61 protein-coding genes, 1 tRNA gene and 1 pseudogene (2 of these 63 running past the window's edge) are annotated in these 56179 nt (G+C 71.1%); 50 read left to right on the top strand and 13 right to left on the bottom strand.

Going from position 1 to position 56179, the window contains the following annotated elements:
• Nucleotides 1-218: pseudogene (locus E6G06_02390) on the bottom strand (hypothetical protein); it reaches 318 nt to the left of the window's first position.
• 93 nt (nucleotides 219-311) lie between these two features.
• On the opposite strand from E6G06_02390, the gene E6G06_02395 reads away from it, so the two are divergent.
• From E6G06_02395 to E6G06_02410, 4 genes are all read left to right on the top strand, one after another.
• Nucleotides 312-1049 (top strand): SDR family oxidoreductase, encoded by a 738-nt coding sequence (locus tag E6G06_02395; GenBank protein ID TML93352.1) that lies wholly within the window; start codon nucleotides 312-314, stop codon nucleotides 1047-1049.
• Nucleotides 1046-2095, top strand: a complete 1050-nt coding sequence (locus tag E6G06_02400; protein ID TML93353.1) for an S-adenosylmethionine:tRNA ribosyltransferase-isomerase — start codon at nucleotides 1046-1048, stop codon at nucleotides 2093-2095. Before E6G06_02395 ends, E6G06_02400 begins: the two co-directional genes overlap by 4 nt.
• A gap of 40 nt (nucleotides 2096-2135) precedes the next feature.
• A complete protein-coding gene (locus tag E6G06_02405) occupies nucleotides 2136-2525 on the top strand; it encodes a response regulator (protein TML93354.1) in 390 nt (129 codons plus the stop codon).
• Nucleotides 2526-2599: 74 nt separating this feature from the next.
• Nucleotides 2600-3574: a PDZ domain-containing protein gene (locus E6G06_02410; GenBank protein ID TML93355.1), complete on the top strand. Its 975-nt coding sequence runs from the start codon at nucleotides 2600-2602 to the stop codon at nucleotides 3572-3574.
• Nucleotides 3575-3614: 40 nt separating this feature from the next.
• Here the strand turns inward: E6G06_02410 and E6G06_02415 are convergent, their stop codons facing one another.
• Nucleotides 3615-5390: a M3 family oligoendopeptidase gene (locus E6G06_02415; GenBank protein ID TML93356.1), complete on the bottom strand. Its 1776-nt coding sequence runs from the start codon at nucleotides 5388-5390 to the stop codon at nucleotides 3615-3617.
• Nucleotides 5391-5451: 61 nt separating this feature from the next.
• Between E6G06_02415 and E6G06_02420 the strand changes: the two genes are divergently transcribed.
• The 8 genes from E6G06_02420 (at nucleotide 5452) to E6G06_02455 (ending at nucleotide 12108) form a co-directional block, all read left to right on the top strand.
• On the top strand, nucleotides 5452-6201 hold the full coding sequence (locus E6G06_02420) for an ABC transporter ATP-binding protein (GenBank protein TML93357.1): 750 nt from the start codon (nucleotides 5452-5454) through the stop codon (nucleotides 6199-6201).
• Complete coding sequence (locus tag E6G06_02425) at nucleotides 6198-7499, top strand: ABC transporter permease (protein TML93358.1); 1302 nt, start codon at nucleotides 6198-6200, stop codon at nucleotides 7497-7499. The genes E6G06_02420 and E6G06_02425 overlap by 4 nt, the downstream gene beginning before the upstream one ends.
• On the top strand, nucleotides 7496-8053 hold the full coding sequence (locus E6G06_02430; protein TML93359.1) for a hypothetical protein: 558 nt from the start codon (nucleotides 7496-7498) through the stop codon (nucleotides 8051-8053). Before E6G06_02425 ends, E6G06_02430 begins: the two co-directional genes overlap by 4 nt.
• Before the next feature lie 24 nt (nucleotides 8054-8077).
• On the top strand, nucleotides 8078-9046 hold the full coding sequence (locus E6G06_02435; GenBank protein TML93360.1) for an ATP-binding cassette domain-containing protein: 969 nt from the start codon (nucleotides 8078-8080) through the stop codon (nucleotides 9044-9046).
• A 47-nt stretch (nucleotides 9047-9093) separates the two neighbouring features.
• Entirely contained in the window at nucleotides 9094-9819 is a 726-nt protein-coding gene (locus tag E6G06_02440) for an ABC transporter permease (GenBank protein TML93451.1), read from the top strand.
• 171 nt (nucleotides 9820-9990) lie between these two features.
• A tRNA-Lys gene (locus E6G06_02445) sits at nucleotides 9991-10065 on the top strand.
• 200 nt (nucleotides 10066-10265) lie between these two features.
• A complete protein-coding gene (locus E6G06_02450; protein TML93361.1) occupies nucleotides 10266-10649 on the top strand; it encodes a hypothetical protein in 384 nt (127 codons plus the stop codon).
• Nucleotides 10650-10665: 16 nt separating this feature from the next.
• Entirely contained in the window at nucleotides 10666-12108 is a 1443-nt protein-coding gene (locus tag E6G06_02455) for an AarF/ABC1/UbiB kinase family protein (GenBank protein ID TML93362.1), read from the top strand.
• 16 nt (nucleotides 12109-12124) lie between these two features.
• Here E6G06_02455 and E6G06_02460 read toward each other — a convergent pair whose 3' ends face one another.
• Nucleotides 12125-12601, bottom strand: coding sequence for a M48 family metallopeptidase (locus E6G06_02460; GenBank protein TML93363.1), 477 nt, complete (start codon nucleotides 12599-12601; stop codon nucleotides 12125-12127).
• Nucleotides 12602-12641: 40 nt separating this feature from the next.
• Here E6G06_02460 and E6G06_02465 point away from each other — a divergent pair, with 40 nt between their 5' ends.
• Both E6G06_02465 and E6G06_02470 read left to right on the top strand, forming a co-directional pair.
• A complete protein-coding gene (locus E6G06_02465; GenBank protein TML93364.1) occupies nucleotides 12642-13475 on the top strand; it encodes a dehydratase in 834 nt (277 codons plus the stop codon).
• Nucleotides 13472-13708 carry a MoaD/ThiS family protein gene (locus tag E6G06_02470; GenBank protein TML93365.1) on the top strand — a complete coding sequence of 79 codons (237 nt, stop codon included), beginning with the start codon at nucleotides 13472-13474 and terminating at the stop codon, nucleotides 13706-13708. The genes E6G06_02465 and E6G06_02470 overlap by 4 nt, the downstream gene beginning before the upstream one ends.
• A 36-nt stretch (nucleotides 13709-13744) precedes the next feature.
• Here E6G06_02470 and E6G06_02475 read toward each other — a convergent pair whose 3' ends face one another.
• Nucleotides 13745-14896, bottom strand: coding sequence for an integrase (locus E6G06_02475; GenBank protein ID TML93366.1), 1152 nt, complete (start codon nucleotides 14894-14896; stop codon nucleotides 13745-13747).
• Here E6G06_02475 and E6G06_02480 point away from each other — a divergent pair.
• Together E6G06_02480 and E6G06_02485 are read left to right on the top strand one after the other, a co-directional pair.
• Nucleotides 14663-15790: an amidohydrolase gene (locus E6G06_02480; GenBank protein TML93367.1), complete on the top strand. Its 1128-nt coding sequence runs from the start codon at nucleotides 14663-14665 to the stop codon at nucleotides 15788-15790. The genes E6G06_02475 and E6G06_02480 overlap by 234 nt on opposite strands.
• A complete protein-coding gene (locus E6G06_02485) occupies nucleotides 15790-17490 on the top strand; it encodes a D-aminoacylase (protein ID TML93368.1) in 1701 nt (566 codons plus the stop codon). Before E6G06_02480 ends, E6G06_02485 begins: the two co-directional genes overlap by 1 nt.
• Here the strand turns inward: E6G06_02485 and sodN are convergent.
• Nucleotides 17487-17906 carry a superoxide dismutase, Ni gene (gene sodN / locus E6G06_02490; protein ID TML93369.1) on the bottom strand — a complete coding sequence of 140 codons (420 nt, stop codon included), beginning with the start codon at nucleotides 17904-17906 and terminating at the stop codon, nucleotides 17487-17489. The genes E6G06_02485 and sodN overlap by 4 nt on opposite strands.
• An 85-nt stretch (nucleotides 17907-17991) precedes the next feature.
• Between sodN and sodX the strand changes: the two genes are divergently transcribed.
• From sodX to E6G06_02545, 11 genes are all read left to right on the top strand, one after another.
• On the top strand, nucleotides 17992-18312 hold the full coding sequence (gene sodX, locus E6G06_02495; GenBank protein ID TML93370.1) for a nickel-type superoxide dismutase maturation protease: 321 nt from the start codon (nucleotides 17992-17994) through the stop codon (nucleotides 18310-18312).
• Nucleotides 18309-19466: an acyl-CoA dehydrogenase gene (locus E6G06_02500; GenBank protein ID TML93371.1), complete on the top strand. Its 1158-nt coding sequence runs from the start codon at nucleotides 18309-18311 to the stop codon at nucleotides 19464-19466. The genes sodX and E6G06_02500 overlap by 4 nt, the downstream gene beginning before the upstream one ends.
• Nucleotides 19467-19511: 45 nt before the next feature.
• Nucleotides 19512-20054 carry a hypothetical protein gene (locus E6G06_02505; GenBank protein TML93372.1) on the top strand — a complete coding sequence of 181 codons (543 nt, stop codon included), beginning with the start codon at nucleotides 19512-19514 and terminating at the stop codon, nucleotides 20052-20054.
• Nucleotides 20051-20425, top strand: coding sequence for a response regulator (locus E6G06_02510; GenBank protein TML93373.1), 375 nt, complete (start codon nucleotides 20051-20053; stop codon nucleotides 20423-20425). The genes E6G06_02505 and E6G06_02510 overlap by 4 nt, the downstream gene beginning before the upstream one ends.
• Before the next feature lie 104 nt (nucleotides 20426-20529).
• Nucleotides 20530-20913 (top strand): helix-turn-helix transcriptional regulator, encoded by a 384-nt coding sequence (locus E6G06_02515; GenBank protein ID TML93452.1) that lies wholly within the window; start codon nucleotides 20530-20532, stop codon nucleotides 20911-20913.
• Nucleotides 20914-20999: 86 nt separating this feature from the next.
• Nucleotides 21000-22148 (top strand): glycosyltransferase, encoded by a 1149-nt coding sequence (locus E6G06_02520; protein ID TML93453.1) that lies wholly within the window; start codon nucleotides 21000-21002, stop codon nucleotides 22146-22148.
• On the top strand, nucleotides 22073-22597 hold the full coding sequence (locus E6G06_02525; protein ID TML93374.1) for a YbjN domain-containing protein: 525 nt from the start codon (nucleotides 22073-22075) through the stop codon (nucleotides 22595-22597). Before E6G06_02520 ends, E6G06_02525 begins: the two co-directional genes overlap by 76 nt.
• Nucleotides 22598-22888: 291 nt before the next feature.
• A complete protein-coding gene (locus E6G06_02530) occupies nucleotides 22889-24022 on the top strand; it encodes a hypothetical protein (protein ID TML93375.1) in 1134 nt (377 codons plus the stop codon).
• Between the two features lie 9 nt (nucleotides 24023-24031).
• Nucleotides 24032-24826 carry a pyrroline-5-carboxylate reductase gene (gene proC / locus E6G06_02535; GenBank protein ID TML93376.1) on the top strand — a complete coding sequence of 265 codons (795 nt, stop codon included), beginning with the start codon at nucleotides 24032-24034 and terminating at the stop codon, nucleotides 24824-24826.
• A 92-nt stretch (nucleotides 24827-24918) separates the two neighbouring features.
• The gene (locus tag E6G06_02540; protein TML93377.1) at nucleotides 24919-25083 is read left to right on the top strand and encodes a helix-turn-helix domain-containing protein; all 165 of its coding nucleotides are present in this window, start codon (nucleotides 24919-24921) and stop codon (nucleotides 25081-25083) included.
• Between the two features lie 37 nt (nucleotides 25084-25120).
• Entirely contained in the window at nucleotides 25121-25930 is an 810-nt protein-coding gene (locus tag E6G06_02545; GenBank protein TML93378.1) for an SAM-dependent chlorinase/fluorinase, read from the top strand.
• 156 nt (nucleotides 25931-26086) lie between these two features.
• Here the strand turns inward: E6G06_02545 and E6G06_02550 are convergent, their stop codons facing one another.
• Genes E6G06_02550 through E6G06_02560 form a run of 3 tightly spaced genes read right to left on the bottom strand, consistent with a single transcriptional unit; the run spans nucleotide 26087 to nucleotide 28497 of the window.
• A complete protein-coding gene (locus tag E6G06_02550) occupies nucleotides 26087-26464 on the bottom strand; it encodes a response regulator (GenBank protein TML93379.1) in 378 nt (125 codons plus the stop codon).
• Nucleotides 26465-26485: 21 nt separating this feature from the next.
• Complete coding sequence (locus E6G06_02555; GenBank protein ID TML93454.1) at nucleotides 26486-27274, bottom strand: hypothetical protein; 789 nt, start codon at nucleotides 27272-27274, stop codon at nucleotides 26486-26488.
• Nucleotides 27275-27291: 17 nt separating this feature from the next.
• On the bottom strand, nucleotides 27292-28497 hold the full coding sequence (locus E6G06_02560) for an ABC transporter ATP-binding protein (protein TML93380.1): 1206 nt from the start codon (nucleotides 28495-28497) through the stop codon (nucleotides 27292-27294).
• Here E6G06_02560 and E6G06_02565 point away from each other — a divergent pair.
• The gene (locus E6G06_02565) at nucleotides 28283-31357 is read left to right on the top strand and encodes a hypothetical protein (protein TML93381.1); all 3075 of its coding nucleotides are present in this window, start codon (nucleotides 28283-28285) and stop codon (nucleotides 31355-31357) included. The genes E6G06_02560 and E6G06_02565 overlap by 215 nt on opposite strands.
• Before the next feature lie 16 nt (nucleotides 31358-31373).
• On the opposite strand, the gene E6G06_02570 is transcribed toward E6G06_02565, so the two are convergent.
• Complete coding sequence (locus tag E6G06_02570; protein ID TML93382.1) at nucleotides 31374-32024, bottom strand: CAP domain-containing protein; 651 nt, start codon at nucleotides 32022-32024, stop codon at nucleotides 31374-31376.
• A 15-nt stretch (nucleotides 32025-32039) separates the two neighbouring features.
• On the opposite strand from E6G06_02570, the gene E6G06_02575 reads away from it, so the two are divergent.
• Complete coding sequence (locus E6G06_02575; protein ID TML93383.1) at nucleotides 32040-33716, top strand: long-chain fatty acid--CoA ligase; 1677 nt, start codon at nucleotides 32040-32042, stop codon at nucleotides 33714-33716.
• Here E6G06_02575 and E6G06_02580 read toward each other — a convergent pair.
• Entirely contained in the window at nucleotides 33637-34407 is a 771-nt protein-coding gene (locus tag E6G06_02580) for a hypothetical protein (protein ID TML93384.1), read from the bottom strand. The two genes, E6G06_02575 and E6G06_02580, sit on opposite strands and share 80 nt — an antisense overlap.
• A 192-nt stretch (nucleotides 34408-34599) precedes the next feature.
• Here E6G06_02580 and E6G06_02585 point away from each other — a divergent pair, with 192 nt between their 5' ends.
• The 7 genes from E6G06_02585 to hemL all read left to right on the top strand — a co-directional run bounded on the left by E6G06_02585 (nucleotide 34600) and on the right by hemL (nucleotide 41847).
• Nucleotides 34600-35283, top strand: a complete 684-nt coding sequence (locus E6G06_02585; GenBank protein TML93455.1) for a redox-sensing transcriptional repressor Rex — start codon at nucleotides 34600-34602, stop codon at nucleotides 35281-35283.
• Nucleotides 35284-35347: 64 nt separating this feature from the next.
• Nucleotides 35348-35989, top strand: a complete 642-nt coding sequence (locus E6G06_02590; GenBank protein ID TML93385.1) for a bifunctional precorrin-2 dehydrogenase/sirohydrochlorin ferrochelatase — start codon at nucleotides 35348-35350, stop codon at nucleotides 35987-35989.
• Nucleotides 35767-37224 (top strand): glutamyl-tRNA reductase, encoded by a 1458-nt coding sequence (locus E6G06_02595; protein TML93386.1) that lies wholly within the window; start codon nucleotides 35767-35769, stop codon nucleotides 37222-37224. The genes E6G06_02590 and E6G06_02595 overlap by 223 nt, the downstream gene beginning before the upstream one ends.
• A 2-nt stretch (nucleotides 37225-37226) precedes the next feature.
• A complete protein-coding gene (gene hemC, locus E6G06_02600) occupies nucleotides 37227-38126 on the top strand; it encodes a hydroxymethylbilane synthase (GenBank protein ID TML93387.1) in 900 nt (299 codons plus the stop codon).
• Complete coding sequence (cobA, locus tag E6G06_02605) at nucleotides 38123-39586, top strand: uroporphyrinogen-III C-methyltransferase (protein ID TML93388.1); 1464 nt, start codon at nucleotides 38123-38125, stop codon at nucleotides 39584-39586. The genes hemC and cobA overlap by 4 nt, the downstream gene beginning before the upstream one ends.
• 1 nt (nucleotide 39587) lies before the next feature.
• Entirely contained in the window at nucleotides 39588-40592 is a 1005-nt protein-coding gene (gene hemB / locus E6G06_02610) for a porphobilinogen synthase (protein ID TML93389.1), read from the top strand.
• Nucleotides 40585-41847, top strand: coding sequence for a glutamate-1-semialdehyde-2,1-aminomutase (gene hemL / locus E6G06_02615; protein ID TML93456.1), 1263 nt, complete (start codon nucleotides 40585-40587; stop codon nucleotides 41845-41847). The genes hemB and hemL overlap by 8 nt, the downstream gene beginning before the upstream one ends.
• Before the next feature lie 19 nt (nucleotides 41848-41866).
• On the opposite strand, the gene E6G06_02620 is transcribed toward hemL, so the two are convergent.
• From E6G06_02620 to E6G06_02630, 3 genes are read right to left on the bottom strand one after another with little or no spacing between them, the layout of a single operon-like run.
• Nucleotides 41867-42619 carry a hypothetical protein gene (locus tag E6G06_02620; GenBank protein ID TML93390.1) on the bottom strand — a complete coding sequence of 251 codons (753 nt, stop codon included), beginning with the start codon at nucleotides 42617-42619 and terminating at the stop codon, nucleotides 41867-41869.
• A 34-nt stretch (nucleotides 42620-42653) separates the two neighbouring features.
• Entirely contained in the window at nucleotides 42654-43898 is a 1245-nt protein-coding gene (locus E6G06_02625; protein ID TML93391.1) for a geranylgeranyl reductase family protein, read from the bottom strand.
• Nucleotides 43898-44560, bottom strand: coding sequence for a cytochrome c (locus E6G06_02630; protein TML93392.1), 663 nt, complete (start codon nucleotides 44558-44560; stop codon nucleotides 43898-43900). Before E6G06_02630 ends, E6G06_02625 begins: the two co-directional genes overlap by 1 nt.
• A gap of 320 nt (nucleotides 44561-44880) precedes the next feature.
• On the opposite strand from E6G06_02630, the gene E6G06_02635 reads away from it, so the two are divergent.
• The 14 genes from E6G06_02635 to nuoG form a co-directional block, all read left to right on the top strand.
• Entirely contained in the window at nucleotides 44881-45345 is a 465-nt protein-coding gene (locus E6G06_02635; protein TML93393.1) for a hypothetical protein, read from the top strand.
• A 1-nt stretch (nucleotide 45346) separates the two neighbouring features.
• Nucleotides 45347-45760, top strand: coding sequence for a 4Fe-4S dicluster domain-containing protein (locus E6G06_02640; GenBank protein ID TML93394.1), 414 nt, complete (start codon nucleotides 45347-45349; stop codon nucleotides 45758-45760).
• Nucleotides 45761-45856: 96 nt separating this feature from the next.
• Entirely contained in the window at nucleotides 45857-46573 is a 717-nt protein-coding gene (locus E6G06_02645; GenBank protein TML93457.1) for a DUF4405 domain-containing protein, read from the top strand.
• Between the two features lie 15 nt (nucleotides 46574-46588).
• Complete coding sequence (locus E6G06_02650) at nucleotides 46589-47479, top strand: menaquinol-cytochrome c reductase cytochrome b subunit (GenBank protein TML93395.1); 891 nt, start codon at nucleotides 46589-46591, stop codon at nucleotides 47477-47479.
• Between the two features lie 206 nt (nucleotides 47480-47685).
• The gene (locus E6G06_02655) at nucleotides 47686-48369 is read left to right on the top strand and encodes a Rieske 2Fe-2S domain-containing protein (GenBank protein TML93458.1); all 684 of its coding nucleotides are present in this window, start codon (nucleotides 47686-47688) and stop codon (nucleotides 48367-48369) included.
• A complete protein-coding gene (locus E6G06_02660; GenBank protein ID TML93396.1) occupies nucleotides 48177-49424 on the top strand; it encodes a c-type cytochrome in 1248 nt (415 codons plus the stop codon). The genes E6G06_02655 and E6G06_02660 overlap by 193 nt, the downstream gene beginning before the upstream one ends.
• A complete protein-coding gene (locus E6G06_02665; protein TML93397.1) occupies nucleotides 49424-50182 on the top strand; it encodes a hypothetical protein in 759 nt (252 codons plus the stop codon). The genes E6G06_02660 and E6G06_02665 overlap by 1 nt, the downstream gene beginning before the upstream one ends.
• Entirely contained in the window at nucleotides 50182-50643 is a 462-nt protein-coding gene (locus E6G06_02670; GenBank protein TML93398.1) for an NADH-ubiquinone/plastoquinone oxidoreductase chain 3, read from the top strand. The genes E6G06_02665 and E6G06_02670 overlap by 1 nt, the downstream gene beginning before the upstream one ends.
• 2 nt (nucleotides 50644-50645) lie before the next feature.
• Nucleotides 50646-51188: an NADH-quinone oxidoreductase subunit B gene (locus tag E6G06_02675; GenBank protein TML93399.1), complete on the top strand. Its 543-nt coding sequence runs from the start codon at nucleotides 50646-50648 to the stop codon at nucleotides 51186-51188.
• Nucleotides 51189-51236: 48 nt separating this feature from the next.
• Nucleotides 51237-51716: an NADH-quinone oxidoreductase subunit C gene (locus E6G06_02680; protein TML93459.1), complete on the top strand. Its 480-nt coding sequence runs from the start codon at nucleotides 51237-51239 to the stop codon at nucleotides 51714-51716.
• A gap of 284 nt (nucleotides 51717-52000) precedes the next feature.
• A complete protein-coding gene (locus tag E6G06_02685) occupies nucleotides 52001-53311 on the top strand; it encodes an NADH-quinone oxidoreductase subunit D (protein TML93400.1) in 1311 nt (436 codons plus the stop codon).
• Nucleotides 53312-53313: 2 nt separating this feature from the next.
• Complete coding sequence (locus tag E6G06_02690) at nucleotides 53314-53874, top strand: NAD(P)H-dependent oxidoreductase subunit E (GenBank protein ID TML93401.1); 561 nt, start codon at nucleotides 53314-53316, stop codon at nucleotides 53872-53874.
• On the top strand, nucleotides 53875-55179 hold the full coding sequence (nuoF, locus tag E6G06_02695; GenBank protein ID TML93402.1) for an NADH-quinone oxidoreductase subunit NuoF: 1305 nt from the start codon (nucleotides 53875-53877) through the stop codon (nucleotides 55177-55179).
• Between the two features lie 81 nt (nucleotides 55180-55260).
• A protein-coding gene (gene nuoG, locus E6G06_02700) for an NADH-quinone oxidoreductase subunit NuoG (GenBank protein TML93403.1) crosses the window boundary here: on the top strand, nucleotides 55261-56179 show its beginning. The gene runs 1769 nt beyond the window's last position; 919 of the gene's 2688 nt are visible here — the first part of the coding sequence; it begins with the start codon at nucleotides 55261-55263; its stop codon lies off the right edge, out of view.

Genomic DNA, 56179 nt, shown 5'->3' on the forward strand with positions numbered 1-56179 from the left:
CGTGTGTCCTCCCGGAAGCGGTCGACCCGAGCCGAACGGGCGGCGGACTTCGCCGCGGCCGTCGGGCGACCGGTGAGCTCGACGTCGGCGAGCGAGCCCACGACCAAGATCTCCTCGCGGTCCGCGGTGACCTCCGGCGGGCCGGTGAACCACTCATCCGGCAGGCGGCCCGCGAACCAGCCCGCCAGCTCCTCGGCTGTCTCGTTCGGTGTTTTCATACTTACAACATTACACGAGGGAGGATTACTAAACGAAAACCTTTACAAATAAGGGGGTCGGGCGTACAACTGCCAGCGAGAGAGGAGCTGCACATGACCCGATCCGATACCCCTTCGCAGCCCAGCCGTCGCTCCAGCCGCACCGCGATCGTCACTGGTGCGTCACGCGGGCTCGGCCTGGCCCTGAGCCGGGCCCTCGCGGCGCGGGGGTGGTGGCTGGTGCTCGATGCCCGAACCGCCACCGACCTCGACGCCGCGGCCCGCGAGCTCGCCCGTCACACGGTCGTGCGGTCGATCCCCGGCGACGTGGCCGACCCGATCCACCGTCGCGCGCTGGTCACCGCCGCGGCCGACCTGGGCCGCCTCGACCTGCTCGTGAACAACGCGAGCGTGCTCGGGCCGAGCCCGCAACCGGCCCTGGCCGCGTATCCCCTCGACGTGCTCGAGGACGTGTACCGCGTGAACGTGCTCGCGCCGCTCGCGCTGACCCAGCTGGCGCTGCCGCTCCTGCGTGACAGTCGAGGACAGATCGTCAACATCACGTCCGACGCGTCGGTCGAGGCCTACGAGGGTTGGGGCGGCTACGGGTCGTCGAAAGCGGCGCTCGATCAGCTGACCTCCGTGCTCGGGGTCGAGGAGCCCGAGCTGCGGGTGTACGCGGTCGACCCGGGCGACATGAACACGCGTCTGCACCAGGAGGCCTTCCCGGGCGAGGACGTCTCCGACCGGCCTGCGCCCGAGGCGAGCGTTCCGGGCCTGCTCGAGCTCATCGATGGCGAGCTGCCCAGCGGGCGGTACCGGGTGCGCGACCTCGTTGCGAGCGCGGTGTGAGCGCTCTCACCATCGCAGCCGCTGCCGTCGAGGCGAACGAGCCGCCCGAGGCGAGAGGCCTTCCCCGTGACAGCGTGCGTCTGCTCGCCGCACGTGGGAACGGCGGGCTCGAGCACACGCGCTTCCGCCGGTTGCCCGACCTGTTGGCCGCGGGTGACCTGCTCGTCGTCAACACGTCCGCCACACTGCCCGCGGCCGTCCCCGCCACCGATCAGTCGGGCACCGGGGTGATCGTGCACCTCTCGACTCGAATGCCGGGCGACCTGTGGTTGGTCGAGCTGCGCCACCCGGTGGCCGGCGGCGCGAGTGAGCCCTGGACCCGTGGTGCCGACGGCGAGAGTGGCGTCGGCCCTGCGCTCGAGCTGCCGGGCGGGGCGACGGTGGAGCTGCTCGCGCCCTGGGCGCACGGAGAGGGGCGGCTGTGGTTCGCGACGCTCGCCCTGCCGCAGCCGTTCCTGACCTGGCTCCACCGGTACGGGCGCCCCATCCGTTACGACTATGTGCCGCGCGACTGGCCTCTCGCGATGTACCAGACGGTCTTCGCACGCGAGCCGGGCAGCGCGGAGATGCCCAGCGCGGCGCGTCCCTTCACGCCCGAGGTGGTGACCGAGCTCGTCTCGCGCGGCGTCGCGTTGACACCGCTCTTGCTGCACACGGGTGTGTCGTCGGGCGAGGCCCACGAGGCGCCTTACCCGGAGCCCTACCGCGTTCCGATCACGACCGCCCGCCGGGTGAACGAGACGCGAGCGGCCGGCGGTCGCGTCATCGCGGTGGGGACGACGGTGGTGCGCGCGCTCGAGACCGTCGCCGACGCGGACGGCGTCGTCCATCCGGGTGAGGGGTGGACCGACGTGGTCGTCACCCCGGCGCGAGGGGTACGCGCGGTCGACGGGCTGATCACGGGCTGGCACGACCCCGAGGCATCGCATCTCCAACTGCTCGAGGCGGTGGCGGGGCGGGAGCTCCTCGACCGTTCGTACGAGGCGGCAAGGGCCGCGGGTTATCGCTGGCACGAGTTCGGGGACTCGCACCTGCTCCTTCCCTGACGCGCTCAGTGGGCCCGGGCGGGGTGCCGATACACCGGGCATGAGCGCGTTGTCCGCCATCGTCTGCGACGACGATCCCGAGGCCAGGCAGGTGGTGAGCCGGCTCGTCTCCGCCTGTGGGTTCGAGGTGGCCGCCGAGCTCGACCTCGCCGTCAGCGCGGTTGCCGTGGCCGAGGTGATCGGGCCCACCGTCGTCCTGCTCGACCTCTCGTTCCCGGGCCTCTCGAGCCTCAAGGCGATCCCGCTCCTGCGGGAGGCGGCGCCCGGTTGTGAGGTCGTGGTCTGCTCCGCGTACGAGACGGTGCGCCCGACCGCCCTGCGCTCGGGCGCGACCGAGGTCGTCGACAAGGGCGACCTCCACCGCCTGGAGCAGGTCCTGAAGAAGATCGCGGAGCTGCGGGGCGCCACCTCCGGCGTCGCCGCGCCCTGACCCAGCGCGTCTTCCGCCTCGGTGACGAAGCAGCCCGCCCGCATTGCGTCGTGCACGCTTGTAATCTTGTAATGATGATTGACGAGGGCACCGAGCAGGACCGGCGCGAGCGGGAAGCGCTCGACGCCTATTCAAGCGTGGTCGTGGCCGTTGCGGCGGCGGTGACGCCGTCGGTCGCCAGCTTGAAGGTCACGCGACGGGCGCGGAACGGCCGCCCCGCCGACGGCGCGGGCTCGGGCGTCGTCATCACGCCTGACGGCTTCCTGCTCACGTCGGCCCATGTCGTGGCCGGCGCCCACCGGGGCGGCGCGCTGTTCTCCGACGGCTTCGAGGCCGGGCTCGAGGTCGTCGGCACCGACGCTCTCTCCGATCTCGCGGTGGTGCGCGTCCGGGGCGGCGACCTCGTGCCCGCGGAGCTGGGCGACGCCGATCGGTTGCGCGTCGGGCAGCTCGTGATCGCGATCGGCAACCCGATGGGCTACACCGGCTCGGTCACGGCGGGTGTGGTGAGCGCGCTGGGCCGGTCGTTCCCGACGCGCGCCGGCTCCGCCTCTCGACTCGTGGAGAACGTGATCCAGACCGACGCGGCGTTGAACCCGGGGAACTCGGGCGGCGCGCTCGTCGACGGCCGGGGACGCCTGGTCGGCGTCAACACCGCCGTCGCAGGCATCGGGCTGGGGCTCGCGGTGCCCGTCAACGACACGACGCGGCGCATCATCGGCGCGCTCATGAGCGAAGGCCGCTTCCGGCGCGCGTACGTCGGCATCGCGGGCGGCCGCCGGCCCTTGCCGCCGCGCGTCGCGCGCGCGGTGGGTCGTGAGCACGGGATCGAGGTGGTCGAGGTGATCGCAGGCAGCCCCGCGGACCGGGCCGGCCTGCGCACCGCGGACATCGTGCTCGACGTCGACGGTGTCGCGGTCGAAGGTGCCGACGACCTGCAGCGCATGATGATCGGCGATGCCATCGACCGGCGGCTCACGCTGCGCGTCGTGCGGGGTGACCGGGTGTTGCAGCTCGATGTCACGCCGGCGGAGCTGGTGGTGACGTGAGGCGGTCGGTTGCGCGACGGCCTGGCTGACGCCCGCCGTCCTACGTCAGCGAGTCCGCGAGCTTCTCGGCCTCGTCGACGAGGTCGCCGATGACGGCGAGCCCCGCGTTCCAGAAGTCGGGATCGGTGAGGTCGACGCCGACGATGGCCGCGAGGGCCTCCGGGCGATCGGAGCCGCCGGCTGCGAGCAGCTCGAGGTAGGAGGGCACGAACGCCGCACCTTCGGCCTCGTACCGCGCGTAGATGGCGAGGGCGAGCAGGTTGCCGAACGCGTACGCATAGACGTAGCCGGGCGTGTGGATGAAGTGCGGTATGTAGCTCCACCACGTGGCGTACTCGTCGGAGATGCGTACGGAGTCGCCGAACATCTCGCGCTGCGTGCGGAGCCACTCCTCGCCGAACCGCTCGGCCGAGAGCTCGCCTTCGCTGCGCCGCAGGTTGTGCACCGCGTCCTCGAAGCGGTTCATCGCCGTCTGGCGGAAGACGCTCGCCGAGATGTCCTCGATACGAGACGCGATGAGCGCGAGCCGGGCGCTGGGCTCGTGCTCGTCGTCGAGCAGGCGGGCGAACGTCACCGTCTCGCCGAAGATCGAGGCGGTCTCGGCCAGCGTCAGCGGCGTCGCCGCGTTGAACAGCCCCTGGCGATTCGCGAGCACCTGGTGGACGCCGTGGCCGAGCTCATGGGCGAGGGTCATGACGTCGCGCCGGCGGGCGGTGAAGTTGAGCAGGACGTACGGGTGCGCGGTGGGCACGGCCGGATGCGAGAACGCACCGCCCTGCTTTCCCGGCACGACGGGTGCGTCGATGTAGCGCTCGAAGAAGCCCGCGGCGATCTCGGCCATCTGGGGCGAGAACGACCGGTACGCGTCCAACACGGTGCGGCGCGCCTCGGGCCAGTCGACCTCGCGTTCGTCGGGGAGGAGTGGCGCGTAGCGGTCGTGCTCGGTGAGCTCGTCGAGCCCGAGGAGGCGCGCCTTGAGCCGGTACCAACGGGCAGGAAGGTCGTAGCGCGACGTGACCGACGTGACGAGCGCCTCGACCGTGCTCTCGTCGATCTCGTTGCTGAGGTTGCGCGACGAGATCCACGTGGGAAAGGCGCGCAGTCGGTCGTCGGTGGACTGGTCGGCGAGGATCGTGTTGAAGATGTACGTGCGGACCGTGAGACCCGGCTCGAGGGCGCGCGTGACCGCGTGCCCCGCGGCCCGCCGCACCTCGCGGTCGGGATGGTGCAGGCGCGACAACGCCTCCTCGAGCGGCACCCTCTGCCCGTCGAGCTCGACGGAGATCGCGTCGGTGACCTGGGTGAAGAGCCGGGACCAGGCCGAGCGCCCGGTCACCGTCTTCTCCGCGAGCACCTTTTCCTCGGGCTCGGAGAGCAGATGGGGACGGAAGCGCCGGGCCGCTTCGAGGAAGTGGCGCCAGCGGGCGAGCGCGGGTTCGGCGAGCAGCTCCGCCGCCCGCACGTCGGGGACGGCCGCCCACTCGAGCTCGACGAACAGCAGCTCGGTGGCGATCGCCGTGGAGCGCTCCTCGACGGTCTGGAGCAGCGCGCCGCGGGCGGGGTCGGCGGTGTCGGTGGCGAACCGCAGGTAGGCGAAGGCGCCCGCCCGGTCGATGCGCTCGTTGATCGCCTCGAGCTCGTCGGTCGCGGCGGCGAGCTCGGACGCGGAGAGCGCACCGATGCGACCGTGAAAGCGCGCGCTGAACGACTTGGCGTCGTCGAGGGCCGACGAGAGGTCGTCGGCAAGCGCAGGGTCGTCAGGTGAGGCGTACAGCGCGCTCAGGTCCCATCGGACGGTCTCCGCTCCGGTCGTCATACCGGCAAGGTTAGAGGGGCGCGACCGACGCACGAGCCGCCGATGGACGAAGGTGGAGGCGATGACCACCGAGCCGACGAGCAGCGCGACCGTGCGCGCCTCCGGCGCTGGTCCGCTGCGCGCCTCCGGCGCGGCCGTCGAGGTGCGCGGCCTCGTGCATCGCTTCGAGACGCCAGACGGCACGCTCACGGTGCTCGACGGGCTCGATCTCTCGGTCGCCGCGGGAGGCTACGTGGCGCTCAGCGGCCGCTCGGGCGCGGGGAAGAGCACGCTGCTGTCGGTGTTAGGCGGCCTCGAGCGCCCTCAACGCGGCCACGTCGACGTCGGCGGTCACGACCTCGATGCGCTCCACGGCGATGAGATGGCGGCGTTCCGGCGCACCACGGTGGGTTTCGTGTTCCAGCACTTCGGTCTGCTCGGGGCGTTGACCGCGTCGGAGAACGTCGAGCTCGCGCTCACGTTGGCGGGCGCGCGGCGCGATCGACGCCGGGAGCGGGCGGCCGAGTTGCTCGACGCGGTCGGCCTGACGGGGCGGGCCCGACACCGACCGCTTGCCTTGAGCGGCGGCGAGCTCCAGCGCGTCGCGATTGCCCGCGCGCTCGCGAACGAACCCCGCCTCGTTCTCGCCGACGAGCCGACGGGGAACCTCGACGAGGACTCCACCGAGCGCGTGCTCGATCTGCTCGAGGCGGTCACGGCGGCAAGAGGCTGCACGCTGATCGTCGTCACGCACAACCGTGCGGTCGCGGCCCGCGCCCACGTTCGCCACCGGCTCGACGGCGGGATCCTGCACCCGGAGGTCAGCGCTTGAGCTGGCGCGACGCGATCGACCTCGCCGGACGGGGCATGCTCCGGGGTCCCGGGCGAGCCGTGCTCACGGTCATCGCGGTGACGTTGGCGACGACGCTGCTCACGGGACTGCTCACGATCGCCCGAACGGGCGAGACGCGCGTGCTCGACGAGATTGCCAAGGGCGGGCCGCTGGCGGGGATCAAGGTCGAGGCCGCGCAACCCGCGCCGGGTCAGGTCGACAGCGACACGGCGCTCTCCGGCGAGCCGCACGAGATCGACGAGCGGGCGCGCCGGCGCATCACCTCCCTCCCGGGCGTGGCATCAGTCGTGCCCATCGTGGTGGCGCCCGTCTTCGTCGTGCCGCCCACGACAGGCCGCGGCGCGACGGTCCCCTCCTTCGGTGAGACCTATGTCGGGGTGGACTTCGCCCGGGTGGACAAGCTCCCGGTCTCGCTGCTCGCCGGCGCGCTTCCCGCGCCCGGCTCGCGCACCGAGGTGGCGGTGACGCAGGGATACCTCGAGCGCGTCGGCGTCACGAAGGCGAAGGCGGCCGACGTCGTCGGCGACGAGGTCGAGCTCGGCGCGCCGCGTCGGTTCGAGGACGGCCAGACCCGGGGCCGGTGGACGCGCTCGACCATCGTGGGCGTGGTCGCCCAGGAAATCGACAGCGGCCAGGTCCTGGGTTCGCTCGACCAGGCCCGCCTGGCGCGCGAGTGGACGGTCGCCAGTGATACCGGCGATGCCGGACGGTTCGCCCTCTCCTCCTCGCCCTACAGCGGGTTGTTCGTCGTGGCGAAGGGCCTCGACCGGGTGGCCTCCGTGCGGGCGCAGATCACCGGCATCGGCTTCGCCACCAGCTCACCCGAGAGCCTGATCACGGAGTTCCAGCGCTACCGGCGGGTGGTCGAGATCGTGCTCGGCGGCATCGGGGTCATCGCCCTCGTGATCGCGGCCCTCGGGATCTGCAACGCGTTGCTCGCAGCAGTGCGCGAGCGCACGCGGGAGATCGGGGTGCTGAAGGCCATCGGGGCGCGCGACCGCGACGTGGTGCACGTGTTCCTCGTGGAGGCGACCGCGCTCGGTCTCGTCGGCGGTGTCATCGGGGCTGCGAGCGGCTGGGCGGTGGCGCGCGCCGTCGGCGCGGTGGTGAACCGTTACCTCACCACCGAGGGACTGGCCGGCGTCACGGTCGGGCTCCCGGCGTCGGTGGTCGTGGCCTGCGTGGTCGGTGCCGTGGTGCTCGCCCTCCTGGCCGGCGCGGTGCCTGCCGCGCGCGCGGCGCGCCTGCCGGCGCGAGAGGCGTTGGGTGACCAGTGAGGTGCCGGGTCGCGACCGCGCTGCTCGCTCTCGTTCTCGCGATGGCCGGGTGCGAGAGCGGATCGGGGCGCTCGCCGGGCGCGAGCGCGGGACCGCCTCGACCCGCACCGCGGACCGTCTATGTGTCGGTGGGCGGCGACGAGACGTTGGGCGCGACCCTGAGCTTCGAGGACCGGCTGCGGGAGGTGTGGCCACAGGTGCTCTACCGACGCGCCCTCCCGGAGGACGCCGTCTTCTACAACCTCGCCCGCGCCGGGGGGCTCACTGCGGACGCGATACCCCCTGTGCTCGATCTCGTCGACGAGCTGAAGCCGACGCTGACCACGCTGTGGATGAACAGCACCGACGAGACGCAGATCACGACCGTGGTCGATCGCCTGCGTCGCAACGGCACCACCCGGGTGCTGGTCGCCTCCACCAACGAGGTCGTCGCCAGAGTGGCGGCGGCTGAAGGCGCCACCGTGGTCGAGGTGCCGGGCTCGCCGGTGTCGCCTGCCGACCATCGTGCGGTGGCCACCGCGTTTGCGAACGTGCTGCGGGGCGGGAAGCGGTGACCGCCCCCGCGTAGTGTGCGCGGGATGAGCACGCGACCGGCGATCGTCGTCGAACGTCTGCAGAAGGCGTTCGGCACGGTCCGCGCGCTCGACGGCATCGACCTCACCGTGCCCCAGGGCACCGTGCTCGGCCTGCTGGGCCCCAACGGTGCGGGCAAGACCACCGTCGTGCGCATCCTGACCACGCTGCTCGCGCCCGACGGGGGCCACGCCGAAGTGGCCGGCTTCGACGTCGTGCGTGACGCGGTCCGCCTCCGTTCGGCGATCGGGCTCGCGGGCCAGTTCGCAGCCGTGGACGAAATGCTGACCGGGCGCGAGAACCTCGAGCTGGTCGGGCGGCTCTACCACCTGGGCCGCGCCGAGGCCCGAGAGCGGTCCGCCGATGTGCTCGAGCGGTTCGACCTCGTCGACGCCGCCGACCGCACGGTGAAGACCTACTCGGGCGGGATGCGGCGCCGCCTCGATCTGGGCGCCAGCCTGGTCGGGCGCCCGGTGGTGCTGTTCCTCGACGAGCCCACCACCGGCCTCGATCCCCGCAGCCGCATCGGATTGTGGGAGGTCATCGAGCAGCTGGTCGATCGAGGCACCACGCTGCTGCTGACGACGCAGTACCTCGAGGAGGCCGACAAGCTCGCCGACGCCATCGCCGTGATCGACCACGGCCGGGTCATCGCCGAAGGCACCGCCGACGAGCTCAAGTCGCAGGTCGGCGGCGACGTGCTCGAGCTCGTCGTCGTCCGCCGCGAGCAGCTGAAGGACGCGGTGACGGCCATCGCGCCGCTCACGTGCGGCGAGCCCCAGCTCGACGAGGACACCGGCCAGGTGCGTGTGCCGGTGAAGGGCGGGGCGAACGTGCTCGCCGAGGCCGTGCGCCACCTCGACGCCGCAGGTGTGGCGATCGCCGACCTGGCCCTGCACCGGCCCACGCTCGACGACGTCTTCCTCGCGCTCACGGGTCGCGCTACCGCGGCCGAGGCCGGAGTCGCGTCGTGAGCTCGTCGCCCGCCTCGTTGTCCTGGGCGGTCACCGACGCGATCGCGATGACGCGGCGCAACCTGGTGCGGTACGTCCGCGTGCCCAACCTGCTCGTGTTCTCGACCATCCAGCCGGTGATGTTCGTGCTCCTCTTCACCTACGTCTTCGGCGGGGCGGTGCGCATCCCCAGTGGGTCCTACAAGGACTTCCTGCTGCCGGGGATCCTCGTCCAGACGGTGATCTTCGGTTCCACGCAGACGGGCGTCGGTCTCGCCGATGACCTGTCGCGAGGCATGATCGACCGCTTTCGCTCGCTCCCAATGGCGCGCTCCGCGGTGCTCGCGGGACGCACGCTGTCCGATACCGTGCGCAACCTCTTCGTCGTGCTGCTGATGATCGGAGTCGGGCTCCTCATCGGGTTCCGCTTCCACGCCGGGTTCATCTCAGCCGTGGGGGCGATCGTGCTGGCCGTGCTGTTCGGTCTCGCCTTCTCGTGGATCTCGGCGTTCATCGGCATGGCGGTGCGCGACGTCGAATCGGCGCAGACGGCCGGGTTCATCTGGATCTTCCCTCTCGTCTTCGCCAGCGCGGTGTTCGTGCCCGTCGCCACCATGCCCGGCTGGTTGCAGTCGTTCGCGCGCGTCAACCCGGTGACCAACACGGCTGAAGCCGTGCGCGCGCTCTGCCAGGGCGGCCCCACCGCCACGCACGTCTTCCACTCGATGGCGTGGATCCTGGGCATCCTCCTCGTGTTCGTCCCGCTCTCGGTTCGCCGCTACCGGCGCGTCTGAGCCTCCCGCCGGCTCGGCGACGCGTCAGGCGAACACCTCGACGAGGTGGTGGGCGGTGAGGTCGAGCTGCGGCGTCGCATCGCGGGGATGAGACCGTCGAGGGCGATCACGCGCCGGGCTCCATACACTTCGAATCTGGCACCGCGCGTCGGCCGGTACGCTCGGCGCGCCGGGGGCGTAGGTCAGTGGCAGACCGGCAGACTTTTAATCTGCGCGTCGGGAGTTCGATCCTCCCCGCCCCCACGACGTAGCCCTCACCACATCACCCCGCGATGTCACGCGTCGGGTTTGCGGACGCGGCGACGGGGGGAGGCACCCGGACATGTCTATCGGTGTCGGCACCCTCGTCGTGATCCTGCTGGTCCTTCTGATCCTGTACGTCGCGCGCCGCGCCTGACCGTCACTCCTCCGTAACCGGGTAACCCCGCAGCTGGGTAACGTGGTGCATGCACACCGACGAGGCCCGCCAGCGGTTGGAAGACGAGCGAACCCGCCTCGAAGGCGTGCGCGAGACGTTTGCCGACGAGCACCTCCACGAGGAGACCGAGACCGAGAACCTCTCGGAGCTGTCGGGCCTCGGCCAACATCAGGCCGACACCGGCACCGAGACCTTCGAGCGCGAGAAGGACCTCTCGATCCTCGAGCGGGTCGAGAGTGAGCTGAGCGACGTCGAGCACGCGCTCAACCGGCTCGACGACGGCACCTACGGTCTGTGCGCCGCATGCGGGAAGCCCATCGGTGACACCCGGCTCGAGGCCATGCCGGCCACCCGCTTCTGCGTCGACGATCAGGCGGTCGCCGAGGGCCAGGTCCCCCGGCCCGCCGGCTAGCGCGCGCCGGCCGACGTTGCGCAAGGGGATCCCGCTCGGGGTCGCGACCGGTCTGCTCGCCGGTGCGGGTGTCGGCGTCGCCCTCTCCGACCACGAGCGGCGACACCGGCTCGAGCGCCAGGCGCGCGTCTGGCGCCTCACGACCCGGCGCGGTGCGCACTGGGCGACGATGAAGGTGCGCGGGAGGAGGGCGACCGATGCGGAGCGGGCCCGCCTCGAGGAGCAGTTCGCCATCCGCACGGCCGAGGACGTGGCCCAGGTGCTCGGCAACATGAAGGGCGCCATCATGAAGGCGGGTCAGATGATCTCCTTCATCGCCGAGGGGTTGCCGCCCGAAGCCCAGGCCGCGCTCGCGACCCTCCAGGCCGACGTGCCGCCGATGGCGCCGAGCCTGGCCGAGGGCGTGATCCGCGCCGAGCTCGGCGCCGACCCCGAGAAGCTCTTCCTCGAGTGGAACCGGGTGCCGGTCGCCGCCGCGTCCATCGGTCAGGTGCACCGGGCGGTCATGCCCGACGGGCGGGTGGTCGCGGTGAAGGTGCAGTACCCCGGCGTCGACAAGGCCATCAAGAGCGACCTCGACAACGCGGAGATGCTCTACGGGCTGTTCGCGTCGTTCGCGCTCAAGAACATGGACGTCAAGGGCCTGGTCGACGAGCTCCGCGCGCGCATGGGCGACGAGCTCGACTACCGGCTGGAGGCCCGGTGCCAGGCCGAGTTCGCGGTGCGCTACCGCGGCCACCCGTTCATCCACGTGCCCGAGGTCGTGCCCGAGCGCTCGACCCGGCGGGTCATCACGAGCGAGTGGGTCGGCGGGGTCAACTGGGCCGAGCTGCTGGCGACCGCGTCCCCCGAGGCGAAGCAACAGGCAGCCGAGATCCTCTTTCGCTTCGCAGAGGGCTCGATCTGGCACCACGGCGTCTTCAACGGCGACCCCCACCCGGGCAACTACCGGTTCCTGCCCGACGGCACCGTCACCTTCCTCGACTTCGGGCTCGTCAAGCGCTGGTCACCAGGTGAGCTCGAGAGCCTGAGCCCCATCCTCGACGCCATCCTGCGCAGCGACCCCGACGGCACCGAGGCGGCGCTCATCGAGGCGGGCTTCCTGTCCGCCCATCATCCGCTCACGGCGAAGCGGATCTACGAGTACGTGAGCACGCCGTACCTTCCGTTCCAGACCGACGACTTCACCTACACGCCCGAGCACGTCGCCACCACCATCCAGACGATGATCGACCTGAACGGCGAGTTCGGTGACGTCATCCGCCAGCTCAACATGCCGCCGTCGTACGTGATCCTCGACCGGGTGGTGTGGGGGGTCAGCGCGTTGTTGGGACGCCTCGGGGCGCGCGGCAACTTTCAGGCACTGCTCGCCGAGTACCGCAAGGGCGCCCCTCCGTCGACCGAGCTCGGACAGGTCGAGGCCGCATGGCGCGCGCGACAGTCGACGGTCGCGCCGTAGCTCGTCGTGGCGGCACTCAGTCGCCGGCGTCGAGGCCCTTCGCCATGAGCCAGCCGCGCGCCCGTTCGGTCCGCGGGTAGCGGTCGACGAGCGCCCAGAACTCCGGCCCGTGCGTCGCCTCGACGAGGTGCGCGAGCTCGTGCACGATCACGTAGTCGAGGACCCATCCCGGCTCGCGCGCCAGGCGGGAGGCGAGGCGGATGGAGCGCTGCGCCGGCGTGCACGAGCCCCACAGCGAGCGCTGGCGGTCCGACCACTCGACCGACACCGGATGGGGGAGCTCGTAGCGCCGGGCCAGGGCGGCGACCCGGGCGCGCAGGTCGATGTGGTCGGATGACCGGCGACGCTCGAAGCGCCGCACCATCTCGCCCACCCAGTGCTGCTCCTCGGCGCGGCTCATGCAGGCGGGGATCGCCACGCGCAGCACCCCCCCGACCTCCCATGCCTCCACGGTCTTGCGCCGCCGGGCGCTCCGCACGACCTCCACATTCATCGCTCGGAAAGCTAATAGGGCTGGACTACCGTCTCCGCACATGGCACTTCCCATCGAGAAGCTCGGCACCCGCTACGCCGAGCGCACCGACACGATCGACCCCGACAGGGCCAAGGCCTACGCGGCAGCCACCAACGACGACAATCCCGCCTACGAGTCGGGCAAGTACGCGCCGCCGATCTTCGGGGTGGTGCCGACGTGGGACGCAATGCTGCTCGCGGCGGCCGACGTGATCCCGCCCGACGCGCTGCCTTTCATCGTGCACGGCGAGCAGGACATGCACTTCCATCAGCCGCTGGTGCCGGGCGCGGAGCTCACGACCGCGGCCGAGGCCCACAGCGTGCGCGTCGGCCGCTCGGGCACGCGCTTCACGACCCGCATCATGAGCAACGACGTCGACGGCAGGACGGTCATGGAGGTGTTCAGCACCACGTTCATCCGCGGCATGAGCGACGGAGACAGCGGAGGCCCGGACAAGCCCGTCCACGCTCTTCCTCCCGACCACGGGGAGCCCGTGGCCACGTTCACCGTGCACGTCGACGACGACCAGACCTACCGCTACCGCGACGCATCGGGCGACACCATGCCGATCCACGTCGACGACGCGTTCGCCAAGAGCGTCGGCCTGCCCGGCATCATCGTGCACGGCCTCTGCACGATGGCCATGTGCAGCCAGGCTGTGGTGAAGACGGTGGCGGGCGGCGACCCGAGCCGGTTGAGGCGTCTGGCCGTGCGGTTCTCCAAACCCGTGCTCCCGGGCAACGACGTCGTCACGACGATCTACGACATCGGTAACGGCGCGTACGCGTTCGAGGCGACGAGCGCGGGCTCCACCGTCATCAAGGACGGCCGCGCCGAGGTGGCCCCCGCATAGCCACGCTGCGCCTCTTCGCAGCGGCGCGGGAAGCGGCCGGTCGCGCGACGACGACGATCGACGCGCCCACCGTCGGCGCGGTGCTCGACGAAGCCCGGGTGCTGTTCGGGGAGCACTTCGCCGCGGTGCTCGGCGCGTCGCGCGTCTGGCTCAACGGCGAGCCAGCGACCGACGACGCCGCGGTTGCCGCCGGCGACACCGTGGCCGTGCTGCCGCCCGTCTCGGGCGGCTGACCCGGTGTCCCCGTCGCCGATGTCATGGTGACGGCGTCAGGCTGACGGCGGGTCGCGCATGTAGTCGCGCACCAGGCGACGGGTGCGGTGGCCGGTCTGGGCCATGATCCCCCACTCGGGCGCGCCCCGGTCGGCCGCCGCGCGCACCAGGCCCCGTCGGAGCGAGTCGCCGGAGTAGCGCGTCGGGTCGAGGTCCGCGAGCACCGCGGCCCGCTTGACGACCAGCGCCACGGCTCGGTCGCTGAGACGTCGCGTGCCCACGTGGCCGTGGCGGTCGACCGGCCGGAACAACGCGCCCCGCGTCAGCCTCGCAGCGCTCACCCAGGTCCGCCATGCCGTCACCGCGCACAGTCCCGGTCGCGAGCCGAACGGCAGCACGACCGTGCGCTCGCCGACATGCACGCGCAACCCCCGCCGGGTCGGTTGCACGTCCGCCACATCGAGCGCGACCAGCTCTGAACGCCGCAGGCCACCGCCGAAGCCGAGCAGCAGCATGGCGCGGTCGCGCGACCCGGATCTGGTCGACGGCAACGCGTGCGACATCGCCTCCAGCTCGTCGACCGAGAGCGGTGAGGTGGGCCGGAAGCGGGCGCGCTGGTCGCGTTCGACCCGCAGCGCCGCGACCCGGACGTGGATGTCGTGGGTGGGGGGTTCGAACGAGGCGGCGCGGTGCACATCGGCGATGGCGAACACCCGGCGGCGGACGGTCGAGGCCTTGCGCGTCTCGGCCAGCTCGGCGACGTACGCGGCAACCGTCGCGGCCGTCGCCGGGAGCGCCCGTCGCCGGCGGCTGCGGCACCAGCGTTCGAAGTGCGACCAGTCGGCGCGGTAGGCACGGAGGCTGTTCGGCGACAGGGCGCGGCTGGTTGGTGAGGCGATGGGGCCACGGTACCCGTCACTTCCGATAACTCGCCCGACGTTGACCGCCGGGGGCGGCAGGCGGATGGTCGCGCCATGAGCAACCCGCCCCCGATCGTGGTCGACGCCGACGGGCACGTGTGCGAGCCCGCCGACCTCTGGGAGAAGAACCTGCCCCCTCACCTGCGTGACAACAGCATCCGCCTGCGCTGGAACGCCGACACGGGTTACGACGAGTGCTGGGTCGAGGACGGTATGGCGACCGACCGGGGGTTGGTGGGTCTCGGCAACGCCGGTCTGTCGTTCGCGGACTTCGGGCGGGGCATGCACTACGAGGAGATCAGCCCGGCCGGGTTCGACCCCCGCGAGCGTGTGAAGGTGCTCGACTCCGAGGGCATCGACCTCGCCGTCCTCTACCCCGGGCTGGGGCTGAAGCTCGGCGCGATCCGCGACGCGGAGCTGGCGGTCGCATCGTGTCGGGTCTACAACGACTGGATTGCCGGCTACGCGGCGACCGATCCGCGGCGGTTGGCGGGCGTGGGCGCGCTCCCGATGCAGGACCCGGGAGCCGCGGCCCGAGAGGCTCGCCGCATCGCCGGCGAGCTCGGGCTGCGGGGTGGCTTCTGCCGGCCCAACCCCTACGGCGGGCACGGGCTCCATGACCCCGTGTTCGACCCTGTCTACGACGCGCTCGAGGAGGCAGGCATCCCACTCGCGCTGCACGGCGCGGGCCTCACCGACATGCCCGGCGCCTCGAGGTACCTCGGGCGGCTGATGGCGCCTGGCACCCACCACGCGGTGGTGCTGTTCTTCGACCAGTACTTGACGCTGTCCAACCTGGTCTACGGCGGGGTGCTCGAGCGCCATCCGGGCCTGAAGGTGGCCGTGCTCGAGTGCGGCGGCGGCTGGATCGCCCACTGGATGGACCGTATGGACGAGTTCCTCGAGAGCTACGCGTGGGCAGCGGCGCCGCTGACGCTGGCACCGAGCGAGTACTTCGTGCGGCAGTGCTGGGTGTCGTTCGACCCCGGCGAGCACACCATGGGACTCCTCACCCCGGTGGTCGGCAGCGAGCGGTTCATCTGGGCCTCCGACTTCCCGCACAGTGACGCCAAGTACCCGGGCGTCGTCGACGAGCTGCGTGAGCACACGGCCGCGATGGACGACGACGCCAAGGCCAATCTCTACGGCACCAACGCCTTGCGCATGTACGGGTTGCGCTGATGTGGGACCTGCTCATCCGGGCCGGCAGCGTCGTCGACGGCACCGGCGCACCCCCGGTCACCACCGACGTCGCGGTACAGGACGGCCGCATCGCCGCAATCGGGCGTCTCAACGGCGAGGCGCGCGAGAGGCTTGACGCGGACGGGCTGACGGTGACGCCCGGCTTCATCGACATCCACACGCACTACGACGCGCAGCTGCACTGGGAGCCCACCGCGTCGCCGTCGTCGTGGCACGGCGTGACCACGGTGCTCATGGGCAACTGCGGGTTCACGCTCGCGCCGTCGAAACCCAAGGACCTCCCATGGCTGTCGCAGATGCTCAGCCGGGTCGAAGGGATGTCGCCGGACGCGCTGGCCGAGGCGGTGACGTTCCGCGGCGGTTCGTACGCCGAGTTCCTCGCTGGGCTCGACGGCCGCATCGGTGTCAACGCGGCCGGCAACGTCGGCCACTGCGCGGTGCGGCGCATGGTGATGGGTGACGAGGCGTCCGAGCGCGCCGCCGACGACGCGGAGATCGAGTCGATGGCGCGACTCGTTCGCGCCGCGCTGCACGATGGCGCCATCGGGTTCACGTCGTCGCAGCTCGACATCCACATGGCCCACGACGGCCGTCCGGTGCCATCCAACCTCGCGGCACCGGACGAGCTCATCGCCCTCGCCGGTGTGCTCGGCGACTTCGACCACGGGTCGATCGAGTTCATCCCTCGCACGTTCCTCGAGGGCTACTCCGACGACGACCGCGAGCTCATCCGGGCCATGGCGCGCGCCGCGAAGACGCCGGTGAACTTGAACACGCTGACCCGCATGTGGAACGCGCCGGATGGCTGGAAGCGAAGCCTCGAGTTCGCTCAGGAGGCGGCGGCCGAGGGCCTGGCGGTGCACCCCATGTTCGCGACCAACCGCCAGGGCGCCCACTTCTCGCTCGACAACACGTTTCTGTTCGACGAGATCCCGAGCTTTCGCGCCACGCTCACGTTGCCGGCGCCGCAGCGCGAGGAACGCCTACGCGACCCGGCGGTGCGCGAACAGATGCGCCGCGAGCTGGCCGATCCCACCGGCCGCTCCTTCGTGTTCGTCTGGGAGGTGTTGCGCGTCGAGCGGGTCTCGAACCCCGGTCACGAGTGGTGGGTCGGGCGGAGCGTGACGGAGGTGGCCCGGGAGATGGCGCTCGATCCCCTGGACTGCTTCCTCGACATCTCGCTCGCCGAGGGGCTGGCCACGCAGTTCGTCCTACAGGGCCCGCCCGACAGAAAGCGCACCGCCGCCACCGAGGAGCTCATCCGCAGCCCGATCGTGATGGCAGGCAGCAGCGACGCGGGCGCCCACCTGCTCTCGTTCTGCGGGGTGGACTTCACCACCCGGCTGCTCACCGAATGGGTGCCGGAAACGCTCAGCTTCGAGGCCGCGGTCGCCCGGCTCACCGGCACGCCCGCACGCGTGCACGGGCTCGCGGGGCGCGGCGTCGTCGCCGAGGGTGCGGCGGCCGATCTGCTGGTGCTCGACCGCACCCGCCTCGCGGTGGGCGAGACGCGCTATGTGCGCGACTTCCCGGCCGCGAGTGGGCGCTACGTGGTCGACGCGGCCGGCTACGTCAAGGCGATCGTCAACGGCGAGGTGCTGCTGGAAGACGGCAAGCACACCGGCGCGCTGCCCGGCCACGTCGTACGCGGCCCTGCGTCGCGCGCCGTGGCACGCTAACCCTTCTTCGTCTCCCAGAAGATCTTGTCGATCCGGGCGACGAGATCGATCGTCTTCTGCGCGTCGGCGGTGTCGAGGGACTTCTTGGACGCGCCGGCTGCTTTCGTGGCGTCCCAGAAGAGAGTGTGGAGGTCGGGGTACTGCTCGAGGTGCTCGGGCTTGAAGTAGTCGGTCCAGAGCACCCAGAGGTGGTGCTTGAGCAGGTCGGCGCGCTGCTCCTTGATCATGACGGCCCGCTGCCGGAACGTGTCGTCCTTCGACTCGTGGTACTTCTCGATGATCGCCTTCACCGCGTCGGCCTCGATCCGGGCCTGGGCGGGGTCGTAGACGCCGCACGGCAGGTCGCAGTGCGCGTGCGCGGTCTCGGGCGCGCGTACCCGGTCGACGGCAACGAGGAGTCGGGCGAGAGCGGACATGCTTCTGCTCCTTCTGATCGACTTCAGCGGCATGGAAAGTTCAGCGACATGATGGGAACGCCATCGTTGGCGCAGACTACCCCCGGTGCCGGCGTTTCTCGTTCGGGTGGTCGTGGAGGGCGAGAGCATGTCGCCCGCCCTCATCCCCGGCGACCGGCTCCTCGTCGTGCGCACGCGCCGGGTGCGGCGCGGCGACGTGGTCGCGTTGCTCGACCCGCGCGAGCGCGATCGCACGATCGTGAAGCGCGTCGACCGCGTCGAGGGCGACGCGGTGACCGTGCTCGGCGACAACTCCGGCGCCAGCACTGACAGCCGGTGTTTCGGTCCCGTCGACCGGCGCGAGCTGCGGGGGCGCGCCATCTACCGCTACTGGCCGGAGAATCGCCGTGGGAGACTCACGCGGTGACACGCGACACCCGACACCCGCTCTTCACCGACGAGCACGAGGAGCTGCGCCGCTCGATCCGGGCCTTCGTCGAGAAGGAGCTCCGCCCGCACGCGGACGAATGGGAAAACGCGAAGGACTTCCCCGACAGCGTCTTTGCGCGGATGGGCGAGCTCGGCTTCCTCGGCCTGCACTTCGACGAGTCCGACGGCGGTTCCGGGGGCGACTACCTCACCATGCTCGTGCTCGCGGAGGAGATGGCGAGGTGCGGCTCGGGCGGCGTGAGCATGGCCGTGAGCGTGCAGTGCGAGTACGTCACCCCGCCGATCGCGCGGTTCGGCACGCCCGAGCAGAAGGCCCGCTGGCTGCGTCCCGCCATCGAGGGCCGCCGGATCGGCGCGCTGGGCATCACCGAGCCTGGCGCCGGGAGCGACGTCGCCGGCATCGCCACCAAGGCCATCCGCGACGGCGACGAGTACGTCGTCAACGGACGCAAGACCTTCATCACCAACGGCTGCCGCGCCGACTTCCTGCTGTTGGTCGCCAAGACCGACCCCACCCAGCGCCACGCAGGGATCTCGTTGCTCCTCGTCGACGCCGACACGCCCGGCTTCCACGTGACGCGCCGGCTCGACAAGGTCGGCATGCTGTCGAGCGACACAGCCGAGCTCGCGTTCGACGACATGCGCGTGCCTGTCGCCAACCTCCTCGGCGACGAGGGTGCTGGCTTCAACCAGATCATGTGGGAGCTGCAGGGCGAGCGCCTCTCTGCCGCCGCCGGCGCCTGTGCGGGCGCGCAGCACACGCTCGAAGCGACGATCGACTACGTGCAGCACCGGGAGGCGTTCGGGAAGCGCATCGCCGACTTCCAGTCGACCCGGCACAAGCTGGCCGAGATGCAGACGATGATCGACGCGGCCCGCGCGCTCACGTACGAGACGGCCTGGCGCGTGCAGCTGGGTGAGTATCCGGTGCGGGCCATCACGGAGGCGAAGCTCCTGGCCACCCGTGTCCACTTCCAGGTCGCCGACACGTGCCTGCAGCTCCACGGGGGGATGGGCTACATGATGGAGATGCCGGTGCAGCGGGCCTGGCGCGACAGCCGTCTGGCACGCATCGGAGCGGGGGCCGACGAGGTGATGCTCGACTACATCGCCAAGGGCATGGGCGTGTAGCGAGGTGTACGGGACAGGCCGACCCTGCCGATAGGCTGAGAGACGATGGACATCCCCGAGCTCGACCGGCTCCTCGACAACGCCTACACGGGCGACCTCGCCTCGCGCTCGATCGAGGAGATCCGGGCGATGCGCGCCGAGTCCCAGGCCGTCGAGACGGGTCTGTCCTACGTCCGTCGCCTGGCCCAGGGCCGGCTCGACATCGTCGCCGCCGATCTGCGGCGGCGCCGCGAGGGTGGCGACGCCCCCGACCTCCACAGCCTGGTCGAGCACCTGCCGGAGATCCTGGGCGAGCGCGTACACGCGCCCGGGGTGGGCCGGCTTCCGACGCTCATGGCGCCGCGTGACGATGAGGTGACGCGTCAGCTCACCTCCCGGCTCGACGCCATCGTCGATGCCAACACCCTCGGCGCCCTCGAGCAGCTCGACGACGACGAGGCCCTCGCGCTGACCAATCAACTGGCCGACCTGGAGAGGCAGGTGTCCGAGCGGCGGCAGGCCCTCTTCACCCGGATCGATGCACTGCAAGCTGAGCTCACGCGCCGGTACAAGACGGGTGAGGCCAGTGTGGAGTCGCTGCTGAAGTGACTGGCGTGCAACGCGACCGCCTCGTCCTGGTGGTGGACGACGACGAGACGGTCCGTCGGGTGGTGCGCCACGTCCTCGAGGTCGACCACTTCGACGTGGTGGAGGCCGCGTCGGGGCACGAGGCCCTCGAGGCGGTCGCGAGCAACCGCCCGGTGGTCATCGTGCTCGACGTCGTCATGCCTGGCCTCGACGGCATCGAGGTCTGCCGGCAGCTCGACCACGCGGAGGTCAAGGTGCTGATGCTGACCGCCCGGGGCGACGACGCCACGATCGAGGCGGCCAGCCTCGAAGCGGGAGCCGACGACTTCCTCGGCAAGCCGTTCTCGTCGATCGAGCTGCTCGATCACGTGGAGCGCCTGGTCCAGGGCTGACGCCGACGCGGCCCGCGCCTACGACGATCCGTTCGCAGGGAGCACCCGGCGCGCTAGCTACAGTTAGCCCTGTGACCGACGTCAAGGACCAGTTCGAGGCCCGCATGCACGACCTCGGCGAGTTCATCCGCGAGCAGCGGCGGGTGGCCCGGCTCTCGCTCCGCAAGCTCTCCGACATGGCGGGCATCAGCAACCCCTATCTGAGCCAGATCGAGCGCGGCCTGCGGAAGCCCTCGGCCGAGATCCTCCAGCAGATCGCCAAGGCGCTGCGCATCTCGGCCGAGACCCTCTACGTGCGGGCGGGCATCCTCGAGGAGCGCACCGGCGAGCACGACCTCGTGAACGAGATCCTCCGCGACCCCAGCATCACCGAGCCCCAGAAGCAGGCACTGATCCAGGTGTACCAGTCGTTCCAGCACGACAACGACGACGACTCCGTCGGTGCCAACCATGCCGCGCCGGCAACCGTAAGCGGGGCCGACGGGTAGGGTTGCGCCCCGCTGTGCGCACGCTGACCATCCTGTCGTTCCACACGTCACCGCTCGCCCAACCCGGCTCCGGCGACGGCGGGGGCATGAACGTTTACGTGCGCGAGCTCTCGGCTGCGCTCGCCCGCGCCGGGCTGTCGTGCGACGTCTACACCCGCGCCGCGCAGCCCGGTCTGGCCCCCGTCGTCGCGGTCGAACCAGGGTTCCGCGTCCACCACGTGGTCGCAGGCCCGACCGAGACGGTCGACAAGGACGACCTACCGGCGCTCGTCGACGACTTCACCGCCGGTGTGCGCGAGCGGATCCGTGCGAGCGAAGAGCCCGCGCTGATCCATGCCAACTACTGGCTCTCGGGTGTCGCGGGCCACGCGCTGAAGCACGAGCTGGAGCTTCCGCTCGTGTCGACGTTCCACACGCTCGCGCGTGTGAAGGCGGAGGACTTCGAGCACGAACCCGTCCGCCGGGCCCGCGCCGAGTCCGACGTGATCGGCTGCAGCGACGTGATCCTGGCATCCAACACCGAGGAGCGGGCGCAGCTCGAGCGTCTGTACGGCGCGGTGCGGGAGCGCATCGAGATCGTGCCACCCGGTGTCGACCACGCCTTCTTCTCGCCGGGCAACCGTGGCGGTGCACGCGCGGCCCTGGGCCTGGGTGCCTCCGAGCACCCGGTCCTGCTCTTCGTCGGCCGCATCCAACCCCTCAAGGGACTCGCGGTCGCGGTGCGCGCGCTGGCCGCGCTCGACGAGCAGCGCGCCATGCTGCTCGTGGTCGGAGGGCCCAGCGGGCCCGACGGCGCGGCGGAGCTCGAACGGGTGCGCGACCTCGTCGCCGAGCTGGGGCTCGCGTCGCGTGTGCGCTTCGTCGACCCGCAACCCCATCACCTGCTGTCGAGCTACTACCGGGCCGCCGACGTCTGCCTCGTGCCCAGCCGGTCCGAGTCCTTCGGTCTCGTCGCGCTCGAGGCGGCCGCGTGCGGCACCCCGGTGGTGGCCGCGGCCGTCGGTGGGCTGCGCACGCTCGTCGACCACGGTCACACGGGCTTTCTCGTCGAGGGCCCCGACCCCGACGGGTTCGCGGCGTACGTGCGCGAGGTGATCGACAACCCGCGTCTCGCCGACGAGCTCGGCGTCAACGCGGCGGCGCGTGCCGGGCGTTACCGGTGGTCGATCACGGCCGCTCGCCTGAGGCGTCTGTATGCCGACCTTGCGGCGCGCACGCTGGTCGAGTGCCGTTAGGCGGTGCGCGCGACGATCGCGCCGCTGCGCTCGCGGTCGTCGAGCGGTGGCTCGAGGCGCAGCGTCACGACAACCCCGTGCTGGCTGCGATCGACCGCGACCCCGAGGTCGACCGGTGGTACGTCCGCCTGCGGGGTGAAGAGCGTGACTTCGTCGCCGTCTGGCTGACGGTCGGCGACTACACGCTCGGGTACGAGGTGTACTTCATGCCCGCGCCGGAGGAGGAGCCCACTCCGCTGTACGAGTTCCTCTTGCGGCGGAACCAAAGGCTCTACGCCATGCGCTTCAGCATCGGGCCCGAGGATGCGGTGTACCTCACGGGACAGCTGCCGCTCGCCGCCATCGACGAGGCGGAGCTCGACCGGGTCGTGGGCTCGGCTTACGCCTACGTCGAGCAGTGGTTCCGGCCGGCCATGCGGCTCGGCTTCGGGGCGCGCTTCCGGGGCTGACCGCCGTTCCATGGTCTCTCATGCAGTTTCACTGGCGCGTTCCGGGAGCGCCGCGCTAGCATGACGGCTCGGGCCCGAGGGGCGGAACGGCGCGTTCGCTCGGGGAAGTGCGAGGGCGTTGTGAGGTTCCTCGGGCCCTTCAGCATCTGGAACGAGCGCTGCGGCTCGACGCGCGTGCCGCGAGCATCCTCCGCTTGCGGCCTGCGCCCGGCGATCATTAGGGTCGCGCCAGCTTCCCACCCTTCTCGTCCGCCCCGCCCAGGCCGTGCGGCGGACGGTCTCGTGCCTGTCATGAGAAAGACACCCCTCCTCTCCGCCCTCGTCTGCCTGCTGGTGTTCGCGCTGGTCGCACCCGCAGCCGGAGCGGCGTCGTCGAACCGGGCCAAGCGCGACGAAGTCCGGCGGCGCAGGGCGAAGCTGGCCTTGCAGCTCAACGCGGCGAAGGCGTCCGACAGGCAGCTCGCGCAAGCCGTCGCCGCGCTCGACGCGCAAGTGAATACGCAGAGCGCGGCGACCCAGGCCGCCGAGTCGGCCGCGGGCGCGGCCGACGTCGCGCTCACGCAGGCCGAGGCGCGGCTCGAGGCGACAACCGGCCGCATCAGCAAGCTTCGCGAACAGCTGGCACGGCGGGCGGTCAGCGCGTACATGCGGCCCGCCGGCGAGACCGTCATCGAGGTCCTCGACTCGCGCGATCTCGGCGAGGTGAGCCGGCGGGCGACGATGCTGCGTCGAGTTGCCAGCAACGACCGAGAGGTCCTCGACCAGCTGCACGCCGCCCAGCAGGACGAGACGACCCAACGCGAGACGATGACGCAGGCGCGCCAACTCGCGCAGGAGCGTCGCGGCGCGGCGCGGGCCCGACTCAACGAGCTCACCGACGCCCAGGTCCAGCAGCGCCGGGTACGGGCCAAGCTCGACGCGCGCATCCGCGATTACACGCAAGAGGCGAACGACGTCGCCGCGCTTGAGGGAGACCTCAGCGCCCGGATCCGAGCGGACGACGCGCGGCTCGCAGCCCAGCAATCGGGCGCGTCGGTCGGCGGGAGCGACAAGGTCTCGGGCGCGGGTCTCATCTGGCCCGTGCGCGGGCCGATCAACTCGGGGTTCGGGATGCGTTGGGGCCGCATGCACCAGGGCATCGACATCGGCGCCGGCACCGGCACGCCCATCCACGCGGCCAAGGCGGGAACGGTCACGTTCGCCGGCACGATGAGCGGCTACGGCAACGTCGTGGTGATCACGCACTCCGGTGGTCTCAGCACGCTCTACGCCCACCAGAGCCGTATCGCCGTCTCGGGTGGCGCGGTGAGCCAGGGACAGGTGATCGGCTACGTGGGCACCACCGGCCACTCGACCGGTCCGCACCTCCACTTCGAGACGCGCATCGACGGCACGCCGCAGAACCCCTTGAGGTACCTGCCCTAACCTTCGGGCATGAGCGTGCGGCTGGCCGTCTACGGCGGCGGCAGGATGGGCGAAGCGCTCGTGACCGGGTTGCTCGCGGCGCGGTGGGCCGGGCCCGACGAGCTGTGCGTGGTCGAGGTCGTCGCGGCGCGCCGTGACGAGCTGGAAAAGGCGCACCGCGGCGTGCAGGTGCGCGCCGACGGCATCCGGGCCGACGGCGCGGTGGTCGCGGTCAAGCCGGGTGACGTCGAGGGCGCATGCAGGTCCATCGGCGCAGCCGGTGCGGCGCGGGTGCTGTCCATCGCCGCCGGCGTGCCCCTCGCGCGGCTCGAGGGATGGTTGGGCGGCGGCGTCCCCGTCGTGCGGGCGATGCCCAACACGCCTGCCCTGGTGGGCGCGGGCGCGGCGGCCATCGCGGGCGGCGCATCCGTCACCGACGACGACCTCGCCTGGGCCGAGATGGTCCTGTCGTCGGTCGGCACGGTGCACCGGGTCGCGGAGCCGCTGCTCGATGCGGTCACCGGCCTGTCGGGCTCCGGGCCTGCATACGTGTTCCTCGTGGCCGAGGCGCTCATCGAGGCGGGCGTGCTCGCGGGGCTGCCGCGTCCCGTGAGCGAGGCCCTCACGACCCAGACGCTCCTCGGCGCGGCGCGGTTGCTGGCCGAGTCGAACGACGGTCCCGAGGCCCTGCGGGCGGCCGTCACCTCGCCCGGCGGCACCACCGCAGCCGGCCTGCGCACGCTCGAGGCGCGCGGCGTGCGCAGTGCGTTCATCGAGGCGGTCCAGGCCGCGACCGAGCGGTCACGCCAGCTCGGGGCGGACTGACTCCACTTTTCACATTCGCCACAGTGGCGTACAGTCCTCACAGGCGGAGAGGGGTGATTCCACTGTCCCAATCAGACGCACGGGCTCGTTTCATGACGGTGGCCGAGGTGGCCGAGCTCCTGCGGGTGTCGAGCATGACGGTGTACCGGTTGATCAAGGCCGGTGACCTCGCCGCGGTGCGCGTCGGGAAGTCCTTCCGGGTACGCGAGGACGACGTCGACCGCTACCTCGCCAGTCGCTACACGCAGGCGGGCTGACCCAACTCGCGGGATCGACGGGTAGCGTCGCCGCGCGATGCCGCGGCTCGACACTGTCTCCTTCCTCTCCGATTACGGCCTGGCCGACGAGTTCGTCGGTGTGGTCAAGGCGGTCATCCGCACCATCGCCCCCCACGCCGTCGTGATCGACATCACCCACGACATCCCGCCCCACGACACGCGCGCCGGTGGCCTCGCGCTCGCCCGCAGCGTCCAGTACCTGCCGTCGGGCGTGGTGCTCGCCGTCGTCGACCCGGGTGTGGGCACCGCCCGCCGCGCGGTTGCGGTCGAGGCCGGCCACGATCCGGCGTCGGTGTTCGTCGGTCCCGACAACGGGCTCCTGGCACCGGCCGTCGGCATGGCGGGTGGCGCGGGTCGGGCGGTATCGCTCACCAACGACGACTACCACCTGCCGTCCCCCGGTCCCACCTTTGCGGGCCGCGACGTGTTCGCCCCCGCGGCGGCCCACCTCTGCAACGGAGTCGACATCACTGCCCTCGGTGAGCTCATCGACCCCAACACCTTGCAGCCGGGCCTCCTCCCGCTCACGCGACACGAGGACGCCACCGTCGTGGGTGAGGTGCTCTGGGTCGACCGCTTCGGCAACGCGCAGCTGAACGTCGACCCCGACGAGGTCGCGGCGATGGGCGACGTCGTCACGTTGCACGCTGGCGAGCAGGTGCGCACGGCCGTGCGCGCCGCGGCGTTCGCCGAGCTCGACGCGGGTCAGGTCGGGCTCGTGGTCGACTCGTACGGTCTGCTCGCGCTCGCACTCGATCGGCGATCGGCCGCCGACGAGCTGCGACTGCACCCGGGCGACGCCGTCACACTTGAAGCCGCGAGATGAGGATGGTCACATGAGACCAGGGACGACGATCACGTTGGGGTTGCTGCTGCTGGGCATCTTCGTGGCGGCCATCGTGCAGTTCGTCGTGGCCGGCCGCTGACCGGCCCAACACCCGAGGAGCTGCCTCGAAGCAGCACTGCCTCGAGCAGCACTGCCTCAAAGAAGCATCGTGCAGAGGCGGCTGATCTCGTGCTCGAGCGAAGCCAGGCCTTCGAGCTTGGCGAGGCACACCGCGATGCCGGCCGCTTCTGCCGCGTCCTGCAGCTGAGGGTCGATGAACGCGGAGTACATGATCATGATCTGTGCGGGACGCGACTCGCGCACCCGGCGGGCGGTCTCGAGCCCGTCCATTCCCGGCATCTTGTAGTCGATGACCACCACGTCGGGATCGACCGTCTCGATCATCGCGATCGCCTCCTGCCCGCTGCCCGACGATCCCGCCACCTCGAAGCCGTCGAGGGCGAGCATCGACGTCAGCATGTTGCGCACCCGGCGCGTGTCGTCGACGACCATCACACGGATCGGAGGCGGCATTCGGCGAGGGTACCGGCCGGGTCAGATGGCCGCAGCCATGCGGTCACGGGTGAAGCGACGAGCGCCACCGGTGGCCAGCACGAGCGCGACGAGCCACACCAGCGCGCCTGCGCCGATGGCAAGGGGCAGGGTGACGAGCAGCAGGCCCGTGCTCTGGCCGACGGCGAGGAAGATCAGGGGAAGGATCACCGCACCACCGAGCTGGTTCGCCTCCTGGGTGCTCTTGGCCCGGGCGGAGACGCGCACCATCACACCGAGGCCGAGCGCGGCGACCGCGGGGGCGACCCATAGGATCATCACGAGCCACAGCCGGGTGGGGATGAAGATGCGATGCATCACCGGCCACGCGGTCGTGTTGACGACGACGGCGAAGAGCACGAACCCGACCCACGACACGAGCACCGCGGGCAGGAAGGCCCCGAGCACCTTCGCGTAGAAGAGGTCGCGCTCGGGGATCGGCAGGTGGAGGAGGCTCTCGAGCGTGCTGCGCTCCTTCTCGCCCGCGAAGGCGTCCGCGGCGAGGACGCTCGCCACCATCAACGGCACGATCAGGAACAGCGGCGCGAGCAGATAGCCGTTCACGAGCACGACGAGGCGCTGAGACTCGGGGAGGTCGAGAATCGGCCGCGCCACGCCCTTGGGCACCGAGCGGAGGATCCCGTCGACGTTGGGCGCAGCGTGGCTGCGCGCCGCCAGCCCGATGAGGAACGGGAGGAGCACGAGGAGCAGGCCCGGCACCAAGATCATGGGGATGAGGACGCCCTTCGACCTGCGTATCGCGGTCAGGTCCTTGACGACGACGGCCTGCATCGCCGGCCACCGCCGCCTCACGACCTCTCTCCGTCCTGCAGCGCGAAGTAGATCTCCTCGACCGTCGGCGGGCGCGGCACCGCGCCGTAGACGGGCACCTCGCGGCTCACGAGGCTGGCGACCAGGCTCGGTAGTGCGGCACGACCCTCGACGCAGACCGCCGCGCCCGCGGGCGACGTGTCCGCGCGGATGACACCGCGCGCGCCGCGCAGGATGGCGAGGGTGCGGTCGTCCGCGGGGCCGCCGAGGTCGAGGTCGACGTTGAGCCCGGACCACAGCTGGGCCGCGAGATCCTCGGGCCGTCCGTACGCCTGAAGCCGCCCCCGCTGCAGCACGGCCATGCGCTGGCACAGCCGGCCGGCCTCGGCGAGGAAGTGGGTGCAGAGGAGCACCGTGCGGCCCTGCTCGCGGGCGAGCGTCGCGATCAGGCTCACGACGTCGCGCGTCGCCTCGGGGTCGAGCCCGGAGGTGGGCTCGTCGAGGAACAGCACATCGGGCTCGTGCAAGAGGGCGCGCGCCAACGCCACGCGCTTGCGTTGCCCGGTCGAGAGACCCTGCGCCTTCTCGCCGGCGCGGCCGGCCATGTCGAAGCGTTCCAGCATGAGCCGCGCTTGCCGCTCGGCGTCGACGCGCGACATCCCGCGGATTCGGGCGGGGATCACGACGTTCTCGAGGAGCGTGAGGCGGTCGTCGAGGCCCGCCGTCTCGGTCAGCACACCGGTACGTCGTCGCACCGCGTCGCCGTCGGCGACGGGATCGAGGCCGAGCACGCGGCTCGTGCCGGCGTCGGGCCGCAGGACGCCGTTGAGCAATCGCACGGTGGTCGTCTTGCCCGCGCCGTTGGGACCGAGCAGCGCCACGACCTCACCCGGGGCGACCTCGAACGTCAGCTGGTCGACGGCCGGCCGGCTCGCGAACGAGCGCGTCAGCCCGCTGGTCTCGATCGCCGCGTGCGCCATCCCCACCAGTGTGCCCCGTCGCGACCGAGGCCCCGCTCGAAGGGGGCGAATGGACTTTCTTCCTCCACTCATCCCATGTCGGTACATTTGTGGACTTCCCCGGATCGAGGTGCCCATGAGCAGAGTCCGCAATGCCGCCCTGGCCGGCGCGCTCCTGGTGGGGGCCCTCCAAGGTGGCGTGCTCGCCGGCCGGCCGGCCGCGGCTGCGTCGGGCGGCCCGACCACCCCGACGAGCCCGGCCGCACGGCGGCAGAGCGTGCACATCGACCACGAGACGGCCAAGGCCGCGGCGCGGAGGTATGCCCGCTCCCTTCCCGGCCCACAATCCGGGCCCAGCCGCAGCCCGTCCGCAGTGTGCGTGGGCGCGAGCCCGATCAGCGACCCCGCGGGCGACGTGCCCGGCGGCCAGCTCGACGCCGTGTCCTACCAGCTCGCCTTCGACTGCGGTGCGCCGAACTGGACGTTCTCGGTCACCACGGCGGCCCCGTGGGCCGACAGCGCGCTCTACACGTTCGATTACTTCGCCGACGTCGACGGCGACCTCTCCAATAACTGCTTCGGGCTCGACCGCGATGTCTTCGGGTTCTGGGACGGCGGCCACCTAGTGGCGGTCGTGGGCGCCCTGACGCCGAGCTGCCAGTTCGTGCCGGTGGCCAGCGCAGTCATCAGCCGGCCCAACTCCACCCGCGTCGACATGGTCTTCTCGAACGCAGCACTGAGTGACCCCTCGTCGCTCACGTGGTACGGGGAGATCAGCGATTCGCCGTCCCTCGCGCCCGACGACTTCCCCGATAGTGGGGGCTGGATGGTCGACGGGCCGTGCCCGACGGCGTCGTCGAGCGACGGCACGTCCCGCTACTACGTCGCGGACGTCGACGCGGGCAAGGCCGGCGCCGCGCTGCGCAGAGCGGGCCTCCGCGACGTGAAGGCGCGCGGCGGCTCGATCTTGACGTTCGGCGGTGATCGCGGCAAGGCCGCCCGCGCGCTGGCCACGGTCGGGCAGCGGGCGACGATCGCGCCCGACTATGTGCGCGCGCCGGCCGACACGCCGAACGACCCGGGCTTCGCGTTTCAATGGAACTTCGGCACGTTCGCGGGGTCGAACGGTGTGAACGCGGAAGCCGCCTGGACGGGCACGCACGGCTCGTCCTCGATCAAGGTGGCGGTGCTCGACACGGGTGCCGACACGGCGCACCCGGAGCTGACCGGCAAGCTGGTCGACCCGTGGAACGTAGTCAGCGGCACCACCGACGTGACCGACTCACAGGGGCACGGGACCGCGGTCTCGGGTCTGATCGCCGGGGTCACCAACAACGCAAGCGGTCTGGCGTCGCTGGGCTGGGACACCCAGGTGATGCCGATCAAGGTCGGGAACGGGCTGTTCTTCGACTCCGACATCATCCTCGGGCTCGACCGGGCCATCGCCCACGGCGCCGACGTCGTCAACCTGAGCCTCGGCGGCGATTGCAACTCCGCGCCGTTCGCCGACGCGATCGAGCGCGTCCAGACGAGCGGCGCGTTGGTGGTGGCGGCGGCGGGCAACTCCTTCTCCAGTGGCAACCCGGTGTTCTACCCGGCCGCGGAGACCGGTGTCCTCGGCATCGGCGCCACCGGCCGCGACGGCGTGCACGCGCCCTACTCGGAGACCGGCGACTTCGTCGACCTGGTCGCCCCCGGCGGCACGGGTGACACGGCCGGCAACAACATCCCCGTCCTCGCGACCGGGGGCGGCACGACGACAAATGCGGGCACCAGCTTCTCCTCACCCACGGTCGCGGCCGCGGCGGCGCTCGTGCTGGCGGAGAACCCGTTGCTGTCGCCGTCGGAGGCGGGCGAGATCCTCGAACGCACCGCCCACGACCTCGGAACTGCTGGCTACGACACGACCTACGGCGCGGGCATCCTCGACGCGGGAGCCGCGGTCAACGCTGCGCTCACCACCGCGCCGCGCCAGGGCACCTATGTTCCGATGGACCCCGTACGCATCCTCGACACGCGCGACGCGAGCTTCGGTCACTTCCGCACACCGGTCGGCAACGACAGCGCGTTCCAGGTGCAGGTGGCCGGCGAGGGCACCGTGCCGGCGAAGGGCATCCTCGCCGTGGTGATGAACGTCACGGTCACCGAGCCGACGGCGAGCGGTTACGTCACGCTCTCACCGACGGGTCTCACCAAGGGCACCGTCTCGAACCTCAACTTCACCGCGGGCAAGACGGTGGCGAACCTCACGGTGGTGAAGCTCGGGATCGACGGCAAGGTCAACGTGTACAACCACTTCGGCTTCACCCATGTGATCGCCGACGTCGTGGGCTGGTTCTCCGACGGGTCCACCGCCGTCCCGGGCGCCCGCTTCAATCCGGTGCAGCCGGCGCGCATCTACGACACGCGCGACCCGGCCTTCAACCCGACGATGCAGCCGGTGCCTCAGTTCGGCACGATCAACGTGCCGGTCGCCGGCCAGGGTCCTGTCCCGCCCGTGGGCCAGGTCTCGGCCGTCGTGCTCAACGTCACCGCCGACCAGCCCAGCGCCAGCGGCTTCCTGACGCTCTATGCCAGCGACGCGACGAGAGGGTCCACGTCGAACCTCAACTTCACCGCCGGCCAGACCGTGCCCAACCTCGCGGTCGTCGAGGTGGGTGCCGACGGGAAGGTGACGGTGTACAACCACCTCGGCCACACGCACGTGATCCTCGACGTGGTGGGGTGGTTCGGTGTGGCGGGAGCGGGTCCGGCGACGGGCAAGCGGTTCCACGCGCTCCCGCCGACACGCATCTTCGACAGCCGCGATTCGAGCTTCAATCCGGGCACCCAGCCGATCGGCAACAACACTTCGATCGCGGTGGCCGTGACCGGTGTCGGCGGCGTGCCCCCGGTGAGCGAGGTGTCCGGTGTCGTGCTCAACGTCACCGTCGACCAGCCCAGCGCCGTCGGCTACCTCACGCTCTATCCCGACCTGACGACGAAACCGTTCGTGTCGAACCTCAACTTCGTGGCCGGCCAGACCGTTCCCAACCTGGCGATGGTGAAGGTCGGCGCCAACGGGAACGTGCGGGTGTACAACTACTCCGGTACCACCCACGTGATCCTCGACGCCGTGGGCTACTACACCAGCAGCTCGACGTAGACCGCGCGCGGCCCGGCTAGGGCTTGCGGTCGAGCGCGCGCAGCCGGTCCAACAGGAAGAGCAGGTGAGCGGACGGCTCGGGCGGGGGTGGCGGCGGTGGGTCCGGGGCCGCGACGGGTGCAGGCGCGGGCGCGGCGAGCGGCGCCGGCGCGGCGCGCGGGAGGGGCGCCCGCCGGTTCGACGGCCTCGGTGCGGGCGCCGGCCGCGGTGCCGACGCGGTCCCGCGTTGCATGAAGTCGACGGTCACGTAAATCATGCCGCCCGCTCCGTAGACCACGCCGACGCCCACGTAGTTGAAGGCGGGGTCGACCAGGTTTTGGTAGTGGGCCGGGCTGTTCTGGAACGCCTGCTGCAGGGCGTCGACGCTGCCCCCCTTGCCGACGTTCTCGCCCGCCTTTCTCCAGCCGCTCGGCAACTGGCTGGAGAGCGACGGGTTGTGCGAGATGGTCCCTGCCGCCGCCATCTTCGCCGACCACGAGCGGGCCACCGAGACCAGGGTGCCGTCGACGGCGAGCGGCGCGAGGCCCTTCGAGGAGCGCAGGGAGTTCGTGAGCGACAGGAAGCGGGCCTCGTCGGAGCCGGTGTCGGCGCGCGCCGTCGGCACCGCCATCACCATCGCCAACCCGGTGGCGACGAGCGTCGTCATCGCCCGTACGCGCTTCGACATCTCTCGACAGCCCCTTTGCCACGCCCGGCCCGGGGGGGACCCCTGGCCCGGCGACCACGCCCCGGTCTTCTTCGGTCACTCTCCGTATCGGCAGGAGGTCCCGACGGCCTTAGAAATCGCAGAACGTGGTCGGAGGGGCGTCCGGTGCCGGGAGTGTGCTGCACTCGTGGCGTGAACCTGGCCACGATCATCGACCCGCACCCCGACGACGCCGTCGCCCTCTTCGACCGGAGCCACACGACCACCTACGGCGAGCTCCGCCGCCAGACGGGCGAGCTGCGGGCCGGGCTCGTCCGCCTGGGGGTGGAGCCCGACGACCGGGTGGCGCTCCTGGCCCCCAACAACTGGTTCTACGTGGTGTCGTACCTGGCGGCGCTGGGGGCGGGTGCCGCGGTCGTGCCCCTCAACCCCGCGAGCACGACGGCCGAGATCCAGCGGCAGCTCGCGGCCACGGGCGCGCGGGTCGCGGTGGTGGGGCCGAGTGGCCGCGAGGCGTTCGCCGGCGTCGACCGGGCCGCGGCCGGGCTCGAGCACGTGCTCGCGCCCGAGGGCACCCGCATCGACGGCGCCCTGACCCTGCAGGACTACTTCGACGTGCCGGGCGAAGGCGCGTCACCGGACGCCGTCGATCGCGCGCCCGACGACATCGCCGCCCTGCTCTTCACCGCGGGGACGGCCGGCACGCCCAAGGCCGCCGTCCTGACGCACGGGAACCTGCTCGCAAACCTCGACCAGGTCATGCGTCACCCCGGGCTCGCCGACCGACCCGACGACGTCGTGCTCGGCGTCCTCCCGCTGTTCCACATCTTCGGGCTCAACGTCGTGCTCGGCCTTGCGCTGCACGGCGGAGGCGCGGTCGCGCTCGTCGAGCGGTTCGATCCCCTCAGCTGCGTCGAGACCATCCGCGCCCATGGCGTCACCGTCGTCGCGGGCGCGCCTCCGATGTTCGAGGCCTGGAGCACGGCTCGGGGCATCGATGCCGACGCGTTCCGCACCGTGCGCATGGCGGTCTCCGGGGGCGCGCCGCTGCCCGTCTCCGTCTCGGAAGCCTTCGAGGCCCGGTTCGGCATTCCGGTGTGGGAGGGCTACGGCCTCACCGAGGCAGCCCCGATCGTGACCACGTCACTCGTGGGCGGCGAGCCGCGCAAGGGCTCGATCGGCGTGCCGCTGGCCGGCGTCGAGGTCCGGCTGGTCGACTTCGAGGGCGAGGACGCGCTCGAGGGCGACTCCGGGGAGATCTGGGTGCGGGGCCCCAACGTCTTCCCCGGCTACTGGCACGACGAAGAGGCAACTGCGGCGGCGCTCACGTCTGACGGCTGGTTGCGCACGGGCGACATCGCCGTGGTCGACGACGACGGCTACCTCTTCATCGTCGACCGAGCCAAAGACCTCATCATCGTCTCGGGCTTCAACGTCTTCCCCACCGAGGTGGAGGAGGCGCTGCTCGAGCATCCCGGCATCGCCGCCGCGGCCGTCGTCGGCGTCGAACACCCGCACTCGGGTGAGACCGTGACCGCGTTCGTGGTCGCCGAGCCCGGCCGCCACCTCGAGGAGGACGAGGTGATCGAGTTCACGGCCGAGCGTCTGGCGCGTTACAAGTGCCCGACCAAGGTCACGTTCGTCGAGTCGCTGCCTCAGGGACTCGTCGGGAAGGTGCTGCGGCGGGCGTTGCGGACGGGCGCACGGCAGTAGCAGGTGTCGTCGGTCGGTACGGCTCGGGCGGTGGGCGCCGTCCCGTGGCGACGAGGAAGCCGAGGAAGAGGACGGTGATCCCGGCCACGAGCGTGACGGCGAAGGCCTCCATCTCATCGAGCACGGAGTTGAGTAGCCCGCCCGCGCTGAGCACGAGCGTGCCGGCCGCGATCAACAGGTTGGCGACGAGCATCGGCCCCCTCCGGAACCGCCACGCGCTCCAGGCCGCGCCGCCGATGACCACCATCGCCCCGCCCCCCGACGCGACGGCAGCGAGCACGCGTGGCAGCACGCCGAACACGTCCTGGCCCTGGGGGAGCTGGTGGACCGGCACGGGCGCGCGCAGCGGCGCCACCACCAGCACGCCGGCCGCGAACGCCCCGGCCAGGCTCACCCCGACCGCGCAGACGTCGCCCCGCCGCTGACCGCCGAGCAGGTACACCGTGCCGAGGGCGAGGAAGGGAACGTTGAGGATGGCGCCGAAGAGAAAGAACAGCCGGAACGACCACTCGTTCCAGCCGTTGGCCGCGCCCGCGAGGAGACAGCCCGCGCCGAGGCTGAACAACAGGAGCGAGACGCTCCACGCCAGCTCGTGGCGCCTGCGCCCGGCCAGCCAGCGCTCGAACGTGGCCATGGCGAAGCCCAGGGCAACCAGAGCGGCGCCCGCCGCGAGCGCGGACTGCATCGTCACGATCGAAGCGTAGAGGTCGGAGCCGATCTCGGGGGAGGCGGCGGGACCGGCCGGCCCCGGAGGCCACAAGCAGGACCGCGCTCGTGGCTTTGTGAAGCGACGCACGAGGCGCTTAGGATCCAACCCGTGCCGGACCGGCCAACGACCGAGCCGAGCGGGGCCGGAAGTGCGGTCGACGCGAGTGGCGACGGAATCGTCTCGCGCCGCTCCCGGCGCATCCCCGAAGCGACCGTGGCCCGGCTGCCCGTCTACCTGCGCAGCCTGGTCGAGGTGGCCGAGACCAACACGGTGACGATCTCGTCCGAGCGGCTGGCCGAGATGGCCGGCGTCAACGCGGCGAAGGTCCGCAAGGACCTCTCCTACCTCGGGTCCTACGGCACGCGTGGCGTCGGCTACGACGTGGAGTACCTGCTGTTCCAGATCAGCCGCGAGCTCGGCCTCACCCAGGACTGGCCGGTCGTGATCGTCGGCATCGGCAACCTCGGCCACGCGCTCGCCAACTACAAGGGCTTCTCCGCACGCGGCTTCCGGGTGGTCGCGCTGGTCGACGCGGACAAGGGGAAGGTGGGCGAGCAGGTGGGTGGCATCGCCGTGCGGCACCTCGACGACCTGCCCGCGATCGCGGCCGCGGAGGGAGTGGCCATCGGCATCGTGGCGACTCCTGCGAGCGCAGCGCAGGATGTCGCCGACCGCCTCGTCGCCGCCGGCGTCACGTCCATCCTCAACTTCGCCCCGTCGGTGATCTCGGTGCCGAGAGGTGTCTCGCTCCGCAAGGTCGACCTCTCGATCGAGCTGCAGATCCTCTCGTTCTACCAACAGCGCCGCGCCGGGCTGCCCACGTTGCCCGATCCTGCAGAGGCCGCGGGCGTCGTGTGAACGCGCGGCGGAGCCCGGCCGCCCGGGCGTTCAGGCGTGTCGTCCGCCCGTCGATGTCCGACTCATGAGTGGCATCACCCGGCCGCAGTACCCGGTGAACCTGATCGTCGAGGACCGACCGTGCCTCGTGGTCGGCGGGGGGACGGTGGCCGCCCGCAAGGTCGAGGGCCTGCTGGCGTGCGGCGCCCGCGTGCACGTGGTCGCGCCCGGGGTCGGCGATGACGTCCGGGCCCTCGCGCCGCCCGCCTCGTTCGAGGTGCGGCCCTATCGTCGCGGCGAGGCGGGCTCGTACCGGCTCGTCATCGCCGCCACCGATTCGCCCGAGGTCAACCGGGCCGTGTTCACCGACGGCGAGCGCGCCGGCGTGTGGGTCAACGGCGCCGACGACCCCGAGAACTGCTCGTTCACGCTTCCGTCTGTCCTGCGCCGGGGCGCGTTGCTGGTCACGGTGTCGACGAGCGGGCGCAGCCCCGCGCTGTCGTCGTGGTTGCGGGCCCGCCTCGAAGCCGAGCTCGGGCCCGAGTACGAGACGCTCCTCGAGCTGCTGGCGACCGAGCGCGATGCTCTGCGAGCGGCAGGCCGGTCCCCGGCGGCGGCCGACTGGCGGAGTGCCCTCGACTCGGGGATGCTGGACATGATCCGCGAGGGTCAGTTGGTCAAGGCAAGGGAGCGCCTGCAGGCGTGTCTGTCGTCGTCGTCGGACTGAACCACCGCACCGTGTCGCTCGACCTGCTCGAGCGCATGGCTGTGCCCGAGGGACGCCTACCCAAGGCGCTCCATGATCTGCGCGGGCGCGAGCACGTCGCCGAGGTCGTCGTGCTCTCCACGTGCCATCGCACCGAGGTGTACGTGGTGGCCGAGCGCTTCCACGGCGCGGTGCAGGACATCCGCCACTTCCTCTCGGAGCTGGCGTTCGCGCCGCCCGAGGAGTTCAGCGACCGCCTCTACACGTATTTCGACGACGCGGCGGCGGCGCACCTGTTCGCGGTCGCGGCCGGCCTCGACTCGGTGGTGCTGGGTGAGAGCGAGGTGCTCGGCCAGGTGCGTGACGCGTGGGAGCAGGCGCGCGCCGAGGGCGCGACCGGCGCGCGGCTCGACGCGCTGTTCCGGCACGCGCTCGTCACCGGCAAGCGGGCCCGCTCGGAGACCGCGATCGCGCGCGGCACCACGTCGGTCGCCCAGGCCGCGGTGGCGATGGCCAATGCGCGCCTCGGTTCGCTGTCCGGGGCCCGGGTGCTCGTCCTCGGCGCCGGCGAGATGGGCGAGAGCATGGCCGTCGCCCTGTCGGGGGCGGGAGCCGCCGACGTCCTCGTGGCCAACCGCACGTGGGACAGGGCGCTCGCGTTGGCGTCGCGCGTCGGCGGGCGAGCGGTGGAGCTCGGGGGCCTGGCCGATGCCCTCCTGGAGGTCGACGTGCTGCTCACCTCGACGGGCGCGCCGGCCGTCGTCGTCGAGCAGGCCGACCTCGCTCCGGTGATGGTGGCCCGCTCGGGTCGCCCCCTGCTGATCGTCGACGTTGCGATGCCCCGCGACATCGACCCGTCGGCAGGTGAGCTGCCCGGGGTGACCCTGCTCGACCTCAACGACCTGCGCACGTTCGCGGAGGCCGGCCTCGGCGAACGTCGACGCGAGATCCCGCAGGTCCGGGCCATCGTTGCCGAGGAGGTGGCGCGCCACGCCGAGCACGTCACCGCCCGCCGCGCGGTGCCGACCGTCATCGCGCTGCGCGAGAGGGCGGAGGCGCTGCGTCTCGCCGAGCTCGAGCACTACCGCTCGAAGCTCCACGACCTCGACCCCAGCCAGCGCGAGGCGATCGAGGCCCTCACGCGCGGCATCCTCGCCAAGCTGTTGCACGACCCGACCGTGCGACTGAAGGACGCAGCCGGCTCGGCTCGCGGCGAGCGGCTCGCGGACGCGCTGACCGAGCTGTTCGATCTCTGACGATGCTCCGAGCCGCGACGCGCGGCAGCCCACTCGCCCGTCTCCAGACCGAGCTGGTGGCGACCGAGCTCGGCGTCGACGTCGAGGCGGTCGTCGTCGAGACCACCGGCGACCGCAATGTCGACGTCGCGATCTGGGCCATGGGTGGACAGGGCGTCTTCGTCACGGAGGTGCAGGCCGCGGTCCTCGACGGTCGGGCCGACATCGCGGTGCACTCCGCGAAGGATCTGCCGTCGTCCCCCACCGACGGGCTGGTGATCGCCGCCGTGCCCGGGCGCGGAGATCCGCGGGACGCTCTCGTGGGTGCCACGCTCGAGGGCCTGCCGGTCGGTGGACGGGTCGCCACCGGCTCGGTGCGCCGACGGGCCCAGCTCGCGCACCACCGTCCGGACCTCACGTTCGCGGGCCTGCGGGGGAACATCGAGACCCGCCTGCGCAAGGCCGCCGAGTTCGACGCCGCGGTCGTGGCTGCGGTCGCGCTCCAACGGTTGGGCCGCTCCGAGGTCATCGCCGAGCTGCTCGACCCCAGCGTGGTCGTCCCTCAGGTGGGGCAGGGCGCCCTGGCGGTGGAGTGCCGGGTCGACGACACGCGCACGCGCGAGCTGCTCGATCCGATCGAGCATCGGGCCTCGCGGGTCGCGGTCGACGCCGAGCGCGCCTGGCTGCGCGAGATCGGGAGCGGTTGCGACCTCCCCGTCGGTGCGCACGCGACCGTTGCCGACGACGGGACGATCACGTTGACCGCCATGCTCGGCACGCTCGACGGCCGGGTGCTCCTGCGTACCCGGGGCCGCGGCGACGACCCGTCCGAGCTGGGATCGCGTGTCGCGCGCGAGCTGCTCGACGGCGCGGGTGGCGCGGCTCTGTTGTCCGACCTCGCGCTCGAAGCTCCGGGCCCGTGACCGTCTACCTGGTCGGTGCGGGGCCGGGCGATCCGGGTCTGGTCACCGTGCGCGGCGCCGAGGTGCTGTCGCGCGCCGACATCGTCGTCTACGACCGGCTGTCGGTGAGCTCGTTGTTGGACCTCGCGCCCGAGAGGGCCGAGCGCATCAGCGTGGGCAAGGCGCGGGGCAAGGCGACCATGCCGCAGCACGAGATCAACGCGCTGCTCGTCGAACGCGGGCGCGCCGGCGAGGAGGTGGTGCGGCTCAAGGGCGGCGACCCGTTCGTGTTCGCGCGTGGCGGTGAAGAGGCGGCCGCGCTGCTGGCGGCCGGTGTCCCGTTCGAGGTGGTTCCGGGCATCACGTCGGCGGTCGCAGTACCGGCGTTCGCGGGCGTACCGGTGACCCACCGCGGCCTGTCCACGTCGTTCACCGTGGTCACCGGGCACGAGGACCCGTGGGCGGCCAAGGACACCGACTGGGACGCGGTCGCGCGCGTCGGCGGCACGATCGTCGTCCTCATGGGTGTGGCCACGCGCGGTGCGATCGCGGCGCGCCTGATGGAAGGCGGGCTGGCGGCGGACACTCCGGTCGCGGCCGTGCGCTGGGGGACGCGGCCCGAGCAGCGCACCGTGCGCACCACCCTGCGGGGGTTGGGTGCGGCCGCGCTCGAACCACCCTCGACCATCGTGATCGGCGCGGTGGCCGGGCTCGACCTGCGTTGGTTCGAGGCCCGCCCGCTGTTCGGCCGGCGCGTCGTCGTGACGCGCGCGCGTGACCAGGCGTCTGCGCTGACGGCGCGCCTCCGCATGGCCGGCGCCGACACGCTCGAGCTGCCCGTGATCCGCGTCGTCGACCCGTCGGACGACGGCGCCGCCCTGCGCGCCACCGCCGCCCGGGTGCACGAGTACGACTGGGTCGTGTTCACGTCGGCGAACGGAGCCGAGCGGCTCTGTCGAGAGCTGCGGGACGCGCGGGCGTTCGGCACGGCACGGGTCGCGGCGATCGGGCCGGGCACCGACGCTGCGCTCCGGCAGTGGGGCGTCGTCGCCGACCTGTTGCCGGCGCGCTTCGTCGCCGAGTCGATGGTCGAGGCGTTTCCTCCCGGCACCGGACGCGTGCTCCTCCCGCGCGCCGCGGTCGCGCGCGACCTGCTGCCCGACGGGCTCCGGGCCAAGGGGTGGACGGTCGAGGTGGTCGAGGCCTACCGCACCGAGCGCCCTCCGGTGAGCGACGCGATGCGCGAGACGGCGCGTTCCGCCGACGTCGTCACGTTCACCTCGTCGTCGACCGTCACCAACTACCTCGAGGCGGTGGGGTTCGACGCGGTGCCGGGCGTGGTCGCGTGCATCGGGCCGGTCACCGCCGACACTGCACGCCGCCGGGGCTTGCACGTCGACATCGAGGCGGTCGAGCACACCGTCGACGGCCTCGTCGATGCCCTCGTGGCTCACCTTGGGCAACAGCTGCCGGACCCGTAGCATGAGGAGGGTGAGCTTCCCGGCCCGTCGTCTCCGTCGCCTCCGGCGCACGCCCGCGCTGCGGCGTCTCGTCGCGGAGGCGGCCGTCAGCGTCGACGACGTCGTCGCCCCGCTGTTCGTGCGCGAGGGCATCGACGCACCCGAGCCCATCGCGTCGATGCCGGGGGTCGTGCAGCACACGCGCGAGTCGCTGCGGAAGGAGGCGCGCGAGCTCGCCGACCTGGGGCTGCCCGCGGTGATCCTCTTCGGCATCCCGGAGCACAAGGACGCGACAGGGAGCGGGGCATACGACCCGGACGGCATCGTGCAGGTGGCGCTGCGTGACCTGCGCGACGAGGTGGGCGAGTCGCTCGTCCTCATTGCCGACCTCTGCCTCGACGAGTACACCGACCACGGGCACTGCGGGATCGTGCGCGCCGGCCCCGGGGGCGCGACGGTGGTCGACAACGACGAGACCCTCGAGCTGTATGCGCGTATCGCGCTCGCGCAGGCCGACGCAGGCGCAGACATCGTCGCCCCCAGCGGCATGATGGACGGACAGGTCGGCGCCATTCGCGACGCGCTCGACGGCACGGGTTGCGACGAGGTCGCGATCCTGGCCTACGCGGCGAAGTACGCCTCCGCGCTCTACGGACCGTTCCGCGACGCGGTCGACGTGACGATCACGGGCGGCGGTGACCGCAAGGGCTACCAACAGGACTGGCACAACCGGCGTGAGGCGCTCGCCGAGGTCGAGCTCGACGTGGCCGAAGGCGCGGACATCGTGATGGTGAAGCCGGCTCTCGCGTACCTCGACGTCATCGCGTCGGTACGTGCGCGCTTCGATCTCCCGGTGGCGGCGTACCACGTCTCGGGCGAGTACGCGATGGTGAAGGCGGCGGCCGAGCGCGGGTGGCTCGACGGCCCCGCGGTGGCACTCGAGCACCTGACCGCGGTGAAGCGGGCCGGCGCGGACATCATCCTCACCTACTTCGCGCGCGAGCTGGCCGAGGGTGGGCTTGGGTAGCAGCCGCAACGAAGAGCTGTTCGAGCGCGCCTGCGGTGTCATCCCCGGCGGGGTCAACTCGCCCGTGCGCGCCTTCGGCAACGTCGGGGGCACGCCGTACTTCGTGTCCCGCGCCCAGGGCTGTCATGTGTGGGACGTCGAGGGCCGCCGCTACACGGATTACGTGCAGTCGTGGGGCGCATCGATCCTCGGTCACGCGCATCCCGCGGTGGTCGCTGCCGTGCAGCGCGCCGCCGCCGACGGCACGTCGTATGGCGCGCCGACCGAACGCGAGGTGCTGCTGGCCGAGGCCATCCGCGCGCGCGTGCCGAGCTGCGAACGTGTGCGGCTGGTCTCGAGCGGCACGGAGGCCACCATGTCGGCTGTCCGGGTGGCGCGTGGCTTCACCGGGCGCGATCGCATCGTGAAGTTCGCAGGTTGCTACCACGGCCACGCCGACCACCTACTCGCCGCCGCCGGCAGCGGTGTCGCGACCCTGGGGTTGCCCGGGTCGGCGGGTGTCACCGCGGCGTCGGTGGCCGACACGGTCGTGGCGCCCTACAACGTCGTCCCTGCCCTCGACGCGGCGGTCGCGTGCGTGATCGTGGAGCCGGTCGCGGCCAACATGGGCCTGGTCGCGCCCGTCCCCGGGTTCCTCGAGGGCCTTCGTGCCGCGTGCGACGCGGCAGGCGCGCTGCTGATCTTCGACGAGGTCGTCACGGGCTTTCGTCTCGGCCCGGGCGGCGCGCAGGCGCACTACGGCATCACGCCCGACCTCTCGTGCTTCGGGAAGGTGATCGGCGGCGGCCTGCCCCTCGCGGCGTTCGGCGGCCGGGCCGACGTGATGGCGGTGCTCGCGCCGGACGGACCCGTGTACCAGGCCGGAACGCTCAGCGGGAACCCGCTCGCCACCGCGGCGGGCCTCGCCGTGCTCGACCTGCTCGACGAAGCGTCCTACACGATGCTCGCGGGACGCGCCGCGCAGCTGGCGTCGTGGCTGACCGACGTGATCACCGAAGCCGGGCTCTCGGTGCAGGTGCCCCGCGTCGGGCCGCTGCTCGGGCTGTTCTTCGCGGAGGACCCGCCGGAAGACTACGAATCCGCGAAGCGCGCCGACGGAAAGCTCTACGCGCGCTTCTTCCACGCGATGCTCGATCGCGGCCAGGCGCTGCCGCCGAGCCCGTTCGAGGCACTCTTCCCGAGCCTCGCCCACACCAAGGAAGAGCTCGAGTACACCGCTGACCACGCCGCCGCGGCCGCGCGTTCGATCGCCTGACTTCGCGCGCGCGCTGGGTTCAGCCGAACAGGTCGAGCACCGCGGCGAGCCCGGGCCGCACCTCGTCGCCGTCGCCGTGCTCCCTCGGGAGGGCCCGGGCGGGGCGCCCGAAGAGGATCAGGCACACGAGCGGGAGCGCGACCAGCGCCAGGCGGGGCAGCGCGCAGCGGTCGACGTACAGGCTGACGCACCAGCGCTCGTCGACCTGTTCTCCGAGCACCAGGTCCTCGCGCCAGCACACCGCGACCTTGCCCCCGCCGGTCTCGAACAGCTCGAAGGTCTCGAGCCCACCGGGCTTGGGCCGCAGCGTGGCGACCGGCGCGCTGGTGCCGTCGCGCACGAGCACCTCAGGCGCGAGGAGGGTGCCCTGCGAGAGGTACGTCGCCAGCGCCTCGCCGTCGGGCGCCCTGGCGGTGAACGACCGGTCGGCCGCGTCGTAGGTCTCCAGGCTGAAGAGCGGGTCGCCGTCGAGGTCGACGCAGCTCAGGCGGGCCCGGCCGGCCCCGGAGGCCGCAAGCACAGCCCGGCCGTCCGGCTCGTGCTCGGGCACGACGTTCGCCTCGATGCGCCCTTCGTGGCCCTGGTAGACGATCGAGCCGCCCACGGAGAGGCGGCGGAGCACGAACGTCGACGTCCGGGTGAACGGCTCCTGGTTGGCCGCCCGGAACCCGGGGACGGCCGTGGGCGCGTCCTCGGGATCGAGCTCGGCGCCGCAGGATGGGCACCGCCGCTCCGCGTTCGACCACGATTTGTGGCACCACAGACACCGCACGACACCAGACTACGGGACCGGGTCGTGTCCAGGGTCAGGCGGCGGGCGCGAGCCTGGCGATCGCGGCGACGGCCCGGTAGGCCGCCTCGGCCGGGCCCAGCTCGTCCGGCCGCAAGAGGTTCGCCATGATGCGCAGCACCCATTCCATCAGCGTGCGCGAGTGCATGCCCGTGCCCACCAGGGCGCGCATGAGCTCCGGGCGGCCGATGATGCGGACGAAGGCGCGCGCCACCTTGAAGTAGAGGCCGTAGGTCTCCTTCAGGCGGACGTCGTAGGACCGGAGCGCGAGGCCGTCGCCGGAGGCGAGCGCCGCGTGCAGCACCTCGGCCGCGAGGCGACCGGTCTCGTACGCGTAGGCGATGCCCTCCCCGTTGAACGGGTTGATGGCGCCCCCCGCGTCGCCCACGACGAGCCATGTCGGGCCCACGTGGGGGCCGACCGACAGGCCCATGGGCAGGCGGCCACCGGTCGGCGGCCCGCACGACGTCTCCGGGCGGATGTCCCACGAGGCGGGCGCCCACGCGACGAAGTCGTCCATGAGCTTCGAGGTGTTGACCTCCTTCCACTGGTTGAAGGTCGACAGGAGCCCGATGCCGACGTTCACCCGGCCGTCGCCCACCGGGAAGATCCAGCCGTAGCCCGGCAGCACGTTGCCCGCCCGGTCGTGGATGTCGAGGTGCGACTCGATCCAGGGCTCGTCGTGACGCGGCGAGCGGAAGTAGCCGCGGATCGCCATCCCCTGCGGGTAGGAGCGGTCGCGCTGCGTCCCGAGCGATCGACCGAAGCGCGAGTTCGCCCCGTCGGCGACCACGACGAAGCGGCCACGCACCTCAGTCGTGTGGCCGGAGCCCTTGTCGGTGACGGTCGCGCCCCGCACCAGGCCGCGCTCGAGGACGGGCGCGACCGCCTCGCGACCGTCCCAAAGGGCGGCGCCCGCCTTCACCGCCCGCTGCGACACAATGTCGTCGAGGTCCTGGCGCGTGACGACGTAGCCGTGACGCGGGAAGCCGGGCGTGTCCGGCCACTCGAGCTCGAGGGTGCGGCCGAACGCGATCGACCGTAGGCCCACGAACCGGTGGTGATCGGCCAGCTGGGCGCCGAGGCCCATGTCGTCGAGCTGCTTGACGGCTCGCGGCGTGAGGCCGTCGCCACACGTCTTCTCACGCGGGAAGCACTTCTTCTCCACCATGACGACGTCGTGGCCGGCGTCGGCCAGCCAGTGGGCGCACGCCGCGCCCGAAGGCCCCGCCCCCACCACGACGACGTCGTGGAGCGGCACTACTTGAACGTCTCGCGTTCGTACAGGACGACGGCGTTGAGCTCTTCGGGCGACAGGGTGCTTGCAAACGCAGGCATCTTCCCCAGCTGGACGACGTGCTGGCCGCCAGGACGCGCGGGGTCGCCGTACGGCGTGCCCTTGGGCTTGGTCTGCGACCCCTCCTGGACCCACTTCACGTGATCGGCCTCGTTCGGGAAGGTCAGGAGCACCTGGCCGGCCAGCTTGGGGAAGTCACCCACGCCTTCACCGTTGGCGCCGTGGCAGCTGGCGCAGTTCGCGCTGAAGGTCCGGGCGCCGAGCTGGATGGGCGTGAGGCTCACGGCCCGCTGGGGCGGAGCCAGCGCCCCCACGTAGACGATGGCCCAGAACGGCAGGATGAAGAGCACCGGGAACATCCAGACCGGGATGCCGCTCCGGGGGCCGCGGGGCGCGACGTAGGTGGGCAGGGCCGCGGCCGGCTCCGCCTCCGCCCCGACCGGCGCTCCGTCCTCGCTCCCGGGCGCCGTGTCCGCCGCGGCGACCACGACCGGAGGGCTCGGCTCGCTCGACGGGGGTGGGGCGTCGCCCGAGGGGGGCGGGGCGTCGCTGCCTCCCGTGCCGAGGCCCAAGGCCTCGCGCCGTTCGCGTGACCGGCGCAGCAGGTACTCGGGAACTTCGGTCAACTCGTCCTCCGGCGGGGCTCAGGGGCGCTCCGGGGAAATCTATGCGGGCGCCCGAGATGTGGCCAAACACCACACAATCGGCCCCGCCGCGCCGATGTGCCTCCGGCGGAGGGGCCGTGCTAGAACGCCGGGTGTCCCCCGGTGCTGTGGGTCCTCGTTGTCCAGTAGAATGTGAGAGATTTCACGAGGAGAGAAGGGCACGCCTAAGTGTCGGCTGACCCAGGAGTCTCGGCTGTGAAGAGACACGCGCTGAAGCGTGAGTGGTGTGCCTCCGTCGTCGGGGCAGGCTGGGTCGTCCGCCCTGTTGTCGGGGCCGTTCTATGAACCTCTCTGCGGCGTTCTTCGTCTCCCTTGCCATGCTCGTGATCGGCATCGGGATCTGCATCCGGGTCGGCCGGCGCCGGCCCCCAGGCACGCCCTTCACGTGGGGCGAAGCCTTCCTCGCGGCGACCTTCGTCTTCGGCCTCATGCTGCTCGCCTACGGCGTCGTGCCGGACCAATGGCTGCGGTGGGCCGACAACCGACTGGTCTGGCGCTCCGACAAGCTGCTGCTCGCCGTCTCGTCCAAAGGCGTCAAGTTCGGCGACGCGGCCAAGACGTTCGGCGGCACCGGGCGCATCCTGATCACCTACCAGGCGCTGCGCGACATGATCGCGGCCGGCATCTACATCGTGATGCTCGGGGTGCAGATCGCGCTGTGGGCGATGTGGCAGAAGCGCGGACAGGTCAAGAGCACCGAGGTGGCGACCTCCGACTTCGGCCGTCCTCTGGTGAGGAGGGTCTGACGTGGCCAAGACCGACGCCAACCCGCCGATGCCCGCGTTTCCCGGCGAGTACGTCCTGCAGGAGATCGCGCCCGACGACCTCAGCAAGTCGGTGAAGCCGAAGCAGTTCCTCCACATCGACCAGTCCGAGTGCATCATGTGCGAGGGCTGTGTCGACATCTGCCCGTGGAAGTGCATCCACATGCTCGGCACCGACACGATCACCGAGGCGCTCAACACGATCGAGCCCGGCATCGACCCCGACGAGCACGTGGTGTTCGTAGTCGACGAGGACGTGTGCACCCGTTGCGGGCTCTGCGTCGACCGTTGCCCGACCGGTGTGATCATCATGGGCAAGGCCGGTGTCGCGCCGCGCGACGGCGACCGGCACCAACGCGACAACAAGCACGGCTACTCGTACGGCATGCGGTTCTAGAGACGGGGACGGCGGGTGGCACGACGCGGCAACGGAAACGGAAACGGCGGTGGCCGGCTTCGCCTCGGCGAGCGGGCGGGCGAGACGTTCGCCAAGGTGCAGGGCTCGCAGGCGTGGACGTCGATCTTCCGGCCCGGCTCGATCTTCCGCAAGGGCTACACCGACAGCCCGAGGAACCGGTCCTACGTCATCATGAACAGCCTGCTGTACCACCTTCACCCCGTGAAGGTGAAGCGGCATGCGGTGAAGGTCAGCTACACGCTTTGCCTCGGCGGCCTGTCCTTCTTCCTCTTCATCCTGCTCACGATCACGGGCATCTTCCTGATGTTCTTCTACAAGCCCACCGAGGCCCAGGCGTGGGACACCATCAAGCAGCTGCACACCGGCGTCGCGTTCGGCCTGCTCGTGCGCAACATGCACCGCTGGGCCGCACACCTCATGGTGCTCACCGTGTTCTTGCACATGGCGCGGGTCTTCTATCACGGTGCGTACAAGCCACCGCGCGAGTTCAACTGGGTGATCGGCGTGATCCTCCTCACGCTCACGCTGCTGCTGTCGTTCACGGGTTACCTGCTGCCGTGGGACCAGCTCGCGCTCTGGGCGGTCACGGTGGGCACGAACATGATGGGCTACACACCCGTGTTCGGGCAGCAGGTGCGCTTCGTCCTGCTGAGCGGAGTCGAGATCTCGAGTGAGACACTGCTGCGCTGGTACGTGCTCCACGTGTTGCTGTTCCCGTTCATCATCGTGATCTTCATGGCCATCCACTTCTGGCGCGTCCGCAAGGACGGCGGAATCTCCGGCCCGCTGTAGAGGGAGCGAGTTCCCATGGCCGAAGTACCCGAACATCTCCTGCGCCGGGCGAAGGAGCGGCGCGAGGCGCTCGCGGGCGCGGGCAAGCCGCCCGAGGAGACAGCTGCCCCGGGAGGGCAGCCCGAGGAGACAGCTGCCCCGGGAGGGCAGCCCGAGGAGCCCGCGGCCGAGCCCGCGCCTCCGGCCGAGCCCGCGGCGCCCGCGGCGAGCGCGCCCTCCGATCCCTCCGGCAAGATCCCCGCCCACCTCCTCGCCCGCAGCCAGGCGCGCAAGGACGCGCTGGCCGGTGGGGGCGGCCAGGGTGACGGTGGCGGCGGCGGTGCCGCCGCGACGAGCCCACCGCCCGCCGCCGCGGCAGCCGCGGTCGCAACCGCCACCGCCCCGGCGCCGTCCGGCCTGTCCGGGCCCGAGGGTCACACGCAGCGCCTGCTCACGGTCGTCAAGGCGGGCTCCATCCAGGACGTCAAGTCCGTCCCCACCGACAAGGTGCACGTGTGGCCGCACCTGCTCGTCGCCGAGTTCGTCGCCGCGCTGGCGATGACCGCATTCACGCTGGTGTTCTCGATCTTCGTCAACGCGCCGCTGCTCGAGACGGCGAACTACAACTTCACCCCCAACCCGTCCAAGGCGCCGTGGTACTTCCTCGGCCTGCAGGAGCTGCTGACGATGTTCCACCCGATGGTCGCCGGCGTGACCATCCCGGGCATCGGCATCTTCGGGCTGATGCTGGCGCCGTACAGCGACCGCAACCCCAGCCAGAAGCCCGAGGACCGCAAGTTCGCCATCGCCCTCTTCACCTTGTTCCTCATGTTCTGGGCTGTCCTCGTCATCATCGGCTCGTTCTTCCGAGGGCCCGGGTTCAACTTCACCTTGCCCTGGCGCGACGGCCTGTTCTTCGACCTGTAGATGAGGAGCCTCCCGTGAGCACAGGCACCATCCTCGGCATCGTGCTCGCCGGCGTCGCGCTGTTGGCGGTGATCCTGTTGTTCACCACCGCCCGCCGTCGTGACGAGAACCGCGCCGTCGGCCGTTTGTCGCGCGAGACGCGCACTCGCGATCGCAGTGAGAGCGCCGCTGCAGAGGCGCTCGGCGACCTCGAGCCGCCCCCGGTCATGACCGGGCGCGAGGTCGAGCGGGCCGCGGTAGCCGAGCGCCTCGAAGGCCGCAGGGTCGTGCTGCCCGCCACCACCGAGCCCCCGAGGCCGCCCGCGGTCCCGGTCGACATGGAGACGCTCGAGGTCACGCGCCGGCAGTTCCTCAACCGCGGTGTCGTCACCCTGTTCACGCTCGGGCTGGCGAGCTTCGGTGGGTCGATGCTCGCCTTCCTCTGGCCCACACTGTCCGGAGGCTTCGGCTCGAAGATCCGCGCCGGCACCCTCGAGGAGATCCTGGGCCAGATCGCGGACAAGAAGGAGCCCTTCTACGTCGCCGAGGGACGCTTCTACATCAACCCCTATCCGAAGGACGCGGTCGCCAAGGCCAAGGGCATCGCCGCGTACGCATCGGTGATCGAGGGCTATCAGGCCGGAGTGGTGGCGCTGTACCAGAAGTGCGTGCACCTCGGTTGTCGCGTGCCGTGGTGCCCGACGTCGCAGTGGTTCGAATGTCCGTGCCACGGCTCGCAGTACAACCGCGTCGGAGAGAAGAAGGGCGGTCCCGCGCCTCGCGGCCTCGACCGGTTCGTGGTCAGCGTCGAGGGCGGCGTCGTCAACGTCGACACCAAGACGATCATCGTCGGGCCGCCGATCGGCACCAACACCACGGGCCAGGAGGCGGAAGGTCCCCACTGCGTATGAGCGAGTACGGAAGCGCGGACCTCATCCTCGCGCTGTCGCGTCAGCAGCGGATCGGCCTCGGCGTCGCCATCGTCATGGTCGTCGGCTGGCTCGTCTACATCGTGGGCACCACCCGGCGCACCGCCGAGCCGGGGAGCGAGATCGAGCTCGCACCCAACCGCAAGCCCTATCTCGACGACGAGGGGCTCGAGGGGCCCAAGCTCACCAAGGCGCTCACGTGGGGCCTGGTGCTCATGGGCTTCATCGCCGTCGGGCTGCCCGTCTACTGGCTCCGCGAGCCGACCCGCGAGGCGGGGGGCGGCTTCGACCGGGGCACCGCCTGGTTCGAACGCAACGCCATCGAGCACGGCAAGAATCTCTTCGCGGCACCGCCCAAGGAAGGCGAGCCGGGCGCGCGCAAGGCGCACTTCAACTGCGCGCAGTGCCACGGCGCGGACGGCCAGGGCGCGGCGCGCACCTTCCAGCTCTCCGATCCGCTCAACCCCAACGCCCCACCGCGTCCGGTCTCGTGGGACTGTCCGCCACTGAACACGGTAACGCTCCGCTATCGCGACGACGAGATCCGCAACATCCTCGTCTACGGTCGGCCCGGCACGCCGATGCCCGCGTGGGGCGTCAAGGGTGGTGGGCCGATGAACGACCAGCAGATCGACGACCTCATCACCTACCTGCACAGCATCAGCATCGGCCCCGCAAAGGCCAAGGCCCAGGCCGACGCCACGCTCGCAGCCGCAAAGGCCAACCCCGCCAACGCGGGAAAGAGCGACGGACAGCTGCTGTTCGAGGGGTTTTGCGCCCGCTGCCACACGAAGGGGTTCTCCTACGGTGAGCCCGACGTGGCCGGCGGCGGCGCGTTCGGGCCGTCGCTCGTCGATGGCTCGACCGTGCGCCAGTTCCCCAACATCACCGCCCAGATCCTCTGGGTGAGCGAGACGGCCGAGCTCGGCAAGCAGTACGGGGTGCGCGGCATCAGCAAAGGCGTGATGCCGCACTTCAACGAGATGCTCAGCACAACCCAGATCAAGGCCATCGTCGACTACGAGCGGGGGCTCTGATGCGGTTCGTCCTCGCCGGCATCTCCTGGGATCCCAACATCCGCGGCGCGCTCGTGGTGCTGACCGCGATCGTCCTGCTCCCCGGCACCGTGTACATGGTCCTGGCCACCGACACCGGTGCCCGTCTGGGGTTGCTGCTCGCGCTCACCGGGCTCTTCGGGTGGATGTCGATCATGGGCATCACCTGGTGGGTCTACGGGATCGGCCTGAAGGGCCCACCCGCGGCGTGGAAGGTCAAGGAGGTGGTGCAGGGCAGCCTGGCCGACGCGCGCACGCCCGCGGTGGGCACCTTCCCGCGAGGCTGGAAGCAGCTGGCGCTCGAGGACAAGGAGGCCACCGAGGCGCTGGCCGCGTCCGACCCCATCCTGGTGCCACCGGCGGGCGAGCCGGGCCGCAAGTACTTCGATGCCGGCGGTTACATCGTCGTCGGCGCCTTCGATACCGGCGGCGAGCGCTACGGACCGTTCCACCTGCTGAACTTCCGGCCGTTCAACGTCCGCCACTCGCCGCACTACTTCGTGCTGCAGGTGCAACGGTCGTTCAAGCCCGAAGCCCTCCCGGGCCAGAGCGCGGCGGCGCCGAGAGCCGCCCCCGACGCGCCCGTGGTCTCGGTGATCCTGGTGCGCGACCTCGGTGCCCTCCGTCGTGAGCCCGCGCTCGTCGCGCTGTCCTCGATCGCACTGTTCTCGGTGTGCGCCTCGACGCTGCACCGTCGCGACAAGGAAGCCATGAGGGCGCGCGCCGAGGTCACGACCTGATGGCGCAGTACCTGCCGCTTCTCGCGATGTTCGTCCTGGCCGGGGTGTTCGCCGGGATCTCGTTCCTCGCGTCGGGGCTGCTCGCCCCCCGCCGCCCGACGGCGGCCAAGGAGGCGCCCTACGAGTGCGGGATCGTCCCCGACCGCGAGCCGCCCGAGCGATTCCCGGTGCGCTTCTACCTGGTGGCGATGATCTTCGTCATCTTCGACATCGAGATCATCTTCCTCTACCCGTGGGCCGTGATCTTCCGGCAGCTGGCGGCCTTCGGGCTCTGGGAGATGTTGGTGTTCGCGGCCGCGGTGTTCATCTCGTTCGTGTACCTGATCGGCAACGGCGTCCTCGACTGGGGGCCGGCGAAGCGCATCGCGTCGACGCTCGACCACGGTGCTTTCGCTTCGAGTCGCACGACCGAGACGACGGTCCGCCGGGTGGGGACGACGGGCCGGGGCGAGGCCGCGTAGCGATGGGCCTCGAGCAGCTCGACCACAGCTTCCTGACGGGCCGGGTGGAGGACCTCGTGAAATGGGCCCGGCGAAACAGCGTCTGGCCCGCGACCTTCGGGCTCGCGTGCTGTGCCATCGAGATGATGACCACCGGCGCCGCCCACTACGACCTGAGCCGCTTCGGCATGGAGATCTTCCGGGCCTCGCCCCGTCAGGCCGACCTCATGATCGTGGCCGGCCGGGTGAGCCAGAAGATGGCTCCGGTCCTGCGCCAGATCTACGACCAGATGATGGAGCCGAAGTGGGTCATCTCGATGGGCGTGTGCGCGTCGACCGGCGGCATGTTCAACAACTACGCGATCGTGCAGGGCGTCGACCAGATCGTGCCCGTCGACGTGTACGCGCCCGGATGCCCACCTGGGCCCGAGACGCTGCTCCACTCGATCCTCACGCTCCACGAGATGATCCGCACCGGCGAGATCACCCGGCGGAGGGAGGCCGGTGGCGGAGGCGCCGGCGTGCACGTCGAGCCCGCTCGCGTCGCCGTCGGGACTCCGAAGTAAGTGCCCGACGCGCCCACCCCCCAGGACGCGCCCGAGGAGGAGCCCGCGCTGGTGCGCGGCGCCCCCGCCTCGCTCTCCCACGGACAGCTCGTGCTGTTCCCGGAGCGCGAGAGCTACCTCGACCTCGTGCGCGCCCTCGCGGACGACGACGGCTACGCGATGTGCGTCGACCTGTGCGGCGTCGATTACCTGCTCAACGCCCACCGTGGCCTGCCCCCCGCCGTGGCGCCCGAGCGGTTCGAGGTGGTGGTCAACCTGCTCTCGCTCGCCGAGCACAAGCGCGTACGGCTGCGCGTCCAGGTGCCCGCCGCCGACCCCATCCTCCCGTCGCTGTTCGAGATCTATCCGGGCACCGAGGCGATGGAGCGCGAGACCTACGACCTGTTCGGCATCGTCTTCACCGGGCATCCCGACCTCACCCGGATCCTCATGCCCGACGACTGGGAGGGGCACCCGCTGCGCAAGGACTATGCGGTCGGTCGCATCCCCGTGCAGTTCAAAGCCACACCCGGGAACCCACCGACATGACCGAGCACCATGCCTCTCAGAAGCAGAGCGCAGCGAGGAGCGCAGGTCCCATGTGGGAGATCGGTGCAGCGGCCGAGGGACGAGGCACGGTGGACCAGTGACCGAGCACCATGCCTCTCAGAAGCAGAGCGCAGCGAGGAGCGCAGGTCCCATGTCGCAGATCGGTGCAGCGGCCGAGGGACGAGGCACGGTGGACCAGTGACCGAGCACCGCAGCGCAGCGAGGAGCGCAGGTCCCATGTCGCAGATCGGTGCAGCGGCCGAGGGACGAGGCACGGTGGACCGATGAGCGACCTCGTCCAGGAGACAGCCGAGGGAGAGCAGGAGATCCGCCCGCGCTCGGCCACGGAGGTCGCCGAGCGCCTGCGCGAGCAGGGTGCGGTGCTGCGCGTGCCCCACCTCCCCGACGACGTCGATTCCGCGCTCACCGACGACGAGACGATGATCATCAACATGGGGCCGCAGCACCCCAGCACGCACGGCGTGCTGCGCCTCATGCTCGAGCTCGACGGTGAGACCGTGCTCCGCACGAAACCCGTCATCGGCTACCTGCACACCGGGATGGAGAAGACCGGTGAGGAGCTGACCTACCTGCAGGGGGGCACCAACGTCACGCGCATGGACTACCTCTCGCCTCTCCACAACGAGCTCGTGTTCGCGCTCGCGACCGAGAAGCTGCTCGACATCGAGGTGCCGCCGCGGGCCACGTGGATCCGCATGCTCATGACCGAGCTCAACCGGATGTCGTCCCACTTCACCTTCCTCGCCACCAACGGCATGGATCTCGGGGCGACGACGATGATGATCTTCGGTTTCCGCGAGCGCGAGAAGCACCTGCACTTCTTTGAGAAGGTGTCCGGCCTGCGGATGAACTGCAACTACATCCGTCCCGGCGGCGTGGCCGCCGACCTGCCCGACGGTTGGCGCGACGACGTGCTCCACCTGCTCGCCGAGCTGCCCGACGAGCTCGCCGACTACGACACGCTCTTCACGGGCCAGACCATCTGGCAGGAGCGGAGCCAGGGCGTCGGCGTGATCAGCGGCGAGGAAGCCATCGCGCTCGGTGTCACCGGGCCCATCCTGCGCGCCGCGGGCGTGCCGTGGGACCTCCGCCGGGAGATGCCGTACTGCTTCTACGACCAGGTCGACTTCGACGTCGTCGTCGGCACCTACGGCGACACGTTCGACCGCTACGCGGTGCGAATCAACGAGGTGCGCGAGTCGATGCGCATCGTCCAACAGATCCTCGAGCGCATGCCGCCGGGCGACTACCGGCTGCAGGACAAGAAGGTGACCCCGCCGCCACGAGCGCGCATCGACGAGTCGATGGAGGCGCTGATCCACCACTTCAAGCTCTTCACCGAGGGCTTCAAGGTGCCGGCCGGCGAGGCGTACGTCGCCATCGAGTCGCCCCGCGGCGAGCTCGGGTGCTATCTCGTCTCCGATGGGAGCGCCAACCCCTACCGTCTGCACATCCGGGCGCCGTCGTTCGTGAACCTGCAGACGCTCCCGCACCTGATGCGCGGTGGCTTGATCGCTGACGCCGTCGCCATCATCTCCTCCGTCGACCCGATCATGGGCGAGGTCGACCGCTAGCCGTGGCCCGGCTCGAACCGGAGCGCGTGCAGCGGGCGACCGAGATCGTCGCGCGCTACCCAAGCCGTCGGTCCGCGCTCCTGCCGCTTCTCCATCTCGCTCAGGAGCAGGACGGCTACGTGGCGGACGACGCGATGGAGCACATCGCCGAGCTGCTCGACCTCACTCCCTCTGAGGTGGTGGGCACCGCGAGCTTCTACACGATGTTCAAGCGCGAGCCCGTCGGCACCTATCTCGTCTCGGTCTGCACGAACATCGCGTGTCTCATCGATGGTGGGATCGAGCTGCTGGAGCACGCGGAGCAGTCGCTCGGCGTGCGCCCCGACGGCACGACCGCGGACGGCTCGTTCACCCTCGAGGAGGTGGAGTGCCTGGCCCACTGCGACAAGGCGCCCTGCCTGCAGGTGAACTACCGCTTCTTCGGCCCCGTGACTCCCGACGACTTCGACCGGCTGTGCGACGACCTGCGCGCCGGCCGCCTCGAGCGAGACGTGCCCCGGCACGGCGTGCTCAACCGCGACGCGCGTCCCCACCCGATGAGCGCGGCGAGAGACGGGGCGTAGATGGCGTTCCGGGGGGCGCCCGACATCCTGTTCAGCCGCATGAGGTTCGATGACTCGCACACCGTCGACCGCTACGTGCGCACCGGCGGCTACGAGGCGCTTCCTGCCGCGCTGAAGCGCGCGCCCGAGGAGCTGGTCGACGAGGTGAAGGCCTCGGGCCTCCGCGGCCGGGGCGGTGCCGGCTTCTCCGCGGGCATGAAGTGGAGCTTCCTCCCGGCCGACACCTTCCCCCGCTACCTCGTCGTGAACGCCGACGAGGGCGAGCCGGCTACCTTCAAGGACCACCAGCTGATCGAGCGCGACCCCCACCAGCTCATCGAAGGCACGGCCATTGCCGCCTATGCCCTCAAGTGCACGCTGGCGTTCATCTACATCCGGGGAGAGTTCGCCCTCGGGCTGGAGCGCCTGACGCAGGCGGTCGCGGACGCGTACGCCCGAGGCCACCTCGGCCGCGACATCTTCCGGTCGGGCTTCGATCTCGACATCGTCGTCCATGCCGGCGCCGGCGCCTACATCTGTGGCGAGGAGACGGCGCTCTTGTCCAGCCTCGAGGGCCAGCGCGGTGAGCCGCGGATCCGCCCGCCGTTCCCCGCGGTCAAGGGCCTCTACCAGAAGCCGACCGTCGTCAACAACGTCGAGACGCTGTCGAACCTGCCGTGGATCGTGCAGCACGGCGGGGCTGCGTACGCGGCGCTGGGGAAGGACAAGTCGACCGGCACCCGGATCTGGTCGTTGTCCGGCCACGTGAACCGGCCCGGCAACTACGAGACCGAGCTCGCCACCGTGACGTTCCGCGACCTGTTCTTCGACCCCGAGCTCGGTGGTGGCATCCGCGGTGGCGAGGAGGTGAAGGCCTTCGTCCCGGGAGGAGCGTCGGCACCGTGGTTCGGTCCCGACCAGCTCGATTGCCCGCTCGATCTCGACGAGGTGCAACGTCGGGGCTCGATGCTGGGCTCGGGCTCGGTGGTGGTCATGAACGAGCACACGTGCGCGGTGCGCGCCGCGTGGCGCATCACCAAGTTCTTCGCCCACGAGTCGTGCGGCAAGTGCACGCCGTGTCGCGAGGGTGGGTCGTGGCTGGAGAGGGTGCTGCGCCGGATCGAGCTCGGCGCCGGGCGGGAGGAGGACCTCGACCTCCTGCTCGACGTGTGTGACAACCTTGCGCCCGGCCTTTCGTGGCCACCGGGCCAGACCACGATCTGCGTCCTCGGCCCGTCGATCCCGTCGTCGATCTACACGTCGATCCGCATGTTTCGAGACGAGTACCTGACCCACGTCAAAGAGGGCGGCTGCCCCTTCCGATGAGCGAGCACCGCAGCGCAGCGAGGAGCGCAGGTCCCATGTGGCAGGTTGGGGCACCGTCCGAGGAACGAGGACGGTGACCCGATGACCGAGCACCGCAGCGCAACGGACACGGTGAAGGACACCGTCACGGTCACGGTCGACGGCCGCACCTTCGAAGCCCGACCCGGCGAGCTGGTGATCGCGGCGGCCGAGCGCCACGGGGTCTACATCCCGCGCTTCTGCTGGCACCCGCGCATGGCACCGGTCGGGATGTGCCGCATGTGCCTCGTCGAGATCGACGGCGTGCGCGGGCTGCCACCGGCGTGCACCACGCCGGTCGCGGAGGGGATGGTCGTCCACACCACCACGCCCGGGGTCAAGAAGGCCCAGGACGGCGTGCTCGAGTTCCTGCTCATCAACCACCCGCTCGACTGCCCCGTGTGCGACCGCGGCGGCGAGTGCCCGCTGCAGGACCAGACCTTTGCCTTCGGTCCCGGCGAGAGCCGCTTCGTCGAGGAGAAGCGCCACTTCGAGAAGCCGATCCCGATCAGCGACCTGGTCGCGCTCGACCGCGAGCGGTGCATCCTCTGCGCCCGTTGCACCCGCTTCGCGGACGAGGTGGCGGGCGACCCCCTCATCTCGTTCAACGAGCGTGGCAACGAGACGCAGGTGCTGACCTTTCCCGACGACCCCTTCACCTCGTACTTCAGCGGTAACACCGTCCAGATCTGTCCGGTCGGCGCGCTCACCGCGTCGCCGTACCGCTTCCGCGCCCGCCCGTGGGACCTCGAGCAGGTGGAGTCCACGTGCACCACGTGCGCGGTCGGTTGCCGCATCGCGGTGCAGTCGTCGTCCAACCGGTTGGTGCGCTACCTCGGCGTCGACGCCGAGCCGACGAATCACGGCTGGCTGTGCGACAAGGGACGCTTCGGCTTCGAGTCCGTCACCGCCGGCGACCGCCTGAGCGCGCCCCTCGTGCGCGCGAGCGGCGCGCTGAGCGAGGCGTCTTGGGGGGTCGCGC

This window comes from Actinomycetota bacterium, from assembly GCA_005888325.1.
Lineage (GTDB): Bacteria > Actinomycetota > Acidimicrobiia > Acidimicrobiales > AC-14 > AC-14.

Bases quoted from the DNA above. Each gene is read 5' to 3' on its own strand.
- E6G06_02590 (TML93385.1), top strand. From the start codon at position 35,348: ATGAGTGGCATCACCCGGCCGCAGTACCCGGTGAACCTGATCGTCGAG.
- E6G06_02530 (TML93375.1), top strand. From the start codon at position 22,889: ATGAGAAAGACACCCCTCCTCTCCGCCCTCGTCTGCCTGCTGGTGTTC.
- E6G06_02675 (TML93399.1), top strand. From the start codon at position 50,646: ATGGGCCTCGAGCAGCTCGACCACAGCTTCCTGACGGGCCGGGTGGAG.
- E6G06_02485 (TML93368.1), top strand. From the start codon at position 15,790: ATGTGGGACCTGCTCATCCGGGCCGGCAGCGTCGTCGACGGCACCGGC.
- E6G06_02410 (TML93355.1), top strand. From the start codon at position 2,600: ATGATTGACGAGGGCACCGAGCAGGACCGGCGCGAGCGGGAAGCGCTC.
- E6G06_02515 (TML93452.1), top strand. From the start codon at position 20,530: ATGCACGACCTCGGCGAGTTCATCCGCGAGCAGCGGCGGGTGGCCCGG.
- E6G06_02570 (TML93382.1), bottom strand. From the start codon at position 32,024: ATGTCGAAGCGCGTACGGGCGATGACGACGCTCGTCGCCACCGGGTTG.
- E6G06_02520 (TML93453.1), top strand. From the start codon at position 21,000: ATGAACGTTTACGTGCGCGAGCTCTCGGCTGCGCTCGCCCGCGCCGGG.
- hemC (TML93387.1), top strand. From the start codon at position 37,227: ATGCTCCGAGCCGCGACGCGCGGCAGCCCACTCGCCCGTCTCCAGACC.
- E6G06_02685 (TML93400.1), top strand. From the start codon at position 52,001: ATGAGCGACCTCGTCCAGGAGACAGCCGAGGGAGAGCAGGAGATCCGC.
- E6G06_02480 (TML93367.1), top strand. From the start codon at position 14,663: ATGAGCAACCCGCCCCCGATCGTGGTCGACGCCGACGGGCACGTGTGC.
- proC (TML93376.1), top strand. From the start codon at position 24,032: ATGAGCGTGCGGCTGGCCGTCTACGGCGGCGGCAGGATGGGCGAAGCG.
- hemB (TML93389.1), top strand. From the start codon at position 39,588: ATGAGGAGGGTGAGCTTCCCGGCCCGTCGTCTCCGTCGCCTCCGGCGC.
- E6G06_02440 (TML93451.1), top strand. From the start codon at position 9,094: ATGACGCGGCGCAACCTGGTGCGGTACGTCCGCGTGCCCAACCTGCTC.
- E6G06_02450 (TML93361.1), top strand. From the start codon at position 10,266: ATGCACACCGACGAGGCCCGCCAGCGGTTGGAAGACGAGCGAACCCGC.
- E6G06_02655 (TML93458.1), top strand. From the start codon at position 47,686: ATGACCGGGCGCGAGGTCGAGCGGGCCGCGGTAGCCGAGCGCCTCGAA.
- E6G06_02650 (TML93395.1), top strand. From the start codon at position 46,589: ATGGCCGAAGTACCCGAACATCTCCTGCGCCGGGCGAAGGAGCGGCGC.
- E6G06_02395 (TML93352.1), top strand. From the start codon at position 312: ATGACCCGATCCGATACCCCTTCGCAGCCCAGCCGTCGCTCCAGCCGC.
- sodN (TML93369.1), bottom strand. From the start codon at position 17,906: ATGTCCGCTCTCGCCCGACTCCTCGTTGCCGTCGACCGGGTACGCGCG.
- E6G06_02660 (TML93396.1), top strand. From the start codon at position 48,177: ATGTCCGTGCCACGGCTCGCAGTACAACCGCGTCGGAGAGAAGAAGGG.
- E6G06_02540 (TML93377.1), top strand. From the start codon at position 24,919: ATGACGGTGGCCGAGGTGGCCGAGCTCCTGCGGGTGTCGAGCATGACG.
- E6G06_02505 (TML93372.1), top strand. From the start codon at position 19,512: ATGGACATCCCCGAGCTCGACCGGCTCCTCGACAACGCCTACACGGGC.
- E6G06_02420 (TML93357.1), top strand. From the start codon at position 5,452: ATGACCACCGAGCCGACGAGCAGCGCGACCGTGCGCGCCTCCGGCGCT.
- E6G06_02670 (TML93398.1), top strand. From the start codon at position 50,182: ATGGCGCAGTACCTGCCGCTTCTCGCGATGTTCGTCCTGGCCGGGGTG.
- E6G06_02545 (TML93378.1), top strand. From the start codon at position 25,121: ATGCCGCGGCTCGACACTGTCTCCTTCCTCTCCGATTACGGCCTGGCC.
- E6G06_02635 (TML93393.1), top strand. From the start codon at position 44,881: ATGAACCTCTCTGCGGCGTTCTTCGTCTCCCTTGCCATGCTCGTGATC.
- E6G06_02405 (TML93354.1), top strand. From the start codon at position 2,136: ATGAGCGCGTTGTCCGCCATCGTCTGCGACGACGATCCCGAGGCCAGG.
- E6G06_02465 (TML93364.1), top strand. From the start codon at position 12,642: ATGGCACTTCCCATCGAGAAGCTCGGCACCCGCTACGCCGAGCGCACC.
- E6G06_02560 (TML93380.1), bottom strand. From the start codon at position 28,497: ATGTGCACGCTCTGCCGCCGTGCGGCCGGGCTCGTCGGGGTGGTCGGG.
- E6G06_02435 (TML93360.1), top strand. From the start codon at position 8,078: ATGAGCACGCGACCGGCGATCGTCGTCGAACGTCTGCAGAAGGCGTTC.
- E6G06_02665 (TML93397.1), top strand. From the start codon at position 49,424: ATGCGGTTCGTCCTCGCCGGCATCTCCTGGGATCCCAACATCCGCGGC.
- E6G06_02460 (TML93363.1), bottom strand. From the start codon at position 12,601: ATGAATGTGGAGGTCGTGCGGAGCGCCCGGCGGCGCAAGACCGTGGAG.
- E6G06_02555 (TML93454.1), bottom strand. From the start codon at position 27,274: ATGCAGGCCGTCGTCGTCAAGGACCTGACCGCGATACGCAGGTCGAAG.
- E6G06_02550 (TML93379.1), bottom strand. From the start codon at position 26,464: ATGCCGCCTCCGATCCGTGTGATGGTCGTCGACGACACGCGCCGGGTG.
- nuoF (TML93402.1), top strand. From the start codon at position 53,875: ATGGCGTTCCGGGGGGCGCCCGACATCCTGTTCAGCCGCATGAGGTTC.
- E6G06_02565 (TML93381.1), top strand. From the start codon at position 28,283: ATGGACTTTCTTCCTCCACTCATCCCATGTCGGTACATTTGTGGACTT.
- E6G06_02415 (TML93356.1), bottom strand. From the start codon at position 5,390: ATGACGACCGGAGCGGAGACCGTCCGATGGGACCTGAGCGCGCTGTAC.